Here is a 57,671-nt window from a genome sequence, read left to right as displayed (position 1 = left end):
TCGCCGTTGATCTCGACCGACTCCACCTGTCCGCGGGCGAAGTCGAGGTTGACGTGCTCCAGCTCGTCGGTGGTCCGGGCGTCGATCGTCGTGACCGCCTTCAGCGGCTTGTCGTTGGTGCCCGGATAGGTGAGGGAGAGGTCGTACGCCGCCACGTCGTATCCGGGGTTCCCGAGGTGCGGGAAGAGGCGGTCGCCGACGCCCAGCGGGGCCGGCGGCGCGCTCGCGGCGACGAGGCAGACGGTGACGGCGGAGGCGAGCAGCGCCGCCTTCAGCCGACGAGGGGCACGGATGCGAGGGGTGTGCGGCATGTCCCACGGCTACCAGCGCCCGCCCGGCGCACGGTGACGGCGCGCGCCGGGCCCACTCGAACGGGGTGCCGTCGGGCCGTCAGTGGGCCGAAGCGGGGTGCTGCGCCCGGGTCACGTCGTACACGCCGGGGACGTTGCGCATCGCGCGCATCAGGGCGGGCAGCCCGGCGGCGTCGGGCAGCTGGAGGGTGTAGGTGTGACGGACCCGCTGCTGGCTCGGGGGTTCGACGGTGGCGGAGACGATCTCGGCGCCCTCCAGGGCGATGGCCTCCGTCAGATCCGCGAGGAGGTGCGGGCGGCCGAACGATTCAGCGACGAGAGTGACACGGCCCCCGGAGGTCTCGTTCTCGGCGTCTTCGCCCCAGTGCACCGCCACCTCCGCCCGGCCCGCGCCCTTCATCCGGGTCACGGCCGCGCACCCGACGCGGTGCACGGTCACCACTCCCCCGCGTACCGCGAAGCCGGTGACCTCGTCGGGCGGTACGGGCGTACAGCAGCCGGCGAGCCGTACCGTCGCGCCGGGCCGGTCGGCGACGGCCGGTACGGCGGCCCCGGCCGCGAACGCCCGGAGCGCCCCGGAGGCGTCCTGGTAGGGGGTTCGCTCGGCGGCCGCGCGGGACCGCTGGGCAGCCGCGTGGGACCGCTGGGCCGCGGGAAGCCCGTGTTCGGGCCGCGCGCCAAGGGCCCCGGCGTCCTGTTCCGCGGCGGCACCGCCGGTCGGGTCGGTGCGGGCGTCGTCCTCCACGGGCGCCGTCGGATGCGTCGCCAGCCACCGCTGGATGGCGATCCGCGCGGCCGGGGTGTGGGCGTGCTCCAGCCACTCGCGCGACGGCTCCGACGCCGGGTCCTGCCCCATGAGCAGTTGCACGGTGTCGCCGTCGCGCAGCACGGTGCTCAGCGTCGCGAGCCGGCCGTTGACGCGCGCCCCGAGGCAGGCGTGCGCGTCCTCGCCGTACTGCGCGTAGGCGGCGTCCACGCAGGTGGCGCCCTCGGGCAGGCCGAGGGTGCCGCCGTCGGGCCGGAACACGGTGATCTCGCGGTCCTGCGCCAGGTCCTCGCGCAGCGTCGACCAGAAGGTGTCGGGGTCGGGCGCGGCCCGCTGCCAGTCCAGGAGGCGGGAGAGCCAGCCGGGCCGGGTGGGGTCGACGCGCTCGCCGTCGCCGGCGGACTGCTCCTCCGGGGGCGTCGCGTAGGGGTTGCCGAGCGCGACCACGCCGGCCTCGGCCACCTTGTGCATCTGATGGGTGCGGATGAGGACTTCGGCGACCTGTCCGTCGGGGCGGGCGACGGCGGTGTGCAGCGACTGGTAGAGGTTGAACTTCGGTACGGCGATGAAGTCCTTGAACTCCGAGACCACCGGCGTCATACAGGTGTGCAGTTCGCCGAGGACGCCGTAGCAGTCGGCGTCCTCGTTCACCAGGACCAGGATCCGCCCGAAGTCGGCGCCGCGCAGCCGGCCGCGCTTGCGGGAGACGCGGTGCACGGAGACGAAGTGCCGCGGCCGGATGAGGACTTCGGCCTGGATGTCGGCCTCGCGCAGCACACCGCGCATCTCGTCGGCCATCTCGGCGAGCGGGTCGTCGCTCCGGCCGGCGTTGTCGACGATCAGCTTGCGGGTGTGCTCGTACTCCTCCGGGTGGAGGATCGCGAAGACGAGGTCCTCCAGTTCGGTCTTGAGCGCCTGCACGCCGAGCCGTTCGGCGAGTGGGATGAGGACGTCCCGGGTGACCTTGGCGATCCGGGCCTGTTTCTCGGGGCGCATCACGCCGAGGGTGCGCATGTTGTGCAGCCGGTCGGCGAGTTTGATCGACATCACGCGGACGTCGTTGCCGGTGGCGACGAGCATCTTGCGGAAGGTCTCGGGTTCGGCGGCGGCACCGTAGTCGACCTTCTCCAACTTGGTGACGCCGTCGACGAGATAGCGCACCTCCTCGCCGAACTCCTCGCCGACCTGGTCCAGGGTGACGTCCGTGTCCTCGACGGTGTCGTGCAGCAGGGAGGCGGTCAACGTGGTGGTCTCGGCGCCGAGTTCGGCGAGGATGAGGGTCACCGCGAGCGGATGGGTGATGTACGGCTCGCCGCTCTTGCGCATCTGGCCGCGGTGCGAGGACTCCGCCAGCACATAGGCGCGGCGCAGTTGTTCGAGGTCGGCGTCAGGGTGGTGGGCGCGGTGCGCGTCGACCACATGGCTGATGGCGTCCGGCAGCCGGTCCCGGGCGGCCGGGCCGAGCAACGCGGCGCGTCCCAGTCGGCGCAGGTCGATCCTGGGCCGGCTCCTCCTGCGCTGGGCTGCGGGCGCCGTGGGCGCCAGGGCGCTGGTCACGGGGTCCGTCACAGCGCCTGGGCTCGCAGGGTTCGTGGCCTCCGCACTCATGGGCACCTCCGGCTGCGTGGACCGGCGGACGGGGTGCCCAGGGGCGGACACGGCTCAGGGGATGGCGACGTCTCCCCCGTCCGGGCCGGTGCTTGATGCTACCGAGCCCATCACGCGTGGCCGACCGCCTCTCGCCGAGCGTGAAACGGATCACCCATTCGAGCGACGGAAAAGACGTTTACGGCAGAGCGGGACGGAACCGGAAAGTCACGGCGGCCGAGACGACCGGAGACGGGGCGGGGCGCGGCGGAGAAGGGCGGGAGAAGGACCGGGGCCGCGACCGGAGGGTCACCGCCGGGCGCGCCGCCCGCGAAAGCGGCGGCACCCGAGCGGCGCAGGGCGTCGGCCGTCAGCGCGTCGCGCCCGCCAGCCACTCCTCGTCGATCTCGCCCTCGGCGACGATCACCGCGGGGCCGGTCATCTCGATCTGGCCGTCGGGCCGCTCGGTGATCACCAGGCGTCCGCCGAGGACGTCCACCGTGTAGGTGACGGGCGTGCCGGTGACGGCCGGGTCGGCGCCGTCCCGGCGGGCGGTGGCGACGGCCACGGCGCACGCGCCCGTGCCGCACGAGCGGGTCTCGCCGGAGCCGCGCTCGTGCACGCGCATGGCGACGTGCCGCGGGCCGCGGTCGACCACGAACTCGACGTTCACCCCGTCCGGGTAGGCGGTGGCCGGGCTGAACGGCGGCGGGGCCGACAGGCTGCCGGCGTCCGCGAGATCGTCGACGAAGGCGACCGCGTGCGGGTTGCCCATGTTCACGTTCCGCGCGGGCCAGCTGTGCTCGTCGACGCTCACCGTGACCTCGCCCTCGGGCAGCAGTGCCTTGCCCATGCCGACGGTGACGTCGCCGTCCTTGGCGATGTGCACGGTCTTCACGCCCCCGCGCGTGGCGACGGCGAGGTCGCCCTCGGCGACCAGCCCGGCGTGCTGGAGGTAGCGGGCGAACACCCGTACGCCGTTGCCGCACATCTCCGCGATCGAGCCGTCACCGTTGCGGTAGTCCATGAACCACTCGGCCTCGGCGGCCATCTTCTGGGCCTCCGGGTGGGCGGCGGAGCGCACCACGTGCAGCAGTCCGTCGCCGCCGATGCCCGCGCGGCGGTCGCACAGCGCGGCGACGGCGGCCGGGGGCAGGTCGATGGCGTTCTCGGGGTCCGGGACGATCACGAAGTCGTTCTCGGTGCCGTGGCCCTTGAGGAAGGCGATCCGCGTGCTCATTCCTCGATCGTACGGGGTGGATACGACACCGGGCCGAGCGGTCCGGAGGGCGAAGCGGTCGAGCGGAGCCTCGGTCGAGCGGTCCGGCGGGCGGACGGTCGAGCAGTCCAGCGGAACGGCGGTCGAGCGGTCTGGCCTGCGAGCGCTCCGGGCTGCGAGCGCTCCGGGCTGCGAGTGATCTGGCCTGCGAGCGGCCTGCCCTGCGACTCGGCTCAGCGCAGCCGTGCCACGCGCCACACCGCCAGGACGACCACCGCGGCGACCACCACGACGTACGCGATCACGACGCGCCAGTCGGGTCGGCGCCCGGAGCCGCGCTGCGGCAGGCCGGGCCAGGTGTAGCCCACCCTGCGGGCGGCCATCATGCCCCAGCCGGCCGCGCAGGAGCAGATGAGCAGCCCCAGCATGGCGATCATGGCGCCGCTGTCGCCGAAGTCGAAGGCGAGCGGGAACGCGAACATCAGGGAACCGAGCGCGCCCAGGCCGACGATCGGCGCCAGCTGCCACAGCCGCAGCAGCCGCTGGGGACGCAGTTCGACCTCGACCTCGGGTCCGCCGACGAACATCTCGTCGGGCTCGGGACCGTCGTCGGTCACCCCGACCTCGGCCTCTTCCGGCCCGTCAGGGCTCAGGCGGTCGTCTTCCCGCTCCGCCGCGCCACCTTCGGTGGTGGCGTGCTCGGCGCTTCGTGCGGTGTCGCGAGGGCCGGCCTCCATCGCCACGCGCCCTCCCAACTAGGACTCCACTTGGTCGATCGAAGCTCGATGATGGCACGGCGCCGGAGGCCCCGATGACGGCCGGAGCGTCCCGATGCCATGACGTGATCAGGCTGTAACCGGTCGTTCGACCAACGTCAGGGCGAGCCGAGGAAGTTCCGCCAGGTCCGCCGCGGCCCCACTCAGCCAATGCACCCGCGGGTCGCGCCTGAACCACGAATCCTGACGGCGCGCGAAGCGCTTGGTGGCGCGGACGGTCTCGTTCCGGGCCTCGTCGAGGGTGCACTCCCCGGCGAGCGCCGAGAGCACCTGCTGGTAGCCGAGCGCGCGCGACGCGGTACGCCCCTCGCGCAACCCCTGCGCCTCCAGTGCGCGCACTTCCTCGACGAGCCCGGCGTCCCACATCCGGTCGACCCGGCGGGCGATGCGCTCGTCCAGCTCGGGCCGTGCCACGTCGACGCCGATCTGGAGGGTGTCGTAGACCGAGTCGTGGCCGGGCAGGTTGGCGGTGAAGGGCTGGCCGGTGATCTCGATCACCTCCAGGGCCCGGACGATACGGCGGCCGTTGCTCGGCAGGATCGCCCGGCCGGCGCCGGGGTCGGCGGCGGCGAGCCGGGCGTGCAGGGCGCCGGGACCGCGCAGGGCGAGTTCCTCCTCCAGGCGCGCCCGTACCTCGGGGTCGGTGCCGGGGAACTCCAGGTTGTCCACGGCCCCGCGGATGTACAAGCCGGAGCCGCCGACCAGGATCGGCCAGCGTCCCGCGGCGAGCAGCGCGTCGATCCGCTCACGGGCGAGCCGCTGGTACTCCGCGACTGAGGCGGTGACGGTGACGTCCCAGATGTCCAGGAGGTGGTGCGGGACGCCGTCGCGCTCCTCGGGCGTCAGCTTGGCGGTGCCGATGTCCATCCCCCGGTACAGCTGCATGGAGTCCGCGTTGACGACCTCCCCGCCGAGTTGCCGGGCGAGGAAAACACCCAGATCGGACTTTCCGGCCGCGGTGGGTCCGACGACGGCGATGACGCGGGGGGTGGGGGCTGCGCTGCTCACCGCACCAGTCTCGCAAACCTCCCAGGGTGACCTCGAACGAGTTACGTGACAACCCGGATCCGGGTTCGTTGCCCGTTGCGAGGTTTCAGCCGCCGGTTCACAGGGGCGGTGACCCGGGCGGCGCAAACGGACGCACCGGGCGACGCGGGATTTCGCCCGCACGAGTAATGTATGGAGTGGATATGGGCGTTTTTGCGCGACTTTTCCGGAGGTCGAAGGCGACGGAGGAGGCGTCGACCGCCGAGGCACAGGCCGACACGTCGGCCGGCTCCGAGGCGAAAGAGGCTGCGGCAGCGACGGAATCGGCAGCGACGGAATCGGCCGGGTCGGCCGAGGCCGGAACCGACGCCAAGACGGACGCGGCGACGGAGACGGACACGAGCGCGGCGACGGACACCGCGGAGGCCGGTGCGGCCGACGAGTCCGGCGCCTCGGACGCCGTCGGAATCCCCCAGCAGCAGTCCGCCGCGAAGGCGGCCGACAACGAGGCCGACAAGAACGCCCACACGTAGACCGCCCGCGAGGGAAGGTGAACCCATGGGTCTTATCGACAATCTGAAAGCCAAGCTCGGCCCGGCGAAGGACAAGGTCTCCGGCCTCGCGCAGCACCACGGGGACAAGATCACACACGGCATCGACAAGGCCGCTAAGGCCGTGGACGAGCGCACCAAGGGCAAGTACAGCGACAAGATCCACTCGGGGACGGGCAAGGCCAAGCACGCGATGGACCGGCTCGCTCACAAGGACGAGCCCGGCTCGGGCCACACCCACCCGGGCGGCATGGGTCATGGCCGTACCGGCCCCGGTGGCATGGGCCCTGGCAGCACCGGCACGACGCCGCCCGGTCCACCGCCGCCCACCTCCTGAAAGCAATCGACGGCGCACACATCCGGCGGACGGCCGCGGAGCACCAGGCTCCCCGGCCGTCCGCCGTTTCCGCTACGACCAGGCGGCCACCAGGTAGCCCACTCCGTACGGGGCGTCCTCGTACAGCAGCGCGCCGCCGAGCCCGGCGCCCTCGGCCGCGCCCGCGAGCACCTGCCACGGCGCCCGGCCCGACACCTTCAGCTCCCTGGCCAGCCCGGCGTCGATCGCCTTGAGTGCCTCGACGTCCGCCTCCGCCAGCGCCCGCGCGATCTCCGCGTCGAAGGGCTCCGCCCGCTCGTCCAGATAGCCCGGCGCCTTGACGGTCCGGCACGCGCTGGCGTCACCCATCACCAGCAGCGCCACCCGGCCGGCCTGCCCCGCGATGTCCTTCCCGACTTCGATACACCGCTCGACGTCGAGCGGTTCCCCCACGCCCAGTCCCTCGATCGGGGCATCGGACCACCGGGTCCGCTCCAGCAGCCACGCGGCGACCGCCAGCGACGGCGGCAGTTCACGCTCGGTCGCGGCGGCCTGCTCCCGGCCCAGCCGTACGTCGAGTTCCACGCCGAAGCCGCGGAAGGAGCCCGACGTGCCCTCCGGGTGCAGTCCGCGGCCGCTCTCGTCGGCGGGCCCGACGACCACCAGCCGGTCCGGGCGGGCGGCGGCGAGCACCCCGAGCGCGTCCGCGCACGCGGCGCGCGCGGAGTCGAGTTCGGGCGCGGCGCCGGCGGCGACCGCGGGAACCAGGACGGGCGGGCAGGGGCAGACAGCGGCGGCGACAAGCATGATCGGCAGCGTAACCCCACCGGGGAGTCGCGGCTCACTCCATCCCCGCGACGCCCCGCAGGTCACTCAGGCCGATGTGGCCTCGCAGCTCACCGCCGGCCCGTGACGCCGGCGCTTCCGTCGGCTGCACCTCGCCGCTGACTGCCGCCGAACCTCGCGACGCCAGGGCCCTCCGTCGGCTCAACCCGGCTGCCGCCTGCCGCCTGCCGCCGACCCCCGCGACGCCCGAGGCGACCCGGGCGCCCGAGGCACCCAGGTCTTCCGCGTCGTACGCGTCGTACGCGCCGTACGCGCCGTACGCGCCGTACGCGCCGTCCAGCTCAGTCGCAGCCGCAGCCGCTGCCCGTGGCGACCGGCAGCGGTGCGGGCGCGCCGATCTTCGGCAGGCCGAGCATCACGCCGGCCGGCTTGGCGGCCTCGGCGGCGTTGCGCTTCTCCCAGGCGTCCCCCGCGCGGGTGCGGCGCACGTCCAGGACGGCGCCCTCGGCGAGGAGGTGGTGCGGGGCGGCGTAGGTGATCTCGACGGTGACGACGTCGCCGGGGCGCACTTCCTGGTCCGGCTTGGTGAAGTGGACCAGGCGGTTGTCGGGGGCGCGACCGGACAGCCGGTGGGTGGCGCCGTCCTTGCGGCCCTCGCCCTCGGCGACCATCAGCTCCAGGGTGCGGCCGACCTGCTTCTTGTTCTCGTCCCAGGAGATCTCCTCCTGGAGGGCGACCAGCCGCTCGTAGCGCGCCTGGACGACTTCCTTGGGGATCTGGTCGTCCATCTCGGCGGCCGGGGTGCCGGGGCGCTTGGAGTACTGGAAGGTGAAGGCCTGGGCGAAGCGGGCCTCGCGCACCACGTGCAGGGTCTGCTCGAAGTCCTCCTCGGTCTCGCCGGGGAAGCCCACGATGATGTCGGTGGTGATCGCCGCGTGCGGGATGGCGGCGCGCACCTTCTCGATGATCCCCAGGTAGCGCTCCTGGCGGTAGGAGCGGCGCATCGCCTTCAGGACGGTGTCCGAGCCGGACTGCAGCGGCATGTGGAGCTGGGGCATCACGTTCGGCGTCTCGGCCATGGCGGCGATGACGTCGTCGGTGAAGTCGCGCGGGTGCGGGGAGGTGAAGCGCACCCGCTCCAGGCCCTCGATGTTCCCGCAGGCGCGCAGCAGCTTGCTGAACGCCTCGCGGTCGCCGATGTCGGAGCCATAGGCGTTGACGTTCTGGCCGAGCAGGGTGATCTCGCTGACGCCCTCGGCGACCAGGGCCTCGACCTCGGCGAGGATGTCGCCGGGACGGCGGTCCTTCTCCTTGCCGCGCAGCGCCGGGACGATGCAGAAGGTGCAGGTGTTGTTGCAGCCGACGGAGATCGACACCCAGGCCGCGTACGCGCTCTCGCGGCGGGTGGGCAGCGTCGAGGGGAACGCCTCCAGGGACTCGGCGATCTCGACCTGCGCCTCCTCCTGGACGCGGGCGCGCTCCAGCAGGACCGGCAGCTTGCCGATGTTGTGGGTGCCGAAGACGACGTCCACCCAGGGCGCCCGCTTCACGATGGTGTCGCGGTCCTTCTGGGCGAGGCAGCCGCCGACGGCGATCTGCATGCCGGGCCGGCTCGCCTTCTTCGGGGCGAGGTGGCCGAGGTTGCCGTACAGCCGGTTGTCGGCGTTCTCACGGACCGCGCAGGTGTTGAAGACGACGACGTCCGCCTCGCCGTCCGAGCCCTCGGGCGCGCGCACGTAGCCGGCGTCCTCGAGCAGACCGGACAGTCGCTCGGAATCATGGACGTTCATCTGGCACCCGTAGGTGCGTACTTCGTAAGTTCTGACGCCCACTGCCTGGCTCCGGTCGATGCTGCTCATGGGACAAGGGTAGGCGGTCGGCGGACGTGGCTCGGGCCGCCTGTGGACAACCGGCGGGCGACGGGACGGTCACCCGGTCGGCTCACGGCTCGATCAGGCCGGCGCGTATCGCGTACCGGGTCAGTTCGAGCCGGTCGCGCAGACCGAGCTTGTGCAGCAGGTTCGCGCGGTGGCGCTCCACCGTCTTGGCGCTGATGAACAGCAGCTCGGCGATCTCCTTCGAGGTGTGGCCCTCCGCGACGAGCTTCAGGATCTCCTCTTCCCGCTCGGTGACGGCCCGCGCGGGCACCTTGGCGTCGCCGCGGTGGAGGCGGTCCAGGTAGGCGCGGACCAGGGCACGCTCGGCGCCCGGGTAGACGAAGGGTTCGTCGCGCATGGCGGCGCGGCAGGCCTCGACCAGGTCGCGGTCGGCCACGGACTTCAGGACGTAGCCGCAGGCGCCGGCCTTCAGGGCTTCGAAGAAGTACTGCTCGTTGTCGTACATGGTGAGGATGAGGATGCGCAGGCCGGGCAGCCGGCGGGACAGTTCGCGGGCGGCCTGGAGGCCGGTCATGCGGGGCATGGCGACGTCCAGGACGGCCAGGTCGACATCGCCGGCACGCGCGCGTGCGACCGCTTCCGCGCCGTCCCCGGCCTCGGCGACGACCGTGAGATCCGGCTCGCCGTCCAGGATGAGGCGTACGCCACGGCGTACGAGGGTGTGGTCGTCGGCGAGCAGGACGCGGACGGGGGCGCTCATCGGCCCCTGCCCCTCGCGCACCTGGGCGGTCATCGGCCCTCCTCCGGTGCGCACGGGATCCGCATGCGCACGTCGGTGCCGCGGTGCGGTCCCGGCCCGAGCGTCAGCTCCGCCCCGATCAGCAATGCCCGCTCCCGCATCCCGCCGATGCCCGCGCCGTCGGCCGCCGCCTGGCCGAGGCCCTTGCCGTTGTCGCGGACGAGCAGCTCGACGCCGCCGGGGACGGGCCCGAGGCGGAGCTCCGCGCGGTCGCCGCCTGAGTGCCGCGCGGTGTTGGTGAGCCCTTCCTGGGCCACCCGGTAGATCACGAGTTCGGTCTCCTCGCTGAGCGGGGGCAGCTCGCCGCGCACCTCGTGCCGCACCGTCAGCCCGTGGGCGGTGAATTCGCCGGCCAGCGAGCGCAGCGCACTGGCCAGGCCTAGTTCCTCCAGCACTCCGGGGCGCAGCCGGCGGGCTATCCGGCGGATCTCGTCCAGGCCCGCGCGGGTGGCCTCCTGTGCCTGGCCCACCTCCTCGCGCAGCGCGTCGGGCGCGAGGTCGGCGACCCGCTTGAGCTGGAGCAGTACGGCGGTGAGGGTCTGGCCGACCTCGTCGTGCAGCTCCCGCGCGATGCGCCGGCGTTCGCGTTCCTGCGCGGAGAGCGCGTGCGCGGCGCTGGTGGCGCGTTCCGTCTCCAGGCGGTCGAGCATCGTGTTGAAGGTGGTGATCAGCTCGGCGGTCTCCGCGGGTCCGGCGACGACCGCGCGGGGGCCCGGTCGCAGCAGGTCCGCGGCGGCCATGGCCCGGCCGAGCCGCCGCAAGGGGGCCAGTCCGATGCGCAGGACGGCCGCGTTGCCGGCCAGCATCGCCGCCAGGCCGCCGACGACGACCAGGGCCTCGCCCGGCAGCACGGGGGTGGACACGGTGACGGGGCCCAGCAGCAGCGCGGCTGCGGCGATCAGCCCCACGGAGTTGAGCGAGAAGATCCGCCAGAACAGCGACACGCTCCCGACTCCGCTCCCTTCGGCCCCCGGGCCGGCTTGCGGGCACTGCGGTGCCCGGTCCAGCCTCGCCGCCGCACGCCGCCCGCGTATATCCGTGACAACACCCATGTCGTCACCGTACGGGCGGGTGACAGCATGAGGAGTCCGTGGTCCCCCACCACGAGCGGGGGACCACCTGCTGTACAGAGCCGGGCGAGCAAAGGGAAGAGACGTGTCCGCTCCACGCCTGAGGGCGACTCCGCTGCCGGGTATCGGGGTCCAGTACGACCTCGTGACACGAGAACAGCGCCATCTGTCCGTGGTCGCCCATCGCGACGGTGCCCGCACGGTCGGCGTGTACCGCGCGGACGACCCCGACTCCTGCGCCCAGTCGTTGCGGCTGACCAGTGCCGAGGCGGGCGCGCTGATCGACGCGCTGAAGCCGTCGCACCACAGCACGAGCCTGCTCTACACCACCGACCTCGGTCTCGTGGCGGAGCGGATCGAGGTGGCGGCGACCTCGCACTGGAACGGGCGGGTGCTCGGCGAGACCCGGATGCGCACGGAGACCGGCGTGTCCGTGGTGGCGGTGCTGCGGCGTGCCGAGGCGATCCCGTCGCCGGCCCCGGACTTCCGGCTGGCGGGCGGGGACATCCTGATCGTCATCGGCACCCGGGAGGGCGTCGAGGCCGCCGCCGCGATACTCGGGCGGGAGTGACGGGTGCACTCCGCGGTCCTGTTGATCGAGTTCGGTTCCATCATTCTCGGCCTCGGCCTGCTCGGCCGGTTCGCCGCGCGGTTCCACTTCTCGCCCATCCCGCTGTACCTGCTGGCCGGTCTGGCGTTCGGCGAGGGCGGTCTGCTGCCGCTCGGCGCGAGCGAGGAGTTCATCGCCACCGGCGCCGAGATCGGCGTGATCCTGCTGCTGCTGATGCTCGGCCTGGAGTACACGGCGAGCGATCTCGTCTCCAATCTCAAGGCGCACTACCCGGCCGGACTGGTCGACTGTGCCCTCAACGCCCTGCCGGGGGCCGTCGCCGCGCTGCTGCTCGGCTGGGGGCCGGTGGCCGCCGTCGTCCTGGCCGGCGTGACCTGGATCTCCTCCTCCGGGGTCATCGCCAAGGTGCTCGGCGAGCTGGGCCGGATCGGCAACCGGGAGACCCCGGTGATCCTCAGCGTGCTGGTCCTGGAGGACCTGGCGATGGCCGTGTACCTGCCGATCGTGACGGCGCTGGTCGCCGGGGTCGGGCTGGCGGCCGGCAGTGTGACGCTGGCGATCGCGCTCGGGGTCGCGGGGCTGGTCCTCTTCGCGGCGGTGCGCTACGGCCGGGTCATCTCGCGGTTCGTCTCCAGCGACGACCCGGAGAAGCTGCTGCTGGTGGTGCTCGGTCTGACCATTCTGGTCGCCGGTGTCGCCCAGCAGCTCCAGGTGTCCGCCGCCGTGGGCGCCTTCCTGGTCGGCATCGCGCTGTCCGGCGAGGTCGCGGAGGGCGCGCACACCCTGCTGAGTCCGCTCAGGGACCTGTTCGCGGCAGTGTTCTTCGTCTTCTTCGGGCTGCACACCGACCCGGCGAGCATTCCTCCGGTGCTGCTGCCGGCCCTCGCGCTGGCCGTCGTCACCGCCCTGACGAAGATCGCCACCGGCTACTGGGCGGCCCGGCGGGCCGGGATCTCCGTCAAGGGCCGCTGGCGTACGGGCGGTGCGCTGGTGGCACGGGGCGAGTTCTCGATCGTCATCGCGGGGCTGGCGGTCACCGCGGGCATCGAGCCGTCCCTCGGGCCGCTGGCCACGGCCTATGTGCTCCTCCTGGTCGTCCTCGGCCCGGTCACCGCGCGGTACACCGAGCCGTTGGCGATGTGGTGGACCCGCCGCGCCACCGCCCGCGCGGGAGCCCCGGAAGCGGTACGGCAGGAGCCGGAGCAGCGGGCGCAGGCGCCGGTGGGCGACTGAGTCCCATGCCTCCTCAGCCAGCTCAGGCTTCCCCAGCCCGTCCAGGCTTCCGCAGCCCGCTCAGGCCTCCCCAGGCCTCCTGAGCCCGGCCGGTCCTCGGCCGGGCCCCGCCGCTGCTCGGCCGGCTCTCGGCCTGGTCCCGCCGGTCCCCGGCCCGGCTTCACCGCGCCTGGCCCTCCTCCGCCCGCCAGCCCTGGCGCCGCAGCACCGCGCCGACGTCCGGCGCCCGGTAGTGCTCGCCCTTGAGGACCTTGCCGTCGGCTCTGCGGGCGACGGTGCCGTCGGGGCCCAGCTTGGACATGTTGGCGCGGTGGATCTCGGCGAGCACCTGGTCCAGGTCGATGCCGTGGACCAGGGCGGTGCCGTACGCCACGTAGACCACGTCGGCCAGTTCGTGCGCGAGCCGGTCGAGCGGGCCGGAGACCGAGACCTCGGCGACCTCCGCGGCCTCCTCGGCCAGCAGTTCGCCGCGGTGCGCGGCCAGCTCGGGCGGGACCGCCGTCGGCGTGCTGCGGGCGTCCAGGCCGAAGGCGAGGTGGAATTCACGGACCAGGTCGGCGGGCGAGGTACTCATGCGTCGACTGTATCGACCGCCTCCGACAGTCCCCGCTGTGATTCCGGCCCTGGTCAGGTGGGCGTGCGGGCTGGCAGGATCGCGCGCATGTCCAAGCTGCTCCCCCGTGTCGAACGGCGCCTCGCCCTGCGGACCGCGGCCGCCGGTGTCGTCGTCCTCGGGCTGCTGGTGTGGTGGGTGCTGCCCCTGGAGGAGGAGCCCCCGCGCGGGACCATCACCTTCAGCACGGGCACCCGCGCGGGCGTCTACTACGAGTACGGGGACCGGCTGCGCAAGGTACTGGCCGCGGACATGCCGGACCTGAAGGTGGAGCTGCTGACCAGCGCGGGCTCGCAGGAGAACGTCGCCCGCGTGGCCACCGGCAAGGCCGACTTCACCATCGCCGCCGCGGACGCGGTGGAGACGTACAAGCGTGACGGTGCCGGAGCGGACCGGCTGCGCGGGGTAGCCCGCCTGTACGACGACTATGTGCAGCTCGTCGTGCCGCCGGACTCGGACATCCGGTCCGTGAAGGACCTGCGCGGCAAGCGGGTCGCCATAGGGCTGCCCGATTCGGGGGTGCGGCTGATCGCCACCCGGGTGCTGAAGGCGGTCGGCATCGACCCGGAGAAGGACATCACGCCGTACTCGGACGGCATCGACACCGGGCCGAACCAGCTCGGGAAGCGGCTGGACGCGTTCTTCTGGTCGGGCGGCCTGCCGACGGCCGGACTGCGCGCGCTCGCCCACAAGCCCTCGTTCCGGTTCGTCCCGATCAAGGCGAGCCTCGTGACCAAGCTGCACAAGGAGAGTGCCGCCACGCGGCACTACCGCGCGACCAACATGCCGGAGTCCGCCTACCCCACCATCCAGGACGGCGAGCCCGTGCCGACGATCGCGGTCTCCAATCTGCTGATCACGCGCAAGGACATGGATCCCCGGCTGACCGAATGGCTGACCCGGTCGGTCATCGACAGCCGGGACGGCATCGGCGCGCACGTCCACTCCGCACAGCTCGTCGACGTGCGCACCGCGATCTACACGGATCCGCTGACCCTGCACCAGGGCGCTCGGCGGTACTACCGCTCGGTGAAGCCGTAGGCCACCGTCCCGTCCGTGCAGCCGTAGGCCACCGTCCCCTCGGCACAGCGGTAAGGCACCGTCCGCGCGGTGCCCGTCGGCGGACCCGCCCGGCAGGCTGCCCCAGACTCACCGCCGCCGGACGATCGCGCCCGCGCGGACTCACCGCCGCCGGACGATCGCTCTCCTTCGGGCTTGTCGCAGGCGGGTGATCGCGCTGCCGCCGCTCACACCGCCGGCGCGCTCCTCGGCACCTTGACGGTCACCTTCAGCCCGTGCGGCTCGTGGGCCTCGTACGCGATCGAGCCGCCCGCCGCGGCGAGCAGCGCGCGGGTGATGGAGAGGCCGAGGCCGGAGCCCTTGATGTTCTGGTGGCGGCCGCTGCGCCAGAAGCGGTCACCCACGCGGGAGAGCTCCTCGTCGGTCAGACCAGGTCCGTGGTCGGCGACGACGACGGTCGAGGTGTCGCCGTTGGAGGCGACCGTGACCAGCACGCTCTCGCCGGCCGGAGTGAACTTCAGCGCGTTGTCGATGACCGCGTCCAGGGCGCTGGACAGGGTGACCGCGTCGGCCCAGGCGGTGGTGGGCGGGCAGTCGGCCTCCAGGCGTACGCCCTTGGCCTCGGCGGTGGGCGCCCAGGCGGCGACCCGCTCGGCGGTCAGCGCGCCGATGTCGGTGATCTCCAGTTCCGCCTCGGCGTGCTCGGCGAGCGCCAGGTCGAGCAGGTCGTCCAGGACCTGGGCCAGCCGCTTGCCCTCGGTCTGCACCGAGGCGATCTCCGCGTTGCCCTCGGGCAGTTCGAACGCGAGCAGTTCGATGCGCAGCAGCAGGGCCGCGAGCGGGTTGCGCAGCTGGTGCGAGGCATCGGCGACGAAGGCGCGCTGCTGCTCCAGGACGTCCTCGACGTTGTCGGCCATCTCGTTGAACGACCGGGCCAGCCGCCTCAGCTCCGGCGGCCCGCTCGCGACCGCCACCCGGGACTTCAGCCGCCCGGTGGCGATGTCGTGGGTCGTGGCGTCCAGGACGCGTACCGGCTTGAGCACCCAGCCGGTGAGCCGCAGCGCCGCGCCGACGGCCAGCAGCATCGCGGCGGTCTCGCCCGCGACGATGACGAGCCAGCCCTGGAGGATGCGCGAGCGCATCGGCCCGGTCGGCGAGTCGGTGACCACGACGGCGACGACGTCGCCGTCCCGGATGACCGGTGAGGCGACGACCAGGCGGCCGCGTTCCCAGGGCCACACCTGCTTCGGGTCGTGACTGCGCCGGCTGAGGAACGCCTCGTCGAACGCGTCCCGCACCTCGCCTGTTCGGGGGATCACCGAGTCGGCGGGCGCATGAGCCATGGGGGTGCGGTTGCGGTAGAAGACACCGGCACGAATGTCGTAGACCTTGTAGTAGCTGAGCAGCTCGCGTCTGAGCGTCTCGCGGCGCTCGTCCTTGGCGTCGGGCGCGGCGGTGACGAACTGTGCGAGGGCCGCGAACCGCGCGGTGTCGTCGATGCGGTCGACGACCACATTCTGCTGCTGTGCGGCGGCCAGGCTGACGGCGAGCGGGATGCCGAGCGCCAGCAGCACGGCCGCCATCAGGACGATGAGCAGCGGCAGGAGACGTGTGCGCACCCTGCCCCGCTACGCGCCGGGGGCGACGAGCCGGTAGCCGACGCCGCGGACGGTCTCGATCAACGCCGGCATGCGCAGCTTGGACCGCAGGGAGGCGACGTGCACCTCCAGGGTGCGTCCGGTCCCCTCCCAGCTGGTGCGCCAGACCTCGCTGATGATCTGCTCCCTGCGGAAGACCACGCCGGGGCGCTGGGCCAGCAGGGCGAGCAGGTCGAACTCCTTGCGGGTCAGCTGGACGACCGAACCGTCGACGCTGACCTGGCGGGTGGCCAGTTCGATCCGTACGGACCCCAGGAGCAGGGCGGTCTCGCCGGTGCCCGCGGCGTCCTCGTGGACGGTGCGCCGGCTGACCGCGTGGATCCGGGCGAGCAGCTCCCCGGTGTCGTACGGCTTGACCACGTAGTCGTCGGCCCCGAGGTTGAGGCCGTGGATGCGGGAGCGGACGTCGGACCGCGCGGTGACCATGATGACCGGGGTGGCGGTGCGCTTGCGGATCTTGCTGCACACCTCGTAGCCGTCCTGGTCGGGCAGTCCCAGGTCGAGCAGGACGACGCCGAAACCGGCGCCCTCGGGGACGAGGGCCTGCAGGGCCTCCTCGCCGCTGCGCGCGTGGGTGACGTCGAAGCCGTGCCGCGCGAGGATCGCGGACAGAGCGGTGGCGACATGGTTGTCGTCCTCGACGAGGAGCAGTCTCATCCGGCCCCCTTCGGTTCATCGGCTGTTCGGGTCACTGTGGCTGAGCGCGGGTACGCGCGCGTGCACATGGCAGTCACGCTGATGGATGACGACGGCGTCAAGAGGGTTCCGGTTGCGGTGGCCCCGAAGTTATCCGCCCGATACGCTCGCAGGTCACAACTGCTACAACAGGTGTCCGATTGCTATCGGATCGTGATGCTCAGATTCCCCTCAGATGTAATGACGCAGGTCGCGTAGGGTTATTAGTGTCCTCCGAAACCCGAGGAGGACGGAGCCAGTAAGCGATGACCGAAGTATCGGTGGCCAAGGAAGACGTGGCCGCGACCGGCGAACTGGTCGTCCTGAAGAGCGTCAACAAGCACTTCGGCGCGTTGCACGTACTCCAGGACATCGATCTGACGATCGCCCGCGGTGAGGTCGTCGTGGTCATCGGGCCCTCCGGGTCCGGGAAGTCCACTCTGTGCCGCACCATCAACCGCCTGGAAACGATCGACACCGGCACCATCACGATCGACGGGAAGCCGCTGCCCCAGGAGGGCAAGGAGCTGGCCCGGCTGCGCGCCGACGTCGGCATGGTGTTCCAGTCCTTCAATCTCTTCGCGCACAAGACCGTGCTCGAGAACGTCATGCTCGGCCAGATCAAGGTCCGCAAGACGGACAAGAAGAAGGCCGAGGAGAAGGCGCGCGCCCTGCTCGACCGGGTCGGCGTCGCCAGCCAGGCGGACAAGTACCCGGCGCAGCTCTCCGGTGGCCAGCAGCAGCGTGTCGCCATCGCGCGGGCGCTCGCCATGGGTCCCAAGGTCATGCTCTTCGACGAGCCGACGTCGGCTCTCGACCCGGAGATGATCAACGAGGTCCTCGAGGTCATGCAGCAGCTCGCCCGCGAGGGTATGACCATGATCGTGGTCACCCACGAGATGGGCTTCGCGCGATCGGCCGCCAACCGGGTGGTGTTCATGGCGGACGGCCGGATCGTCGAAGAGGCCGCGCCCGACCAGTTCTTCAGCAACCCGCGCAGTGATCGCGCCAAGGACTTCCTGTCGAAGATCCTGCACCACTGACCGGCCCGTCGCCCTTCGCGACGAACCGCGTCACCCGCACAGGACGACCCGCGTCCCCCTTCACCACGCAAAGGATGTTCACCATGAAGCTCCGCAAGGTCACCGCCGCGGCCGCGACCGCGCTCGTCCTCACGCTCACCGCGACCGCTTGTGGCGGCGACGACAAGGACAGCGACTCCGGCTCGGGTTCCGGCGGCGGCGACACGATCAAGATCGGCATCAAGTACGACCAGCCCGGTCTCGGTCTGAAGGAGCCCGACGGTTCCTTCTCCGGCTTCGACGTCGACGTGGCGACGTACGTGGCCAAGGAGCTCGGCTACGAGCCCGACCAGATCGAGTGGGTCGAGACGAAGAGCGCCGACCGTGAGAACGCGCTCTCGCGCGGCGATGTGAAGTTCATCGCGGCGACGTACTCCATCACCGACGAGCGCAAGGAGAAGGTCGACTTCGCCGGCCCGTACCTGCTGGCCCACCAGGACCTGCTGGTCAAGGCGGACTCCGACATCTCCGAAGGCACGGACCTCAACGGCAAGAAGCTCTGCTCGGTCACCGGCTCGACCTCCGCGCAGAACGTCAAGGACGAGATCGCCCCGGACGCCCAGCTGCGGGAGTACGGCACCTACTCGGAGTGCATCGCCGGTCTTCAGAGCGGTGCCGTCGACGCGGTGACCACCGACGACTCGATCCTGGCCGGCTTCGCCGCGCAGGACGAGTACAAGGGCCAGTTCAAGCTCGCCGGCCTGAAGCTGAGCAACGAGAACTACGGCATCGGCGTCAAGAAGGGCGACACCGAGACCGTGAACAAGATCAATGACGCGCTGGAGAAGATGGTCAGCGACAAGGCCTGGGACAAGGCGGTCGAGGACAACTTCGGCCCGGCCGACTACAAGAACGAGCCGGCCCCGAAGATCGGCAACGTCGTCCAGTAAGGCCGCACAGTCCACTAACGCGGGGTTCCTCAGGCGTGCCGCCGTCCGCTGCGATCAGGGCGGCGGCGCGCCGCGTCCGCCACGTACGCCTCACACCCGGAAGCGCGGGAGATCGTGTTCGACTTTATTTCTGACTATGACGATCCAACCTTGTTGGGTGCCTTCTGGGTGACGGTGCAGCTCACCGTGTTCTCCGCCGTCGGCTCTCTGATCTGGGGCACGCTGCTGGCGGCGATGCGGGTCAGCCCCGTCCCGCTGATGCGCGGGTTCGGCACCGCCTATGTGAACATCGTCCGGAACATCCCGCTGACCGTCATCATCGTCTTCAGCTCGCTCGGCCTCGCCGACATCTTCGGCGTGACCATGGGCGCGCCCGACGACTTCGAGCTCCAGGGCTTCCGTCTCGCGGTGCTCGGTCTGGTCGCCTACACCGCCGCCTTCGTCTGTGAGGCGCTGCGCTCCGGCATCAACACCGTGCCGGTCGGCCAGGCCGAGGCGGCCCGCGCCATCGGCCTGAGCTTCAGTCAGGTCCTGCGGCTGATCGTGCTGCCGCAGGCGTTCCGCTCGGTCATCGGCCCGCTCGCGAACGTGCTGATCGCACTGACCAAGAACACCACGGTGGCGGCCACGATCGGTGTGGCGGAAGCCGCCCTGCTCATGAAGGAAATGATCGAGAACGAGGCCCAGACGGTGCTCATCGGCGCGGTCTTCGCCTTCGGTTTCGTGGTACTGACCCTGCCCACCGGCCTGATCCTCGGCTGGCTGAGCAAGCGACTGGCGGTGAAGCGGTGACCTCGGTTCTCTACGACGCCCCCGGCCCCCGGGCCAAACGGCGCAACGTCGTCTTCTCGGTCGTCTTCGTCGTCCTGCTGGCCCTCCTCCTGTGGTGGGTCTACCGGACGATGGACGACAAGGGCCAGCTGAAGTGGGCCCTGTGGAAGCCCTTCACCGAGTCCGAGGCCTGGACGACGTATCTGCTGCCCGGCCTCGGGGACACCCTGAAGGCGGCGGCGCTGGCCATGATCATCGCCCTGCCGCTGGGTGCCGTCCTCGGTATCGCCCGGATGTCCGACCACCGGTGGGTGCGGATCCCGGCAGGCGCGGTGGTCGAGTTCTTCCGGGCCATCCCGGTGCTGCTGCTGATGCTGTTCGCCAACGAGTTCTACGCCCGCTCCACGGACGTCACCAGCGCGGACCGACCGCTGTACGCGGTCGTCACCGGTCTGGTGCTCTACAACGCCTCGGTCCTCGCCGAGGTGGTCCGCGCGGGCATCCTCTCCCTGCCCAAGGGGCAGACGGAGGCGGCCCAGGCGGTCGGTCTGCGCAAGACCCAGACGATGACCAGCATCCTGCTGCCGCAGGCGGTCACGGCGATGCTGCCGGCCATCGTCAGCCAGCTGGTCGTCATCGTGAAGGACACCGCGCTCGGCGGCGTGATGCTCGGCTTCACCGAGCTGCTGAACGCGCGCGGCACGCTCGCCGCCAACTACGCGAACGTGATCCCGAGCTTCATCGTGGTGGCGGTGATCTTCATCGTCCTCAACTTCCTCCTCACCAGCTTCGCGAGCTGGCTGGAGGGCAGGCTGCGGCGCAGCAAGCGCTCGACGGGCGCGGTGCTGGCGCCGGACGACGTGGAGGACAACCCGGCCGCCATTCCGGGCGGCTACGGCAAGGGAGCCACGACCTGACGGTCGCTCAGTAGGCTCACGGGACACGAGGGGCAGTGGCGTGATCGCCACTGCCCCTCGTCACTTGACGCAAGCACCGGCAATAGGTTGCATACGTTCTGTGATCGTGCACCCTGCTCCAACTTCCTGTTCACATGCGTCCCTCAGGACACCGCCACGGGCAGGGGGCGCCGCGCCGTGGACCCGGTGATCATCGTCGGAGCGGGGCCCGTCGGGCTCACGCTCGCCCTGGCGCTGGCCCGCCAGGAGGTGCCGTCCGTCGTCCTCGACGAGGGGCCGGGCAAGGACGAACCACGGCTCGCGCGGACCGTCGTGCTGCGCGAGGACACCGCCGCGCTGGTGGAACGGCTGACCGGTGTCCCGCTCGACGCGCTCGGCTGCCACTGGGCCGGATGGCGGTCGATGCGGCGCAAGCAGGTGATGCGCGAGATCACTTTCGACGACGCCCCGGCGGACGCCGAGGAGGCCGCGCCGCCGCCCTTCCCGTCCCCGCTGCACATCGCCCAGCACGTGCTCACGGACGCGCTGCGGGCCGCGCTCGCCCGTGAACGGCTCGTCAGGATCGCCGTGGACAGCCGTCTGGACGCGATCGAACAGGAGTCCAGCGGGGTCACCGCGCACACGCGAGGCCCCAAGGGCACTTGGTGGCGTGGCAGTTATCTGGTCGGCTGCGACGGCCCCCGCTCGACCGTCCGCAAACTCCAGGACATCCGCTTCCCCGGCCGTACGGCGGTGGAGCGACACGCCGTGGCCGCCCTGCGCGCGGAACTTCCGTGGCCGGATCAGGCGTTGCTCCATCGGATGCCGCCGTGGCGGATGTCGGGCCCCTCGGCCGGAGAGGTGGCCGGACGTCCGCTCCCGGACGGCGTCTGGCGGCTGGACTGGCTCCTGCCGCCCGGCAAGGACCTGGTCACCCCCGAGCTCCTGGTGAACCGCGTCCAGGAGACCCTGGCCGGGTGGACGGGCACCTCCTCACCGTCGTACGAGCTGTTGGACACCGGTGTCCACATCGTCCACCACCGTCTGGCCCGCCGCTGGCGGGTGGGCCGGGTCTTCCTCGCCGGGGACGCGGCGCACCTGCTCGGCGCGCTCGGCACCCAAGGGCTCGACGAGGGCTTGCGGGACGCCGACAACCTCGCCTGGAAGCTGGCGCTGGCCTGGCACCACGGGCCGCACGAGGCGCTGCTGGACAGCTACCAGACGGAGCGGCGCGCGGTCGTCGCCGCCCGGCTGCGCGCCGCCGACCAGGCGCTGCCGCTGCTGCGCGGCGGCGGAGGCCTGCGCTCCTACGTACCGGGCAGCGCTCGTGGCCACGACACGCTGCTCACCGACGGGCACCTGGGCAGCGGTCCGCTCGGCGCCCCGGGCTCCTACGCCGACTCCCCGCTCGCACCCCGGCACCTCGAGGCGGAGGTCCCCGTCGACACCCCGCCGGGGGCGCCGGTCACCGATGTGGTGGTCACCGCCGAGGACGGCACCTTCGTACGGCTGCGGGACCGGCTGGGCCGCGGCGCGCTGCTCGTCGTGCTGATCGCGCCGGGCACCGGGGTGTGGGAGCGCAAGCACTGGGTCACGGCCGGGATCATGCCTCGGCTCGCCGCCGCCGTGACCGCCCTGCCCCACCCCGCCGAGCTGCTGGTCGCCGAGACCTATCCCGGCGCCGGCGCCCACACCGTGCTGCTGATCCGGCCCGACGGCCACCTCGTCACCGCACTCAACGGAGTGCGCCCCGCCGACCTGTACGCGGCGGCCGAGGCCACGCTGGGCGGGCCCGCGAAGACGGAGGCGGATGCGGATGCGGCGGAGGCCGGCTCCGAGGCGGGAGCAGGAGCCGGCGCGGGGGCGCGAGCGGGGTCGCGTTGAGGCGTGGGGGGCTTGTATCGCGGAAGTGCGCCCACCGTCACCCAGTGTCCACATGGTGACAGTGAGTTGACCCGTCCCGACCCGCATGGTGTACTCCGGATCGTGACCGACACCTACGTGCGCCTGTGGCGGAGGGTCCATATGGACCTCGTCCGCTACGCGGGCTGCGTGTGTCGACCGTCCTGCTGACCTCGCTTCCTCTTCTCCCCGCCGCACGCGCCGCAGAGGCGTCGCCGCGCGCGGTCACGCGAACTCATCAGGACGGTCCCCGTGTCTGCGGTTTCCTCTTCTCGTTCCCGTTCCCGCTCACGTTCCCTCGACGCCCCCGCGCCGGAGGACGTCTCCGTTCCCACCCAGGCCGAGCTGCTCGACTTCGTCCGGCGTACGGCCGCCGACGCCGAGCTGATCGACTCGCTTCCGCTCGACCCGGAAGGCCGTACCTGGGTACGGCTGCAAGGTCCCGGCGGCAGCGAGGCCTGGCTGATCGGCTGGCCGCCCGGCACCGGCACCGGCTGGCACGACCACGCCGACTCGGTCGGCGCCTTCCTCACCGCGCGCGGTGAGCTCACGGAGAACGCGCTCGCCGCACGGCTGCCCACCGACGGCTGGAAGACCCTCGAACTCAGCGAGGACGTGGACCGGCAGCGCCGGCTTCCGGCCGGCAAGGGCCGCTCCTTCGGCCGTCACCACGTCCACGAGGTGCTCAACGAGTCCACCGAGCACCACGCGATCTCCGTCCACGCCTACTATCCGCCGCTGCCGCGGATCCGCCGCTACAGCCGCACCGGACCGGTGCTGCGCCTGGAGCACGTCGAACGCCCGGAGGACTGGCAGTGAGCGACACGCGCGAAGAGCCGGTCGGCATCGACGAGTTCCTGGAGCGCGTGCGGTCGCGCTACGAGCGGATCGGCCCGCAGGAGGCGTACGACGCGCAGCGGGCCGGAGAGGCCCTGCTGGTCGACATCCGGTACGCCGCCCTGCGCGAACGGGACGGTCTGATCCCCGGCGCCCTCGTCGTCGAGCGCAACGAACTGGAGTGGCGGCTCGACCCCTGGGGCAGCCACCGGGTTCCCGAGGCCACCGGCCACGATCTGCGGATCGTGGTGATCTGCAACGAGGGATACGCCTCGAGCCTGGCGGTCGAGTCACTGCACCGGCTGGGACTGCACCGCGCCACGGACCTGATCGGCGGGTTCCAGGCATGGCGGGCGGCGCGGCTTCCGCTGGCGCTCTAGGCGGCTGAGGGCTGGGAGTCGAGGAGGGCGGGGGCGGGACGGAGAGCTGGGAGTCGAGGAGGGCGGGGAGTCGAGGAGGGCGGGGGCGGGACGGCGGGGGTGGTGGCTGGCGGGGTGGGCGGCGAGAGTCGGCGTTCCGGCCCGGCCGGCTTCTGGCCCGTCCGGGTTCCAGGCCGCTCCGACTTGGCCCCTCCGGCTCCTGGCCCGTCCGTCCGACTCCTGACCCTCCGGCTTCTCAGCCGTCCGGCCACAGCGGCGGCGCCCTGCGTGCCGGTCAGTAGTCCTCCTCCGGGCAGTACAGCGGCACCAGGTCGGCGTTCTCCTCGGTGACCAGGCGGAGCGGGGTCTTGGTGACCTTCTCCGCCTTGTCCTGCTCGTTCCGCAGCAGGGCGATGGTGTTCTTGACCGCCAACTCACCGGTCTCGGACGCCGAGTTGGCGACGGTCGCGGAGAAACGTCCGTCCTTCAGCGCGGCCAGGCCCTCGTCGGTGCCGTTGACGGTCACGATCTTCACCTGTCGAGCGCCGGCCGCGTCGAACGCCTTGCGGACGGCGAAGCCCATCTCCTCGTTGGCGACGAAGGCGTAGTGCAGGTCCGGATGGTCGCGGATCATGCTCTCCGCGACACGTCGGGCCTTGTCCGGGTCGTACATCCCGGGCTCGGTGGCGACCACCTCGGCGGTGTCCGGCAGCGCCGAGGTGAAGGCGCCGACCAGCAGGTCGGAGGCGGCGCCCGGCGCGCCCGCGACGATCCCCACCTTCACCGGGCGCCCGGCCGCGTCCTCGGTGATCCACTCGGCGTCCAGCCGGCCCGCTCCCTTGAGGTCGACCACGACGGCGCCGAGGATGTCGGAGGTGTCCTCGGGCACCACCGAGGTGAGGAAGACAGGGATGTCCGCACCGCGGGCCTTGGCGATGTGGTCCTTCAGCGCGTCGGCGTCGACGGTCTGGAGTATCAGGGCGTCGACGTCCCGCGCGATCATGTCCTCGATGTTGGCCAGTTCCTTGGCGGAGTTCTGCCGGGAGTCGGCCGTGTACAGCTCGACCAGGTTGTTCCTGGCCTCCTGCTCGATGGAGCGCTGGAGGCAGGTGTGGAACTGGGTGGTGCCGCCGTTGACGAAGCCGATCGTGTCGGGGCCGTCGGACGGCCGGCCCGCGGTCGATTGCAGTTGGCAGCCGCTCAGCAGCAGACCGAGGCCGAGGACGGACACGGTCAGCGCTCTTCGGGAGCGGGCGGACACGGGCATGGCGGAGCCGCCTTTCGGGCGTCTGGGATGCGGGGACAGCCATGCGGTACGTGCGGTGCGCGTACGGTGCGTGGGCTGTGAGCAGCAGACGGTACCCGCGGTCGGCAGCGACTCACCTGTCCGGGAACGCAAGGTAATCGTGCGTTCCGTGTGGTGAGAGCGACGGCTCGGGCGGACGCCGGGACTCCGGATCCGCGCCGGGCCGAACTTCCGGTGCACCACTGAGCCCGAGGCCGGCCCGCCACTCCGTCCATCCGGGACTCAACGCGGCACAGCGCTGCGCGCGGCGCCCCCCGTCTACTCCCCCTCGACCTCCAAAAACTCCGTGTCCTCCCCTTCCTCCTCCAGTGCCTGGCGGACGATCCGCAGGGCCAGGCCCTCGGGGTAGCCCTTGCGGGCGAGCATGCCCGCGAGGCGGCGGAGCCGTTTTTCGCGGTCGAGGCCGCGGGTGGCGCGCAGCTTGCGGGCGACCAGTTCACGCGCGGTCGCCTCTTCCTGCTCGGAGTCGAGCTGGGCGACGGCCGCGTCGATCAGCGTGGAGTCGACTCCCTTGGTGCGCAGCTCCCGCGCGAGCGCGCGGCGGGCCAGTCCCCGGCCGTGGTGGCGGGACTCCACCCAGGCGTCCGCGAAGGCGCTGTCGTCGATCAGTCCGACCTCTTCGAACCGGGACAGCACCTCCTCGGCGACCTCGTCCGGAATCTCGCGCTTGCGCAGGGCGTCCGCGAGCTGCTTCCGGGTGCGCGGGGTCCCGGTGAGCAGGCGCAGGCAGATCGCCCGTGCCCGCTCAGCCGGGTCCCCTGAGGACTCCTCCTGCTCGGCCCTCGACGAGGAGGAGGAGCCCCCGTCCTCGGCGGACGGATCCCCGAAGCCGCGCCGCCGGCGCCCACGCCCCCCGCGTGAGCCATCCGCGCCGCGCCTGCCGCCACCGCTCGTGCCCTCACCGAAGTGAGGGTCGCCGTCCGACCAGCCGTCGCCGTGTCCGGCGGCGTGCTCTTCGCCCTCGCTCCGCCCCGGCTCCGTCTCGAACGGGGTGCCGGGGTGGGCGTACTCGGCCCAGTCGGTTCGCCGTGTCACGGGTCAGCTCTTGGCTGCGGCGGCCTTGGTCTTGGCCGTCTTGGCCGCCGCCGGGGCGGGCACCGACTTCGCGGCGTCGTCCGCGGTGGCCGCGACCGCGGCGTCCGCGCCCGGCTCGACCACCGGCTCCTCGGCGGGCCGCACGCCCACGCCCAGCTTCTCCTTGATCTTCTTCTCGATCTCGTTGGCCAGGTCGGGGTTGTCCTTCAGGAAGTTGCGCGCGTTCTCCTTGCCCTGGCCGAGCTGGTCGCCCTCGTACGTGTACCAGGCGCCGGCCTTGCGCACGAAGCCGTGCTCGACGCCCATGTCGATCAGGCCGCCCTCGCGGCTGATGCCCTGGCCGTAGAGGATGTCGAACTCGGCCTGCTTGAAGGGCGGCGCGACCTTGTTCTTGACGACCTTGCACCGGGTGCGGTTGCCGACCGCCTCCGTGCCGTCCTTCAGGGTCTCGATGCGGCGGATGTCGATGCGCACCGAGGCGTAGAACTTCAGCGCCCGGCCACCGGTCGTGGTCTCCGGGGAGCCGAACATCACGCCGATCTTCTCGCGGAGCTGGTTGATGAAGATCGCGGTGGTCTTGGACTGGTTGAGCGCGCTGGTGATCTTCCGCAGGGCCTGGCTCATCAGACGGGCCTGCAGACCGACGTGGCTGTCGCCCATCTCGCCCTCGATCTCCGCGCGCGGGACGAGCGCGGCGACGGAGTCGATGACGATCAGGTCGAGGGCACCGGAGCGGACCAGCATGTCCACGATCTCCAGGGCCTGCTCGCCGTTGTCGGGCTGGGAGAGGATGAGGTTGTCGATGTCGACGCCGAGCTTGCGCGCGTACTCGGGGTCGAGGGCGTGCTCCGCGTCCACGAAGGCGACCTGGCCACCGGCCTTCTGGGCGTTGGCCACCGCGTGCAGGGTCAGCGTGGTCTTACCGGAGGACTCCGGTCCGTAGATCTCCACCACGCGGCCGCGGGGCAGGCCGCCCACGCCGAGGGCCACGTCGAGCGCGGTCGACCCGGTCGGGATGACCTCGATGGGCTCCTTGGACCGCTCGCCCATGCGCATGACCGCGCCCTTGCCGAATTGCCGTTCAATCTGTGCGAGGGCGGCATCGAGAGCCTTCTCGCGGTCCGTACCTGCCATGGGTTCCACCCGGTTTGCTTGAGTCGATCGCTTCACGTCAAAGACGCTAACGCCTGCCACTGACAATGCGCCCCGACGTAGGTCCGGCCTGTGGATAACTCGGGCATTTCTCTACCCAAAGCAGGTCGAAACACCCATCGCGAGCCCTGCCGGAGCCTCCATATGAATGGATGTTCGATTTTCATGTCAAGCGCACCACGCGGCACCGGCGCGCCCGCGGACGCGGTGACTCCGCCGTCCGGTCACCGCCCTCGCAGCCGCCGCAGCCGGACGATCAGTCCGGGCCCGGCACCGCGCCCGCGGTGCCCATGGACACGGGGGTCGTCGGTGACGTCGTACCGCTTCACGTACGCCCCCAGGAAGGCCTGGAGCGTGGCCACGGCGGGGATGGCGATCAGCGCGCCGACGGCGCCGAGCAGCGCGGTGCCGGCGACGACCGAGCCGAAGGCGACCGCCGGGTGGATGTCCACGGTCTTGGAGGTCAGCTTGGGCTGGAGGACGTAGTTCTCGAACTGCTGGTAGATCACGACGAAGATCAGCACCCACAGCGCGTACCAGGGGTCGACCGTGAAGGCGATCAGCATGGGCAGAGCGCCCGCGAGATAGGTGCCGATGGTGGGGATGAACTGCGACACCAGGCCCACCCAGACGGCCAGCACAGGCGCGTAGGGCACGCCCAGGAACTCCAGCAGCACGTAGTGCGCGACCCCGGAGATCAGCGCCATCAGACCGCGCGAGTAGAGATAGCCGCCGGTCTTGTCCACGGCGATCTCCCAGGCGCGCAGCACCTCGGCCTGCCGGGCCGGCGGGAGCACGGAGCAGATCGTGCGGCGCAGCCGCGGCCCGTCGGCCGCGAAGTAGAAGGAGAACAGCCCGATGGTGAGCATCTGGAAGAGGCCGCCGAGGACCTGCGCGGAGACGTCCAGCACGCCGGTGGCGCTGTTCTGCACGTAGTTGCGCAGCCAGTCGGAGCGGAGCAGCCCCTCCTGGATGTCCACCCGCCGCAGCTCGGTGTTGAAGTGGGTGTTGACCCAGTTGATCACGGAGTCGAGGTAGTTCGGGAAGTTCTCGACCATGGTGATGATCTGGCCCGCGAGCATGGAGCCGAGCAGGGTGACGAAACCGGCGGCCACGACCAGTACGGCGAGGGAGACCACGAAGGTGCCCAGCCCCCGGCGCACGCCCCGCGCGGCCATCCAGCTCACCGCGGGCTCGACCGCGAGGGCCAGGAAGAACGCGATCAGGATGTTGATCAGCAGGCCGGTCAGCTGGTGGAAGGCCCAACTGCCCAGCTGGAAGACGGCGATGAGCGCGAGCGCCAGCACCATGGCGCGCGGCAGCCAGCGCGGCATGCGCGCGCCCGGCGCGGCCGCTCCGTCGGCCGGGGGCCGTCCGGGCGGCGTCGTACCGTTCGAGGACGCGTGCTGGGCTGCCTGCCCGGTCTCATCTGTGGATGCCACGGTGCAAGTCTCGCCCACGCCGCCGACAACCGGCCGCCTGCCTGCGATTTTCGTGACCGGTCAGCGCCTTTCCTGTGGCACGCCCATGACGTCGCAGACCACGCGCCACACGTCCTTGGCCGCCCAGCCCGCCGCGAGCGCCTGGTGGACGGTGCGTCCGCCGAGCTCCGACATCACGTGATCACGCGCGAAGGTTTCGGCGTACCCCGTTCCGAAGTGCTCCGCCATCCGCTCCCAGAAGACCGTCAACCGCATGACACCAGTATCCCGCCCCTGAGAGTGGGCCCTGGCCGGACCACCTTGCCGATACCGCTTTCCGCCCTACGGTCTGAGCCATGGCCGAAACAGGAGCATCCCCACTCCCCTCAACGCCCCCGGCGCGTTCCCCGCTCTTCCGCGCCGAGCACTTCGTCTGGCTCACCGCGCGGGTGCTGGAACAGCGCCTGTTCGCCTACCTCTTCCTCAACGGCGGCGCCGACCCCGTGGAGACGGCGCTGGACGCCTACCGCAACCAGGACGGCGGCTACGGCCACGCCTTGGAGCCCGATCTGCGCGGCCCGGTCAGCCAACCGCTGCACACCGCGCGGGCGCTGCGCGTGCTGGACTCGATCGGCCGCTGCGGCGGACAGCGTGTGGAGCGGGTCTGCCGCTACCTGACGTCCGTCTCCACACCCGAGGGGGCGTTGCCGGCCGTCCATCCCAGCCAGCGCGGCTACCCGGCGGCCCCCTTCGTGCCGATCGTGGACGACCCGCCGAGCGAGCTCCTCGCCACCGGCCCGGTGGTCGGCCTGCTGCACCGCAACGAGGTGTGGCACGCCTGGCTCTTCCGGGCCACCGACTTCTGCTGGCAGGCACTGGAGTCCCTGCAGCGGTCCCATCCGTACGAGGTCCAGGCGGCCGTGGCCTTCCTGGACGCCGTTCCCGACCGTCCCCGCGCGGAGGCCGCCGCCGACCGTCTGGGCCGGCTGGTGCGCGAGCAGCGGCTCGCCGCCCTCGACCCGGACCGCCTGGACACCTACCCGGTGGCCCCCGGCTACGCCCCGGGCGAGCACCACTTCCCGCACGACTACGCCGCGACACCGCACTCCCTCGCGCGCGCGTGGTTCACCGACGACGAGATGGCGCGCTCCCTGGACCACCTGGCGAGCGAGCAGCGGGAGGACGGCGGCTGGCCGGTCCGGTGGCGGCAGTGGGCCCCTGCCCCCGCCCTGGAGGCCCGCCCCATGGTGACGGTCGACGCCCTGACCACCCTCCGCGCGCACGGCCGGCCCATCGGCTGACTCGGCGGCTACCCGCCCAGGGCCCGCACTCCCGCGGTCACCAGCACGGCCGCCGCGACCACGAGCAGGAACGGCGCGCGCAGCACCAGCGCCACCCCGGCCGCGGCGCCCCCCGCGGCCCTCGCGTCCAGCACCAGCGCCTGACCGTCGGCGAAGGTCTGCTGGGCCGTGAGGGCGGCGAGCAGGGCCACCGGCAGGAGAGCGGCGAGCCTCCTGACGATCGGCCGCTCCAGCGCACCGGCGGGGACCAGCAGCCCGGCGAGCTTGACGGCGTAGCAGCCCACCGCCGTGGCGCCGATCGCGATCCAGGTGTTCATCACGCCTCCTCCCCCGCGGCTCGGCGCCCGCGCGCCCACAGCACGACGGGCGCCGCGAGAGCGGCCACCAGCACCGGCACACCCGCGGGCAGCACGGGCAGCAGCCCGAGCCCGAGGACGACGGCGAGTCCGGCGACGGCCCGCTCGGTGGCCGTCCGCAGCATCGGTGCCAGCAGCGCCAGGAAGACGGCGGGCCCGGCGGCGTCGAGCCCCCAGGCGTCGGTGTCGCCGATCGCCTCGGCGCCGAGCGCGCCGAGCAGCGTGGTGAGGTTCCACAGCACGTACAGGCTGAGCCCGGTGACGGCGAACCCGATCCGCGCGGAGCGGCGCGTCGGCTGCGCCAGCGAGACGGCCGCCGTCTCGTCGATCACCCACTGCGCGGCGAACGGGCGCACCGCGCGCGGGAGGGCCAGCAACTGCGACAGCCGCAGCCCGTAGAAGGCGTTGCGCACACCCAGGAAGAACGCGCCCGCGGCAGCCGTGACCGGACTGCCCCCGGCCGCCAGCGCCCCCACGAGCGCGAACTGGGACGCTCCGGTGAACACCAGCAGACTGAGCACACACGTCTGCGCCAGTGTCAGCCCACTGCCCGCCGAGGTCACCCCGAAGGCGAACCCGGACAGTCCTACGGCGACTCCGACCCCGAGGGCGTCCCTGACGACGGCGGTGTCCGGCTTGGCGCCGTCCGCCCGTATGTCCGCGACAGCTGTTCGTTCTCCCACCCGCCCGACGGTACGAGCAGCGACGGCGTGGTGTCTTGTACGTTCTTGCGCTCCCGCTGGTAGGCGCCCGGAGGCACCCCGACGATCCGGCTGAAGTGCCGGTTCAGGTGGGGCTGGTCGGTGAACCCCACGGCGGCGGCGGCCTGCGCGGGCGAGCTCCCGGCGTCCAGCAGGCGCCGCGCCCGCCGCACCCGGGCGTCCGTCAGCCAGGTGTGCGGCGGCATCCCGTACGCCGACCGGAAGGCCCGCAGCAGCGCGAACGGACTGGTCCCCAGGTCGCCGGCCAGCTGCTCCAGGGTCGGCGGCTCGGCCATCCGCTCCTCCAGCACGGCCCGCGCGCGGGCCGCGATCCGCGCCCCGGCGGTCGGCACCCGGCGCTGCGGCAGCGCCCCGCCGTTCCGCCGCAGCAGCCGGGTCACGGCGACCCGCAGCAGCGTGTCTGCGGCGAGCGCGTTGCCCTCGTCGGCGGCGCGCAGCACCTGGTGCACCAGCTCCACGGCGTACGGGTCGTCGAGGACCGGGCTGACGAACCCCGGCGTCCCCCGGATGGCCGTCGTCTCGGCCGCGATCTCCGCCACCACCTCGGGCGACGGATACACCGCCCCGTACCGCCACCCCTCGGGCACGCCGGCGCGGCCCGTGTGCGGGGTGTCGGGGTTGACCAGCGCGAGCGCGCCCGCGCCCGCGTACTGGTCCGATCCGCGGTGGTGGAAGACCTCGACGCCGTCGGCGATGGCGGCGATCACGAAGTGCTCATGGGTGTGCCGAACGAACGTCTTGCGGATGTACCGGGCCCGCAGCAGATCCACATCGGGCAACTCGGCGTACCGCCAGTGCCGCGCCCGCTCACTCGAACCCATGCACCCATTGTCGGCGACGGCGAAAAGGCGAGACACGAACCGCACGGACCCAACCGCACAGACCGAACCGCACGGACCCAACCGCACGGACACAGCAAGCGACCCACGAGCTGCGACTCCCACGAGCTGCGAGCCCCTGAGCTGCGAGCCCCTGAGTGCAAGCCACGAGCCACGCGCCACCGCCCCCGCAAACCCCCAGCTCAGCGCCATTGTCAGTGCCGGGGTGCAGGATGGACGCATGGCCAGCTCTCCGCACCGAGCCCTGGACGGCTTCTCCCCCGCGACCCGCGGATGGTTCACGGGTGCCTTCTCCGCGCCCACCTCCGCCCAGGCGGGAGCGTGGCAGGCCATCGGCGAGGGCTCCGACGTCCTGGTGGTGGCCCCCACCGGCTCCGGCAAGACGCTGGCCGCCTTCCTGGCCGCCCTGGACCAGCTGGCCTCCACCCCACCGCCCGCCGACCCGAAGAAGCGCTGCCGCGTCCTGTACGTCTCGCCCCTGAAGGCCCTGGCTGTCGACGTGGAGCGCAACCTCCGCAGCCCGCTGACCGGCATCCGCCAGGAGTCCGTCCGTCTCGGCCTGCCGGAACCGGAGGTCAAGGTCGGCATCCGCTCCGGCGACACCCCCGCCGCCGAGCGCCGCGCGCTGGCCACCCGCCCGCCGGACATCCTGATCACCACCCCCGAGTCCCTGTTCCTGATGCTGACCTCGGCCACGCGCGACGCGCTGACCGGCGTCGAGACGGTGATCCTGGACGAAGTGCACGCGGTCGCCGGCACCAAGCGCGGCGCCCACCTGGCCCTCACCCTGGAGCGCCTGGACGAGCTGCTGCCGAGGCCGGCCCGCCGCATCGGCCTGTCGGCGACCGTCCGCCCGGTCGACGAGGTGGCCCGCTTCCTCTCGCCGCGCCGCAAGGTGGAGATCGTCCAGCCGAAGTCGGGCAAGGAGTTCGACCTCTCCGTGGTCGTCCCGGTGGAGGACCTGGGCGAGCTGGGCGGCTCCCCGGTCGCCGAGGGCACCGAGGGCGGCGAGCGCCCGTCGATCTGGCCGCACGTCGAGGAGCGGATCACCGACCTCGTCCAGTCCCACCGTTCGACCATCGTCTTCGCCAACTCCCGCCGCCTCGCCGAACGCCTGTGCAACCGCCTCAACGAGATCGCGTACGAACGGGCCACCGGCGAATCCCTGGACGAGCACCACGCCCCCGCCGAGCTGATGGGCGGCTCGGGCGCCGCGCAGGGCGCTCCGGCCGTCATCGCACGCGCCCACCACGGCTCGGTCTCCAAGGAGCAGCGCGCCCTGGTCGAGGAGGACCTGAAGGCCGGCCGCCTGCCCGCCGTCGTCGCCACCTCCAGCCTGGAGCTCGGCATCGACATGGGCGCGGTCGACCTCGTCGTCCAGGTCGAGTCGCCGCCCTCCGTCGCCTCCGGCCTGCAGCGCGTCGGCCGCGCGGGACACCAGGTGGGCGCGGTCTCGACCGGCGTGGTCTTCCCGAAGTACCGCGGCGACCTGGTCCAGGCGGCCGTGGTCACCGAGCGCATGCGCACTGGCGAGATCGAGTCCCTGCGGATCCCCGCCAACCCGCTGGACGTCCTGGCCCAGCAGCTCGTCGCGATGACGGCCCTGGACACCTGGCAGGTCGACGACCTGCTCGCCACGGTCCGCCGCGCGGCCCCCTTCGCCTCGCTGCCGGAGTCGGCGTTCACCGCGGTCCTCGACATGCTCGCCGGCCGCTATCCCTCCGACGCCTTCGCCGAACTGCGGCCCCGCGTGGTGTGGGACCGCGTGGCCGGCACAATCACGGGCCGCCCCGGCGCCCAGCGCCTCGCCGTCACCTCCGGCGGCACCATCCCCGACCGGGGCCTCTTCGGTGTCTTCCTGGCCGGCGCCGACCCGAAGAAGGGCGGCGGCCGGGTCGGCGAGCTGGACGAGGAGATGGTCTACGAGTCCCGTGTGGGGGACGTCTTCACGCTCGGCACCAGCTCCTGGCGCATCGAGGACATCACCCGCGACCGGGTCCTCGTCTCCCCGGCCCCGGGCGTGCCCGGCCGCCTGCCGTTCTGGAAGGGCGACCAGCTGGGCCGGCCGCTGGAGCTGGGCCGCGCGGTGGGCGCGTTCCTGCGCGAGGTGGGATCGCTGCCCAAGGACGACGCCCGCCTCCGCCTCCTGGCCGCCGGCCTCGACGCCTGGGCCGCGGACAACGTGCTGGCGTACCTCGCCGAGCAGCGCGATGCCTGCGGCCACATCCCGGACGACCGCACCATCGTCGTGGAGCGCTTCCGGGACGAGCTGGGCGACTGGCGCGTGGTCGTGCACTCCCCCTTCGGCGCCCAGGTCCACGCCCCCTGGGCCCTCGCCCTCGGCTCCCGCCTCGCCGAGCGGTACGGCATGGACGCCCAGGTCATGCACGCCGACGACGGCATCGTGCTGCGCCTGCCCGACGCCGACCTGCTGAGCATGGACCTGCTCGACCAGGAACCCATGAAGGCCGGGGCGGAGTACGACGCCGACCAGGCGCCCGTCGGCGCGACCGACGTCGTCTTCGACAAGGGCGAGGTCGACCAGATCGTCACCGACCAGGTCGGCGGTTCAGCCCTGTTCGCGGCCCGCTTCCGCGAGTGCGCCGCCCGCGCGCTGCTGCTGCCGCGCCGCAACCCGGGCAAGCGCACCCCGCTGTGGCAGCAGCGCCAGCGAGCCTCCCAGCTGCTCCAGGTGGCGAGCGAGTTCGGCTCGTTCCCGATCGTCCTGGAGGCGGTGCGCGAATGTCTCCAGGACGTCTTCGACGTCCCCGGGCTCGTCGAGCTGATGGGCGATCTGGAGTCCCGCAAGGTCCGCCTCGTCGAGGTCACCACCCCTGAGCCGTCCCCCTTCGCCCGCTCCCTGCTCTTCGGGTACGTCGCCCAGTTCCTGTACGAGGGCGACTCACCGCTCGCCGAGCGCCGCGCGGCGGCCCTGTCGCTGGACTCCCGCCTGCTGGCCGAGCTGCTGGGCCAGGCGGAGCTGCGCGAGCTGCTCGACGCGGAGGTGCTGACCGAGCTGGAGCAGGAGCTCCAGTGGCTCACCGAGGACCGCCGCGTCAAGGACGTCGAGGGCGTCGCCGACCTGCTGCGGCTGCTCGGCCCGCTCACCGACGCCGAGCTGGCCGAGCGGGGCGCCGAGCCGCAGTGGGCCCAGGAGCTGGCCGGCGCCCGCCGCGCGATCCGGGTGCGCATCGCCGGCGCCGATCACTGGGCGGCGATCGAGGACGCGGGCCGCCTGCGCGACGCCCTGGGCACCGCGCTGCCGGTCGGCGTCCCCGAGGCCTTCACCGAACCGGTGAAGGACCCCCTGGGCGACCTCCTCGCCCGCTACGCCCGCACCCACGGCCCGTTCACCTCGACCGGCGCGGCGTCCCGCTTCGGCCTCGGCGTCGCGGTCACCGAGGGCGCCCTGCAACGGCTGGCCGCCTCCGGAAGGGTGGTCCAGGGCGAGTTCCATCCGGCCGGCATCGGCCAGGAGTGGTGCGACGCGGCAGTCCTGCGCCGGCTGCGCCGGCGCTCCCTCGCCGCCCTCCGGCACGAACTGGAGCCGGTGCCACCGGCCGCCCTCGCCCAGTTCCTGCCACAGTGGCAGCACATCGGCCAGGGCCACTCCCTGCGCGGCATCGACGGACTGGTCCGCGCCATCGAGCAGTTGCAGGGCGCCTCGGTGCCCGCCTCCGCCCTGGAGAGACTGGTCCTGCCGTCCCGGGTGGCGGGCTACGCCCCGGCGATGCTCGACGAACTCACCGCCGCCGGAGAGGTCGTGTGGGCGGGCGCGGGCGCGCTCCCCGGCAAGGACGGCTGGGTCTCCCTGTACATCGCCGACGCGGCCCCACTGCTTCTGCCGCCGCCGCACCCGCTGGAACTGACGGCCCTGCACCAGTCCGTCCTGGACGCCCTCTCCGGGGGCTACGGCCTGTTCTTCCGTCAGATCGCCGACCAGGTCCGCGCCACCACCCACCCGGAGGCCGGCGACCCCCAACTCGCCGACGCCCTCTGGGACCTGGCCTGGTCTGGACGGCTGACCAACGACACCCTGACTCCCCTGCGCTCCCTGCTCGGCTCCGGCCGCACCGCCGGGTCCACGGCCCATCGCGCCAAACGCACCGTTCCGCGCGGGCGGTACGGCTCCCTGACGGCCGCCGCCCGCACCGCGTCCCGCAGCGGCCCGCCGACCGTCGCCGGCCGCTGGTCCCTGCTCCCGCAGCGCGAACCCGACACCACGGTGCGCGCCCACGCGCTGGCCCGCACCCTGCTCGACCGGCACGGTGTGGTGACGCGGGGCGCGGTCGCCGCGGAGGGCGTCGAGGGCGGCTTCTCGGCGACGTACCGCATCCTGTCCGTCTTCGAGGAGAGCGGACAGGCCCGGCGCGGCTATGTGGTGGAGGGCCTGGGCGCCGCGCAGTTCGCGATGGACGGCGCGGTGGACCGCCTCCGCGCAGTGGCCAACGCCCGCGAGCGCAACGCCGGCCGCCCCGACGCCGACTTCGCCCAGGGAGCCCACGGCGCCACGGTCGGCACCGCTTCGGGCACACCGTCCGGCTCGGACGGCTCCACCGCCGCCTTCCTGGACGGCGCCCGCCCGTTGGGCCCGTTCGACGACCACGCGACGGCCTGGCACGACACACCCGACGGCGACGACCCCTTCGACACCCCGGCGCCCCACCCCGCACCGGGCGACCACTTCTCCCCCCGCGACGCCCAGCCGTCCTGGCAGAACGGCGGCCGCCCCCCGCACCACCCCGGCCACCACCACGGCCGTTCCAACACCCCCACCCCGCGGGCCGTCGTCCTCGCCGCCGCCGACCCGGCCAACGCCTACGGCGCGGCCCTGCCCTGGCCCGACCCGCCGACCGACGCCGGGCACAAGCCGGGCCGCAAGGCGGGCTCGCTCGTCGTGCTCGTCGAGGGTGATCTGGCGCTCTACATGGAGCGCGGCGGCAAGACCCTGCTGGCCTGGCCGACCGACCCGGACACCGAGCCCACCGACGACCCCCGGCTGCGCGCCGCCGCGGAAGCCCTCGCCGCAGCGGCCCGCGCGGGCTCGCTCGGCACGGTGACCGTGGAACGGATCAACGGCGTCCCGGCCCTCACGGCCCCCGCCGGCCCCCTCCTGGAAGGAGCGGGCTTCATCGCCACCCCCAGAGGCCTGCGGCTGCGCGCTTGAGCACGCAGGACGCCGCCGGCGCGAGACCACCGACGCGCTTCCCGCCCTCGCATGCCACCCTTGACCCATGCCCGAAGGTGACACGGTCTGGCAGGCCGCGAGCCGGCTGCACGCGGCCCTCGCGGGAAAACTGCTGACCCGCTCCGACCTGCGCGTGCCCCGGTTCGCCACGGCCGACCTCACCGGCCGTGCCGTCCTCGACGTCACTCCCCGCGGCAAGCACCTCCTCACCCGCATCGAGGGCGGCCTCACCCTCCACTCGCACCTGCGGATGGACGGCGCCTGGAAGATCTACCGGCCGGGTGAGCGCTGGACCGGCGGCCCCGAGCACCAGATCCGCGCGATCCTCGGCAACGACGACCGCACGGCCGTCGGCTACCGCCTGCCCGTCCTCGAACTCCTCCGCACCGCCGAGGAGGACCGGGCCGTCGGCCACCTCGGGCCCGACCTCCTGGGCCCCGACTGGGACCCCGAGCGTGCTCTCGCCAACCTTCTCGCGGACCCCGACCGCGCCCTCGGCGAGGCCCTGCTGGACCAGCGCAACCTCGCCGGCATCGGCAATGTCTTCAAGAGCGAGCTGTGCTTCCTGCTGGGCGCCACCCCATGGCTCCCCGTCGGCGCTCTCCCGGCCGACCGCGCCGCGCAGCTCGCGACCGTCGCCAAGAAGCTCCTGGAAGCCAACCGCGACCGCCCGATCCGCAGCACCACAGGCCGCCGCGGCCAAGATCTCTACGTGTACGGCCGCGCGCCCCGCCCCTGCCTGCGCTGCGGCACCCGGATCCGGGTCGCCGACCAGGGAGACGGCTCCCGAGACCGCCCGACCTACTGGTGCCCCACCTGCCAGACCGGCCCGGCCCCCGCACCGGCCGCCCACCGCACCGGCCGCAAGGCCCGGTACTGACTGCCGAACCGTCAGATCCGGCTGTCGGCATCCACGGCCCCTACGGGCCGCCACCAAGCCTGCGAGGCCCCACCCCTCACGCCGCGTCACCCCGACGCCGCGTCACCCCGCACGCCGCGCACCCCTCACGCCAAGCCCCATCACGCCGCGCCCCTCACGCCGCGTCAGCCCGACGCCGCGTCACCCCTCACGGCGCGCACCCCTCACGCCGCGTCACCCCGACGCCGCGTCATCCCGCACGCCGCGCACCCCTCACGCCAAGCCCCGTCACGCCAAGCTCCGTCACGCCGCGCACCCCTCACGCCAAGCCCCCTCACGCCGCGTCAGCCCCTCAACCCCTGCGTCGGCCCACCCGCCAAGCCGCCCGCCACCGCCCGGTGCCGAGCGCCCCCACCGCCTTCGCCTTGGACACGGTGTGCACGGGCAGCAGACTCAGCCCCCACCCACCGGCCGCGACCGCCCCTTCCAGCGCCCCGGCGTCCGGCGCGACCGCGAGCCGCAGCGCGGCCCACCACCACACCACCCCGAGCGCCGGTACGACCCCCCAGCGCACTATCCGCCCCGTCATGGACGCCACCTCCAGCCCGGCGCCGGAACGCCGTCACACCCCGACCGGGCCGATGCTGGACGGCCGCCTCCGGCGCGGGCAGGGCGCACCGCGGGCACACAGGCGCACCAGCCGAGACACCGGCCCGCGCCAGGAAGCACGCGTATGCACCCACGCCCATCCGGGCCGCTGGGGCCCACGTCACACGTTCTCGGCCTGGAACATCCAGTGATGCTTCTCCAGGTCCGCGGTGATCCCGATGACGATGTCCTGGGTCACCGGGTCCGGCTCCTCGGTCGAGGCCACCCGTTCACGCATCCGGGTGATGACCGCGCCCAGTGCGTCCACGAGCACCTGCACCGCGTCCTCGTCCTTGACCCATCCGGAGGCCACCTGCGCGATCCCGCTGCCGGAGGCCACCGTCGCGGCCCGTCCGTCAGGCGAGACCCCGAGCGCGGAGGCCCGTTCGGCGACCGTGTCGGAGTGCGTCCGTGCGGTGGCCACGACCTCGTCCAGTTGGAGGTGCACCGTCCTGAACCGTGGTCCCACGACGTTCCAGTGCACCTGCTTCGCCACCAGCGCCAGGTCCACCAGATCCACCAGGGCGCCCTGCAGCGCCTCGGACACGGTCTTCAGGTCCGTCTCGGACAGCGGGCTCTTCACGACGTTCATCCGCACCTCCGTTGAGTCACCCCGTCGTGGCTCCTCCACGATGACCGCAGCACCCAAACCCGGCAAACGGAGCAAGAGGCGATCAAAGCGCCGGAACAGCCAGCAGAAGCTGACAAGAAGCCCTCAGACCGACAAGTCACACCACCCACACGAAGTCGCACCACCCACACGCGAAAACCCCGACCACCCTCCTCCGGTTCTCCCCGGAGAAGGCCCCGGTCGGGGCTCACACGTCAGGCGCTCGTTCAGCGCCGGTCAACACCGCGCAGAGATCACGCGGCGACGACGTCCACCGCTTCGGCGGGCGCCTTGATGGTCACCCGTTCCGGTGGCACACCGGTCACCGAAACGGAACCCAGCATCGGTCGAACCGGTGTGGGCACAGGCTCACTGGGGGTGGCCGCTGCAGACTGGGCCAGCTCGGCGAGGGCGAGCTCGTCGCTCACTTCCCTCATCAGCTCGGACATCCGTACGTCCAGCGCGTCGCAGATGGCGGCGAGCAGTTCGGAGGAAGCCTCCTTCTGCCCCCGCTCCACCTCGGAGAGATAGCCGAGTGAGACTCGGGCGGACGAGGAGACTTCGCGCAGAGTACGGCCCTGGCGCTGGCGCTGCCGACGCAGCACGTCACCCAGCAGGCGACGGAGCAGAATCATCGGTGGCTCCCTCCTCGGACCGCGTAGCCGCATCCTTCTCGCCCCACCGTACCGCCTTGCGCCGCGGCCGTGCGGGGAGCGATGTCGTGTTCACTCAGGGCTGCAAACATCAAAACCCCCCGTTCTGTTCCGTATCCTGTGCCCGCTCATTCCCGGTCTGTTCGCCCGCCAGCTCCTTCAGGAGCAGGGCGAGTACGCTCCGTACACTCTCCATACGAATTTCCGCGCGGTCGCCGTTCAACCGCAGCGCCTCCACTTTTCCGCCACCGGCAGAACCGGAACCAGGGCCGAAAGGCCCGTCCACGGCCACGAAGACCGTGCCGACGGGTTGTCCGTCCTGGGGGTCCGGGCCGGCCACACCCGTCGTCGCGAGGCCCCAATCGGCACCCAGTGCCTTCCGCACTCCGGCCGCCATCTGCGCCGCGACCTGCGGATCCACCGCCCCGCGCTCGGCCAGCAGAGCGGCGTCGACGCCGAGCAGCTCATGCTTGAGCCCCGTGGCGTACGCCGTCACCGATCCCCGGAACGCCTTGGACGCACCCGGAACCGCCGTGAGTTCCGCGGCGACCAGGCCACCGGTCAGCGACTCGGCGACGGCGAGCGTCTCGCCCCTCACCGTGAGTAGTCGCACCACATCGGTGGCCGTGGACCTCACGCTTCCGTCTCCTCCAACGCGGCCTTGCGGGCGGCGATTCCCTGCCGCCGCAGCACAATGGCCTGTCTCACATAGTCGAGTCCGGTCACCACGGTGAGGACGACCGCCGCCGCCATCACCCAGAACCGCAGGGTGGCCAGCCACCCGGTCAGCGCCAGTACGTACATCCCGACGGCGATGCCCTGGGTGAGCGTCTTGAGCTTGCCGCCCCGGCTCGCCGGGATGACGCCGTACCGGATGACCCAGAAACGCAGCAGGGTGACCCCGAGTTCCCGTCCCAGGATCACCGCCGTCACCCACCAGGGCAGGTCGCCCAGCCCCGAGAGACAGATCAGCGCCGCTCCCATGATCGCCTTGTCGGCGATGGGGTCGGCGATCTTCCCGAAGTCGGTGACGAGGTTGTAGGTGCGCGCCAGGTGGCCGTCGAAGAGGTCGGTGATCATGGCGATGGCGAAGGCGGCCCAGGCGAGCGAGCGCCACGCCGGGTCGTATCCGCCGTCGGCCAGCATCAGGGCGACGAAGGCGGGCACCAGCACGAGCCGCAGCATGGTCAGCAGGTTGGCGATGTTCCAGACGCTGGCCTGGTTCACCGCGGCAGCCGCGATCTTGCCGCCCCGCGGCGCCTTGGCACCCCCGGCGCCTGCCGCATCCACGGAACCCTCGGCATCACCGACGACTCCAGCGCCACCGGCACCACCGGCAACTCCAGCACCACCGGCAACCCCAGCACCACCCGGCCCGCCCACGGCCGCACCACCGGAACCACCCGGCCCGCCAACGCCAGCACCGCCGGACCCCACCGCCCCCTCGGCATCCCCACCGGCGCCCCCGGAGGCGGCGCCCCCGGCGTCACCCGCCGGGCCGCCGAGCGGACCGTCCCCAGCGCCACCGCGCACGGAAGCGGCGGCGACGACGGGGCCGTGCCCCGGGGAAGCGGAGCCGCCCGGGACGGGCGCCGCGGCCGCGCCGCTCGCCTGGGCGGGACCGCCCGCGGCGGACGCCGGCACTCCGCTCATCTGGCCGCCTCCTCAGTGCCCACGGGATCGCCCGCCGCCGAGCCCGGCAACGGCTCGGCCACGAGGTCGACGCCCTCCGTGCCGACCACCTTCGCCTCGACCATACGACCGACGCTCAGGCCGGCGCCGCTCGTGAGGAGCACCTGGCCGTCCGTCTCCGGCGCCTGGTGGGCCGCACGGCCGTACACGCCCTCCTCGTCGACCGACTCGACCAGGACCCGCACGGTGGAGCCGACGCGCTCCTCGGCGCGCTGCGAGACCAGTTCCTCGGCCAGCCGGGAGACCCGGGCCAGCCGCTCGGCGACGACGTCCTCGTCGAGCTTGTTGTCGTAGGTCGCGGCCTCGGTGCCGTCCTCGTCGGAGTAGCCGAAGACACCGATGGCGTCGAGGCGCGCGCCGTTGAGGAAGCGCTCCAGCTCGGCCAGGTCGGACTCGGTCTCGCCGGGGAAGCCGACGATGAAGTTGGAGCGCACACCAGCCTCGGGGGCCTTGCTCCGGATGGTGTCCAGCAGCTCCAGGAAGCGGTCGGTGTCCCCGAAGCGGCGCATCGCGCGCAGCACGTCGGGGGCGGAGTGCTGGAAGGACAGGTCGAAGTAGGGGGCGACCTTGGGGGTGGAGGTCAGGACGTCGATGAGCCCGGGGCGCATCTCGGCCGGCTGGAGGTAGCTGACGCGGACCCGCTCGATGCCGTCGACCTCGGCGAGCTCGGGCAGCAGCGACTCCAGCAGCCGGATGTCGCCGAGGTCCTTGCCGTAGGAGGTGTTGTTCTCGGAGACCAGCATGATCTCCTTGACGCCCTGCTCGGCCAGCCAGCGCGTCTCGTTGAGCACATCGCTCGGGCGGCGGGAGATGAAGGAGCCGCGGAAGGACGGGATGGCGCAGAAGGTGCAGCGACGGTCACAGCCGGAGGCGAGCTTCACCGAGGCCACCGGCGTGCCGTCGAGACGGCGGCGCAGCGGGGCGCGGGGGCCTGAGGCGGGGGCGAGCCCGTCCGGCAGGTCGGCGGGCGCGTGGCCCGGCAGGGCGACCTCGGCGGCGGACTCCTGCCGCTGGGCGGGGCTGATCGGCAGCAGCTTGCGCCGGTCGCGGGGGGTGTGGGCGGCGTGGATGCCGCCGTTCAGGATGGTCTGGAGGCGGTCGGAGATGTCGGCGTAGTCGTCGAAGCCCAGCACGCCGTCGGCCTCGGGCAGCGCTTCGGCCAGCTCCTTGCCGTACCGCTCGGCCATGCAGCCGACGGCGACCACGGCCTGGGTCTTGCCATGGCTCTTGAGGTCGTTGGCCTCCAGCAGGGCGTCGACGGAGTCCTTCTTGGCAGCGTCGACGAAACCGCAGGTGTTGACCACGGCGACCTCGGCGTCCGCGGCGTCCTCGACGAGCTGCCAGCCGTCCGCCTCCAAACGGCCTGCGAGCTCCTCCGAGTCCACCTCGTTACGGGCGCAGCCAAGGGTGACGAGTGCGACGGTACGGCGTTCAGGCATGGGCTCAAGACTACTTCGTCCCGCTGACACCCCACGTCGACGGGGTTGGCCGATCTTGGCCAACCCCGTACGGCTTCCCCCGATGCGACGCGCTTATCCGACCTGAGGGTCGCCCTTGGTGTACGTCAGCCGCTCCACGGCTCCCGGCCGGAAGTCGTCGTCGATCTTCTTGCCGTTCACATGCAGCTGGATGGCGCCGGCGTCGCCGAGCACCAGGTTGATCTTGGTGCTGTCCTGGAAGGTCTTGGAGTCGCCCTGCTTGAGCAGCCCGTCGAAGAGCAGCCGCCCGTTGTGGTCCTTGGCGGAGATCCAGCTCCGTCCGTCCACCGCGCTGACCTGCACGGTCACCTTGTCCTGCGGGGCGGCGGCGATGGCGCTCTCGGTGGGGTCGGGCTTCTTGTCGGCGGGCTTGCCGCTGCCGCCGCTCGGTGCGGCGGTCTTGGTCTTGGCGGGCGTGGCGCCTTCCGCGACCTGGTCGGCGGAGCCGTTGTCGGAGTCGCCCTTGAACACGGTGAAGCCGACGAAACCGACGACGGCGACGATCGCGGCGACCATCGCCGCGGTCCAGTTCGGTCCGCGCCGCTCCGGACGGATGCGTTCCGCCTCGAAGAGCGGGGCGGCGGGGGTGGGCGCCGGCCGGCCGCCGTGCCGCGCTTCGTACTGCGCGAGCAGCGGGGCCGGATCCAGGTCGACGGCCTTGGCCAGGGTGCGGATGTGACCGCGCGCGTACACGTCTCCGCCGCAGGGCGCGAAGTCGTCGGACTCGATCGCGTGCACGATGGCGATACGGACCCGGGTGGCGGTGCTGACGTCGTCGACGGTCAGCCCGGCCGCGATGCGCGCCTGCTGCAGGGCGTGGCCGATGGAGGGGTGGGCTTCCTCGGAAACGTCTTCGAAGGGACGCTCGTCTTCAGGGGAGTTGCCGATGGACACGGGGGCGCCTTTCGAGCGTGTAGCCACCTGCTGGAGGTTCAGTCTAGGGGGGGTGCGAAAGGGTGGGGCAACCGGGCGGTACGACTTTGTACGCCATCGGAATGGCCGGACATCCCGATGGTGGGGTACGCGTGTTCTGCTTCCCTCAACTTGACGTACGACAACGGGAAACGGTTGCTCACTGATCCCTTACGGGTGAGTCACGATCGGGCAACCGGAGGACCGTGCACCCACCCGTGCGGCAGCAACACTCGCATCTCCCTACGTTCCAGACTCCCCACGAATCAACGCAAGCACGCCATCCAGGTCGTCGGGCTTCACGAGAACGTCACGTGCCTTGGAGCCCTCGCTCGGTCCGACGATGTTGCGCGACTCCATCAGGTCCATCAGCCGTCCCGCCTTGGCGAAGCCGACCCGCAGCTTGCGCTGGAGCATCGAGGTCGACCCGAACTGCGTGGAGACGACCAGTTCGGCCGCCTGGCACAGCAGGTCGAGGTCGTCGCCGATGTCCTCGTCGATCTCCTTCTTCTGCTTGGTGCCGACGGTGACGTCGTCCCGGAAGACGGGCGCCATCTGGTCCTTGCAGTGCTGGACGACGGCGGCGACCTCCGCCTCGGTCACGAACGCGCCCTGCATACGGGTCGGCTTGTTCGCGCCCATCGGCAGGAACAGCCCGTCGCCCTTGCCGATCAGCTTCTCGGCGCCCGGCTGGTCGAGGATGACCCGCGAGTCGGCCAGCGACGAGGTGGCGAAGGCGAGCCGCGACGGCACGTTGGCCTTGATCAGACCGGTGACGACGTCCACGGACGGCCGCTGGGTGGCGAGGACCAGATGGATGCCGGCGGCACGCGCGAGCTGCGTGATCCGCACGATCGCGTCCTCGACGTCGCGCGGGGCGACCATCATCAGGTCGGCCAGCTCGTCCACGATCACCAGCAGATAGGGGTACGGCTGGAGCTCGCGCTCGCTGCCCTCGGGCGGCTTCACCTTGCCCTCGCGCACCGCGCGGTTGAAGTCGTCGATGTGCCGGTAACCGTAGGCGGCGAGGTCGTCGTAGCGCAGGTCCATCTCGCGCACGACCCACTGGAGCGCCTCGGCGGCCCGCTTGGGGTTGGTGATGATCGGCGTGATCAGGTGCGGGATGCCCTCGTAGGCGGTCAGCTCGACGCGCTTGGGGTCGACCAGGATCATCCGGACGTCCTCGGGCGTCGCCCGCATCATGATCGACGTGATCAGGCAGTTGATGCAGGACGACTTGCCGGAGCCGGTGGCGCCGGCGACCAGCATGTGCGGCATCTTCGCCAGCGAGTGCATGACGTAGCCGCCCTCGACGTCCTTGCCGAACGCGACCAGCATCGGGTCGTCGTCCTCGGCGGACTCCGCGAGTCGCAGCACGTCGCCGAGGTTCACCATCTCGCGGTCGGTGTTGGGGATCTCGATGCCGACCGCGGACTTGCCGGGGATCGGGCTGATGATCCGCACATCGGGGCTGGCGACGGCGTACGCGATGTTCTTGGTCAGCGCGGTGATCCGCTCGACCTTCACGGCGGGGCCGAGCTCCACCTCGTAGCGGGTGACCGTCGGGCCGCGGGTGAAGCCGGTGACCCGCGCGTCGACCTTGAACTCGGTGAAGACGTTGGTCAGCGAGTCGACGATCAGGTCGTTGGCGGCACTGCGCGACTTGCCGGGCCCGCCGCGCGTGAGGAGGTCCAGCGCCGGCAGGGCGTAGGTGATGTCGCCGGACAGCTGGAGCTGCTCGGCGCGGGCGGGCAGCTCGCGGGTCTGGCTCGGCGGCGTCTTGGTGAGATCGGGGACGCCCTTGGTGAGGTCGGGGACCTCCTTCTCGAGCTGCTCCCGCCTGGGCCGCGCGGCCGGCACCGGGGTGGGTGTCGGGGTGGTCTGCTCACGGTCGCCGACCCGCACGCCCTGGGTGAGGTCCGCGACGACCGGCGACGGCGGCATCCCGTGCAGCACCGCTCCGTCGAGCGCGGCGGCCGCGGCCGCGGCGACGTCCACGGCGTCCCTCGGCCGGGCGCCGTCCGGCTGCGACCCGGCCGGTCCGCGGGAGCGTCCGCGCCTTCGCGACAGCGCCTCCTGCTCGGCACCCTCCGGGTCGTGGACCTCGACAGCGGGCCCGCGGCGGCGCGGACGCGCGGGCAGCGCCTCGCGCCACTGGTCCTCGTAGCGCTCCTCGTCGTCGACGAACAGCTCGGGCTCGGGGTCGCTGACCAGGCCCAGCCGCACACCGAGCATCCGCAGCCGCTGCGGGATGGCGTTGACGGGCGTGGCGGTGACCACCAGCAGCCCGAAGACGGTGAGCAGCACCAGCAGCGGTACGGCCAGCACCTCGGTCATGGTGTACGTCAGCGGGGTCGCCGCGCTCCAGCCGATGAGGCCGCCGGCGTCCCGTATGGCCTGCATGCCGTCGCTGCGGGCGGGCGAGCCGCAGGCGATGTGGACCTGGCCGAGCACGCCGATGACGAGCGCGGACAGGCCGATCACGATCCGGCCGTTGGCCTCGGGCTGTTCCGGGTGCCGGATGAAGCGGACGGCGATCACCGCGAGCAGGATCGGCACCAGGAGGTCGAGCCGGCCGAAGGCGCCGGTCACCAGCATCTCGACGAGGTCGCCGACGGGGCCGCGCAGATTCGACCAGGTGCCCGCGGCGACGATCAGCGCGAGGGCGAGCAGCAGCAGCGCGACGCCGTCCTTGCGGTGTGCCGGGTCGAGGTTCTTCGCGCCCTGCCCTATGCCGCGGAAGACGGCGCCGACGGCGTGCGCGAGGCCGAGCCAGACCGCGCGGACGAGCCGGTAGACGCCCCCGGTGGGGCTGGGGACCGGCTTCGGCGGGGCGGCCTTCTTCGCCGCGGCCTTCCTGGCGGGCGCCTTCTTGGCCGGGGCCCTTTTCGCAGCGGCCTTCTTCGCCGGGGCCTTCGCGGGAGCGGCCGCCTTCTTCGCGGGCGGCTTCTTGGCTGCGGAGGGACGTGAGGCCATGGGTGTGAGGTTACCGGGGGAGTCGGCAGGGGACACGTGTGCCTCCTGCTTCACCCGTTCGTGTCGCCCTTGCGGGGGCAGGAAACTGACGCGGGTTCACGCGTCCACGCTCGGACACCGGGCGGCTGCCGGTGAACGCCAACGGGCAGCGCCGACGGCTCAGTTCTGCGGAGGTACCGGGGAGGGGCCGCCGGTGCCCGGCTCCAGGGCGTCCAACGCCCGCCGCAATCCGGTCAGCTTGCGCTCCAGATGCGCCGCGGTCGCCACCGCGGCCGCGTCGGCCGACTCGTCGTCCAGCTGCTTGGACAGCGCCTCGGCCTGCTCCTCGACCGCCGCCAGCCGCGCGGACAGCTCCGCGAGCAGCCCGGCCGCCTCCTTGCCGCCGCCGACCGCGCCCTTGCCGCCGCCCTCCAGTTGCAGCCGCAGCAGTGCGGCCTGCTCCCTCAGCTGGCAGTTCTTCATGTAGAGCTCGACGAAGACCGAGACCTTGGCGCGCAGCACCCAGGGGTCGAACGGCTTGGAGATGTAGTCCACCGCGCCCGCCGCGTAGCCGCGGAAGGTGTGGTGCGGACCGTGGTTGATCGCGGTGAGGAAGATGATCGGGATGTCCCGGGTCCGCTCCCGCCGCTTGATGTGCGCGGCGGTCTCGAAACCGTCCATGCCCGGCATCTGGACATCCAGCAGAATGACCGCGAAATCGTCCGTGAGCAGTGCCTTGAGCGCTTCCTCCCCGGACGATGCCCGCACCAGCGTCTGATCGAGCGCAGAGAGGATCGCCTCCAGCGCCAGCAGATTCTCCGGCCGGTCATCGACCAGGAGGATCTTGGCCTTCTGCACCATGGCCCGCCCTCCTCGCCCCGGCAGTGCACCGGGCGCCGCCCCAGGGGACGACTCCGTAACGCCGCCCGTCCTCGTGCCGGTCATCGTAGCCGCACCCCGCCTGTCGCCACACCCTGTCACCGCGATGTCACTGTGCACATAGCAGAAACGGTGGCGGGGACCAGAAGGTTCCCAGAATCGCGTACGTCCACACGCCCTTCGCCACACCGAGTCAGCAACTGCGCGTGAACACTCACATGTCCCGCCACATTCGCACACACGCCCCGCGCACACCGCGAGACGTGCTCACTCCCCGCGCATCCACTGCTCCATCACCGTCAGCAGGTGATCGGGGTCGACCGGCTTGGTGACATAGTCGGACGCTCCGGACTCGATCGCCTTCTCCCGGTCGCCCTTCATCGCCTTCGCCGTCAGCGCGATGATCGGCAGCCCCGCGAACTGCGGCATCCGCCGGATCGCCGTCGTCGTCGCGTACCCGTCCATCTCCGGCATCATGATGTCCATCAGCACGACCGCCACGTCGTCGTGCTGCTCCAGCACCTCGATGCCCTCCCGGCCGTTCTCCGCGTACAGCACCGACAGGCCGTGCTGCTCCAGCACGCTGGTCAGCGCGAACACATTGCGGATGTCGTCGTCGACGATCAGCACCTTCTCACCGGCGAACCGGATCCCCCGCAGCGCCTGCCCCGCGCCGTCCTGCTCGACCGACGGCCACTGGTCCGGCGACACCAGCTGATGGTCGGCGACGGAGCTGGCCCGGCGCCGGCGCCTGAAGAGCGCCGCCGCGCCGTTCTGCGTCTCGCGGTACGACTTCACCTCGGCCGGCGTCTCGATCGTCACGTCCGCGGCCGCCGCCTCCAGGGCGAGCGACGCGCCGCCGCCGGCCGGGGAGACCGCCTGCGGATAGCCGTGCGGCGGCAGTTCGCTCGGGTACAGCGGCAGGTACAGGGTGAACGTCGAACCGCGCCCCGGCTCGCTCTGCGCGTGGATCTCACCGCCGAGCAGCTGCGCGATCTCCCGCGAGATGGACAGCCCGAGGCCCGTGCCCCCGTACTTGCGGCTCGTCGTACCGTCCGCCTGCTTGAACGCCTCGAAGATCACCCGCATCTTGCTGGCGGCGATGCCGATCCCGGTGTCGGTCACCGAGAACGCGATCAGCCCCGCCTCCGGGTCGGTCAGCGAACCGGCCTCCAGCAGCTGCTCCCGGATCGCCTGCGGCACATCGTCCCGCGCCGGCCGGATCACCAGCTCGACCGAGCCGGAGTCGGTGAACTTCACCGCGTTGGACAGCAGATTGCGCAGCACCTGCAGCAGCCGCTGCTCATCGGTGTGCAGGGTGGCCGGCAGCTCCGGCGAGACCCGCACGGACAGATCGAGGCCCTTCTCCGCGGTCAGCGGCCGGAAGGTGGCCTCCACGTAGTCGACGAGCTGGACCAGCGCGATCCGCGTCGGCGAGACGTCCATCTTGCCCGCCTCGACCTTCGACAGGTCCAGGATGTCGTTGATCAGCTGCAACAGGTCGGACCCGGCCCCGTGGATCGTCTCGGCGAACTCGACCTGCTTCGGGGTGAGGTTCCCGTCCGCGTTGTCGGCGAGCAGCTTCGCCAGGATCAGCAGCGAGTTCAACGGCGTACGCAGCTCGTGCGACATGTTGGCCAGGAACTCGCTCTTGTAGCGCATGGAGACCGCCAGTTGCTCGGCACGCTCCTCCAGGACCTGCCGGGCCTCCTCGATCTCGGTGTTCTTCACCTCGATGTCGCGGTTCTGCTGCGCCAGCAGCTCGGCCTTCTCCTCCAGCTCGGCGTTGGACGCCTGGAGCGCCTTCTGCCGGTTCTCCAACTCCTCCGACCGCTCGCGGAGTTGCTCGGTCAGCTCCTGCGACTGCTTCAGCAGCACCTCCGTCTTGGTGTTGACGGAGATGGTGTTGACGCTGGTCGCGATCATCTCGGCGATCTGGTTCAGGAAGTCCTTCTGAATCTGCGTGAACGGCGTGAACGAGGCCAGCTCGATGACACCGAGCACCGTGCCCTCGAACAGCACCGGCAGCACGATCACCTGCGCGGGCGGCGCCTCGCCCAGCCCCGAGGAGATCTTCAGATAGCCGCTGGGCGCGTTCTCGACCAGGATCGTCCGCCGCTCCAGGGCGGCGGTGCCCACCAGCGCCTCACCCGGCCGGAACGACGTCGGCATCGAGCCCATCGAGTAGCCGTACGAACCGAGCATCCGCAGCTCGTACTGGTCGTCGTCGTCCGTGCCCAGGTCCTTGTCGTCGGCCAGCGGCAGCGCCAGGAAGAACGCCCCGTGCTGCGCGGAGACCACCGGCGTCAGCTCGCTCATGATCAGCGAGGCCACGTCGTCCAGGTCCCGGCGGCCCTGCATCAGCGCGGAGATCCGCGCCAGGTTGCCCTTGAGCCAGTCCTGCTCCTTGTTGGCGATGGTGGTGTCACGCAGGTTGGCGATCATCTTGTTGATGTAGTCCTGAAGCTCCTGGATCTCGCCCGAGGCGTCCACGTCGATCTTCAGGTTCAGATCACCTCGGGTCACCGCGGTCGCCACCCGCGCGATCGCCCGCACCTGCCGGGTCAGGTTCCCGGCCATCTCGTTCACCGACTCCGTCAGGTCCCGCCAGGTGCCGTCGACGTCCCGGACCCGCGCCTGACCGCCCAGCTGGCCCTCGGTGCCCACCTCGCGGGCCACCCGGGTGACCTCCTCGGCGAACGACGACAGCTGGTCGACCATCGTGTTGATGGTCGTCTTGAGCTCCAGGATCTCGCCGCGCGCATCGATGTCGATCTTCTTGGTGAGATCACCCTTGGCGATGGCGGTGGTCACCATGGCGATGTTGCGCACCTGACCGGTCAGGTTGGACGCCATCTGGTTCACCGACTCGGTGAGGTCCTTCCACGTACCCGCCACACCCGGCACATGCGCCTGACCGCCCAGGATGCCGTCCGTACCCACCTCACGGGCCACCTTGGTGACCTGCTCGGCGAACGAACTCAGCGTCTTCACCATGGTGTTGAAGGTGTCCGCGAGCTGCGCCACCTCACCGCGCGCCTCGATCGTCACCGTCCGCGTCAGATCACCGTTGGCGACCGCCGCCGCCACCTGGGAGATGTTCCGCACCTGCATGGTCAGGTTCTTGGCCATCAGGTTGACGTTGTCACTGAGGTCCTTCCAGATGCCGGTGACACCCGGCACATGCGCCTGACCTCCCAGAATGCCCTCGGTACCCACCTCACGGGCCACCCGCGTCACCTGCTCGGCGAACGACGACAGCTGATCGACCATCGTGTTGACGGTGGTCACCAGCTCCAGGATCTCGCCCTTGGCGTCGACGGTGATCTTCTTCGACAGATCGCCCTTGGCGACCGCCGTGGTGACATCGGCGATGCTGCGCACCTGCACGGTGAGGTTGTTCGCCATGAAGTTCACCGACTGGGTGAGGTCCTTCCAGGTGCCGGAGACCCCCTGCACCTCGGCCTGACCGCCCAGCTTGCCCTCGGTGCCCACCTCACGGGCCACCCTGGTGACCTCCTCGGCGAACGAGGACAGCTGGTCCACCATCGTGTTCAGGGTGTTCTTCAGCTCAAGGATCTCGCCGCGCGCGTCCACGGTGATCTTCTGCGACAGATCACCGCGCGCCACCGCCGTGGCGACCTGCGCGATCTGCCGCACCTGCGCCGTCAGGTTCCCGGCCATGCCGTTCACCGAATCCGTCAGATCACGCCACACACCCGCCACACCGGGCACCTGCGCCTGACCACCCAGCCGGCCCTCGGTACCCACCTCACGGGCCACCCGGGTCACCTGGTCCGCGAAGGCGGACAGCTGGTCGACCATCGTGTTGATGGTGTTCTTCAGCTCCAGGATCTCGCCGCGCGCGTCGACCGTGATCTTCTGCGACAGGTCACCACGCGCCACCGCCGTCGTCACCTGCGCGATCTGCCGCACCTGGGACGTGAGATTGCCGGTGATGGAGTTGACCGAGTCGGTCAGCTCCTTCCAGGTGCCCGACACCCCCGGCACCTGCGCCTGACCGCCCAGCCGGCCCTCCGTACCGACCTCCCGGGCCATCCGTGTGACCTGGTCGGCGAAGGACGACAGCTGGTCCACCATCGTGTTCACGGTGTTCTTCAGCTGGAGCATCTCGCCGGACACGTCCACGGTGACCTTCTGCGAGAGGTCGCCGTTGGCCACCGCCGTGGTGACCTGCGCGATGTTCCTCACCTGTCCGGTCAGATTCCGGAACGCGGTGTTGACGGAGTCCGTGAGGTCCTTCCACGTCCCCGCCGCGCCCGGCACCTGCGCCTGACCGCCCAGCTCACCCTCGTCACCGATCTCCCGCGCCACCCGGGTGACCTCGGAGCCGAACGCCGACAACTGGTCCACCATGCCGTTGACGGTGTTCTTCAGCTCCAGCATCTCGCCGGCCACGTCCACCGTGACCTTCTGCGACAGATCACCGCTGGCCACCGCCGTCGTCACCGCGGCGATGTCCCGCACCTGCGTCGTCAGGTTCCGGAACACCGTGTTCACGGAGTCCGTCAGGTCCTTCCAGGTGCCGGCCGCGCCCGGCACGTTCGCCTGCCCGCCGAGCCGCCCCTCCCCGCCGACCTCGTTGGCCACCCGCGTGACCTCGTCCGCGAAGATCCGCAGCGTCTCGGTCATCTGGTTGATGGTCTCGGCGAGCTGCGCCACCTCACCGCGCGCCTGCACCGTCACCTTGCGGGACAGATCACCGCTGGCGACCGCGGTCGTCACCTCCGCGATGCCCCGCACCTGCGCGGTGAGGTTCCCGGCCATGGTGTTCACCGAATCGGTGAGTTCCTTCCACACACCGGCCACACCGGGCACCTGGGCCTGACCGCCCAGCTCACCCTCCGTACCCACCTCGCGCGCGACCCGGGTCACCTCGGAGGAGAACGCCGAGAGCTGGTCCACCATCGTGTTGACGGTTTCCTTCAGCTCCAGCATCTCGCCGGCCACGTGAACCGTGACCTTCCGCGACAGATCACCCTTGGCGACCGCGGTCGTCACCAGCGCGATGTCCCGCACCTGCGCGGTGAGCCGGTGCGCCATCGTGTTGACGGACTCCGTCAGGTCCTTCCACGAACCCGACATCCCGCGCAGCCGCGCCTGCCCGCCCAGCTTGCCCTCGGTACCCACCTCACTGGCCACCCGCGTGACCTCGTCGGTGAACGTCGACAACTGGTCGACCAGGTTGTTCACCGTCCGCCCGACCTTCAGGAACTCCCCGCGCAGCGGATGCCCGCTCCCGTCGGGCGCCTGCGTCCGCAGATCCATCCGCGGCGACAGATCACCGTCGGCCACCGCCGACAGCACCCGGCTGACCTCCGACACCGGCCACACGAGATCGTCGACCAGCGCGTTCGAGGCGTCGATCGCGGCCGCCCAGGAGCCCTCGGCGGCCCCGCTCTCCAGCCGCTCCGTGAGCTTCCCCTCACGGCCGACCACCCGCCGCACACGCGACAGCTCACCCGTGAGGTGGAGATTACGGTCGGCCACCTCGTTGAAGACCGCCGCGATCTCGGCCATCACGCCGTCGCCGGACACCGTGAGCCGCTTGCGGAAATTCCCGTCCCGCATGGACACCAGGGCCGCCAGCAGCCGGTTCAGGGCAGCCGTGTCCACCACCGTGGTCCCGTTCGGCGCCGTGCGCCGGTTGCCCAGGGACTGTCCGCCCTTCGCGCGCGTCTTCGTGCCCCGCGTCGCTGCGCCAGACTCCACTGTGTCCCTCCCGCAGGGGTCGACCGTCACCGCTGTGTGCTCGGTACTCATGCTGTCACTGCTCGGCGTACCGGTTACTCGTGCGTAGCCCTGCCGGGCCACGCCAGACCGTCCCAAGGGCTGCTGCCCGCCGTACGCGGACCGCACTCAGCCTGCCCGAACCTCCACCAGAAGCCTGCCCAGTGTTTCACCCCGGCCGAACCAGGCCATAACAGTTCGGCAGCTTCGCACACCGTCCGCACACCCTCCGGACGGAAACACCGCAGACCGGCATCCGCGCGGGCGGTGAAGGTAAGTAACCTTGCATCCGGCTGTCCAGCCGCGCCGGTCCGTCCGGCCTGGGCGGTGGCACGGATACGAGCGGGCATCGGAGGGGCGGCCGCACACATGACCACCGGACTGATCCCTGGGGGGCAGCCCCCGGACCCCCAGCCGATCGACGGCCTGCCGCCGCAGACCCGGCAGGAGCCGGACGGCGACGAGGCCCGGCACGACGAAAGCAGGTCGAGGAGTTCCGTGATCACCGCGCGCGCGGCCGCCAGCTTCGAGCCCCTGGGGCGCTCGGTCGCGTCCGCCCGCTCCTTCGTGCGGGACACCCTCCAGGGCTGGGGCTACGCCGACATCGTCGACGACGCCGTCGTGCTCACCAGCGAACTGGTCACCAATGCCGTCGTGCACGCCGGCACCGCCGCGGACGTCCTGTGCCTGCGCACCGACGACAGCGTGCGCATCGAGGTCTCCGACCGCTACCCCGAGCGCGAGGTCCCCGTCCAGAGCGCGGCCGTCACCATGGGCGGCCCCGACCGCGAGGGCGGACGCGGCCTCCAGCTGTGCGCGGCCCTCGCCGGCCGCTGGGGCGTCGACTACACCCCCACGCACAAGAACGTCTGGTTCGAACTGGCCCTCCCGCAGCGCTCGGTCGGCACCCGCGCCGCCGGTCCGGTCCTGCCCGCCGACCTCCTGCCGACGGCCGACGGCCGCGTCCGCGTCGCCGTCATCCAGATCGACCGCACCGGCGCCATCACCGCGTGGAACGACGACGCCGAGGAGCTGTTCGGCTACCAGTCGGACCTGGTCACCGGCAAACCCCTCACCGACCTCGCCGCCTGGCCGCAGACGCCCGGCACCAGCACCGGCATCGCCGAAGCCCTCCAGCTCTCCCGCTGGGAGGGCAGCTACGGCATCCGCCACGCCGCCGGCCGGGTCGTCCCGGTGTACGCCTCCCACCTGCGCGTGCGCGACACCGTCGGCGAACCCTCCACCGTCTGCCTGCTCGTCCGCGACCACGAGCGCGCCGTCCTGCAGACCCCGACGCGGCTCGTCGCCCCCGACGCGGCCCCCGCCGCCGAGGGCCAGAGCACCGACCCCTTCGAGATCTTCATCGGCTCCCCCGCCCCCGACGACCTCGACGGCCTCCTCCAGCGCACCGTGGAACGCGCCCGCGACATGCTCGACGGCGACTCCGCCTTCCTGCTGCTCGCCACCGACGACGAGACGGAGCTGGAGGTCCGCGCCTCCACCGGCCTGCCCTCGGCCCGCCAGCGCTTCGCCCGCGTCCCCGTCGAGGCGGGCCCCGGCCGCTACGGCTCGGCCCGAATGCCCGCCGTCCACGACGACCTCACGGCCGTCCCAGGCGCCGTCCCGCTCCTGAACGGCACCGGCATGCGCTCGGTCGTCACCGTCCCGCTCAAGGTCGAAGGCCGCCTCACCGGCTCCCTCGGCGTCGCCGCGGAGGGCCCCGGCCGCTACAGCAACGAGGAGGCGCTCCGCCTCCAGTTCGCCGCCGACCGCATCGCCCTGGCCGTCGAGTCCGCCCGCCTCGGCGAACTGGAACGCCTGCGCCGCGGCTCCCTCAGCTTCCTCGTCGAGGCCTCCGACCTGCTCGCCGGCACCCTCGACCGCGACCAGACCCTGGCCCTCATGGCCCAGATGACGGTCCCGACCCTGGCCACCTGGTGCGCCGTCTACACGATCGCCGACCAGGCCTCGGAACCGTATCTGTCGTACGTCCTGCACGAGGACGAGGAGCTCATCGACGGCATCAAGTCGCTGCTGTCCAAGATCTCCCCGCCCGACCCGGTCCCCACCCCCGGCGCCCGCGTCTGGGCGGCGCCCGCGGAGGCCGCCCACCAGGCGGCACTGCGCTCCTCCATGCGCAGCCTCGGCCTCGGCGAACCGGCGACGGTCAGCTCCGGTATCGGCCCCACCCTCGCCACCGCCGCCGCGGTCGGCGGCGAGACCGTCGTCCTGCCCCTGGTCGCCCGCAACCGCGTGATCGGCATGCTGACCCTCGGCAAGCCCACCGACGAGCACTTCCGCCAGGAGATCCTCGAGCTGGCCGAGGACCTCTCCCGCCGCGCGGCCCTGGCCCTGGACAACGCCCGCCTCTACTCCGAGCGCACCGCCATCAGCCAGTCCCTCCAGCGCAGCCTGCTCCCGCCGGAGCTGCCCGTGATCGACGGCGTCGAGGTCGAGGTCATCTACCGCGCGGCCGGCGAGGGCAACGAGGTCGGCGGCGACTTCTACGACCTCTTCCCCATCCGCGACGGCGCCTACGGCTTCGCCATCGGCGACGTCTGCGGTACGGGCCCGAACGCGGCGGCCGTCACAGGGCTCGCCAGGCACGCCCTGCGCCTCCTGGCCAGGGAGGGCCTGAGCGGGCCGGCGGTCCTCCAGCGCCTGAACTCCGCCATCCTCGACGAGGGCGCCCGCAGCCGCTTCCTGACTCTCCTCTACGGCGAGTTGCGCCCGCGGGAGGACGGCAGCGCGGAACTGAAGGTCGTCTGCGCCGGCCACCCGCTCCCGCTGCGCCTGCGCCAGGACGGCACGGTCGAGGCCGCCGCCGAACCCCAGCCGCTCCTCGGCGTCCTGGAGGACCTGGAGCTCTACGAGCAGACGGTCACCCTCGACCCGGGCGACGTCCTGCTCTGCGTCACCGACGGCGTCACCGAACGCCGCGAGGGCACCCGCATGCTGGGCGACGACGGCCTGGCCGACGTCCTCACCACCTGCACCGGCCTCACCGCCGGCGCGGTCGCGGCCCGCATCATGCGCGCTGTGGAGCGCTTCGCCTCCGACGCCCCTTCCGACGACATGGCCATCCTGGCGATGCGCGTCCCCGGCCTCCACCACAACTGACCGTCCGGGCCGCCCCGCCCAGGGGCGGCCGGTACAACGAAAAGGCCCCCGCCCGAAAGGGCGGAGGCCTTTGTCTTTGAGCCCCCAAACGGAATCGAACCGTTGACCTTCTCCTTACCATGGAGACGCTCTACCGACTGAGCTATAGGGGCCTGTTGCTTTTTCGAGGTTTCCCTCGCGGCAACGAAATAGATCATACCCCGAACAGTCCCGTGGTCCAAAACCGATCAGAAGGCGGGTTGCAGCAGCCCTCCGAGGGCATTGCACGCGGACACGATCCGCTGCATGTCCCGCCTCGTCAGCGAGGCGTCGACGGGCAGCGCCAGCGTCTCGTCGGCGGCCCGCTCGGTCTCCGGCAGGGACACCCACTGCCGGAACGCCGGCAGCCGGTGCACCGGGGTCTTCACCGGCACCCGGCAGTCAACTCCCCTGCCGCGTACGGCCCGTGCGAAGGCGTCCCGGTCCGGCCGCCCGTTGCCCGGCACCCGCACGACGTACTGCTGATAGGTGTGCCCGACCCCGCCCTCGGGTGTCCGCACCCCCTTCAGCCGCGCATCCAGATACCCGGCCCGCTGCCGCCGCTGAGCGATCTCGTCGTACGGCGCCTCGGACTCCCCCTGCTCCAGCACCAGCAGCCCGTGCCGCTGCCCGAGGGCCAGCATCCGCTGGACATCGGCCGGCCGCCCGAAGCGATGCACGACAACCACGGCCGCGGTCCGGGGAGTTACGGCGGCCTCGACCGCGGAGGGATCAAGGCAGTAGGTCGCCGGATCTATCTCGGCGAACACCGGCAGCGCGCCGGCCAGGGTCACCGCTTCGGCGACTTCCACGTTCCCGAAGGCTGGTACGACGACCTCGTCACCGACTCCGACGCCGGCGGCCCTGAGCATTGCAGCAGTACCCATGCGTCGGATGGTGGTTGTGACACATGAACTTCAAGTGACGCACAACAAAAAAGGGTTGGACCCTGAACCGAAGTTCAGGGTCCAACCCTTTTGAAAGATTGTTCGGCGGCGTCCTACTCTCCCACAGGGTCCCCCCTGCAGTACCATCGGCGCTGTGAGGCTTAGCTTCCGGGTTCGGAATGTAACCGGGCGTTTCCCTCACGCTATGACCACCGAAACACTATGAAACTGTCCAGCCGCACCGTATGTGGCCATACGGGGCCGTTCGTGGTTTCAGAACCAACACAGTGGACGCGAGCAACTGAGGACAAGCCCTCGGCCTATTAGTACCGGTCAACTCCACCAGTTACCTGGCTTCCATATCCGGCCTATCAAC

The 57,671-nt window shown here is 71.7% G+C and carries 48 protein-coding genes, 1 tRNA gene and 1 rRNA gene (1 of these 50 running past the window's edge); 17 read left to right on the top strand and 33 right to left on the bottom strand.

Annotated elements, in window-relative coordinates:
* The 5 genes from ABT232_RS09350 to miaA all read right to left on the bottom strand — a co-directional run.
* On the bottom strand, positions 1-311 hold the 5' portion of the coding sequence (locus ABT232_RS09350) for a M1 family metallopeptidase (protein ID WP_351838102.1). The gene continues 1,165 nt to the left of window position 1, outside the view; 311 of the gene's 1,476 nt are visible here — the first part of the coding sequence; the start codon lies at positions 309-311; the stop codon falls past the left edge of the window.
* Between the two features lie 79 nt (positions 312-390).
* On the bottom strand, positions 391-2,685 hold the full coding sequence (locus tag ABT232_RS09345) for a RelA/SpoT family protein (RefSeq protein ID WP_351838100.1): 2,295 nt from the start codon (positions 2,683-2,685) through the stop codon (positions 391-393).
* Positions 2,686-3,034: 349 nt separating this feature from the next.
* Complete coding sequence (dapF, locus tag ABT232_RS09340; protein WP_351838098.1) at positions 3,035-3,904, bottom strand: diaminopimelate epimerase; 870 nt, start codon at positions 3,902-3,904, stop codon at positions 3,035-3,037.
* A 212-nt stretch (positions 3,905-4,116) separates the two neighbouring features.
* On the bottom strand, positions 4,117-4,620 hold the full coding sequence (locus ABT232_RS09335) for a hypothetical protein (RefSeq protein ID WP_351838427.1): 504 nt from the start codon (positions 4,618-4,620) through the stop codon (positions 4,117-4,119).
* 108 nt (positions 4,621-4,728) lie between these two features.
* The gene (gene miaA, locus ABT232_RS09330; RefSeq protein ID WP_351838096.1) at positions 4,729-5,667 is read right to left on the bottom strand and encodes a tRNA (adenosine(37)-N6)-dimethylallyltransferase MiaA; all 939 of its coding nucleotides are present in this window, start codon (positions 5,665-5,667) and stop codon (positions 4,729-4,731) included.
* Between the two features lie 182 nt (positions 5,668-5,849).
* Between miaA and ABT232_RS09325 the strand changes: the two genes are divergently transcribed.
* Both ABT232_RS09325 and ABT232_RS09320 read left to right on the top strand, forming a co-directional pair.
* Entirely contained in the window at positions 5,850-6,179 is a 330-nt protein-coding gene (locus ABT232_RS09325) for a hypothetical protein (RefSeq protein ID WP_351838094.1), read from the top strand.
* 25 nt (positions 6,180-6,204) lie between these two features.
* The gene (locus ABT232_RS09320) at positions 6,205-6,534 is read left to right on the top strand and encodes an antitoxin (RefSeq protein WP_351838092.1); all 330 of its coding nucleotides are present in this window, start codon (positions 6,205-6,207) and stop codon (positions 6,532-6,534) included.
* Positions 6,535-6,606: 72 nt separating this feature from the next.
* Here ABT232_RS09320 and ABT232_RS09315 read toward each other — a convergent pair whose 3' ends face one another.
* From ABT232_RS09315 to ABT232_RS09300, 4 genes are all read right to left on the bottom strand, one after another.
* Positions 6,607-7,320: a class III extradiol dioxygenase subunit B-like domain-containing protein gene (locus tag ABT232_RS09315; RefSeq protein ID WP_351838089.1), complete on the bottom strand. Its 714-nt coding sequence runs from the start codon at positions 7,318-7,320 to the stop codon at positions 6,607-6,609.
* Between the two features lie 320 nt (positions 7,321-7,640).
* Complete coding sequence (gene miaB / locus ABT232_RS09310) at positions 7,641-9,158, bottom strand: tRNA (N6-isopentenyl adenosine(37)-C2)-methylthiotransferase MiaB (RefSeq protein ID WP_351838086.1); 1,518 nt, start codon at positions 9,156-9,158, stop codon at positions 7,641-7,643.
* An 82-nt stretch (positions 9,159-9,240) separates the two neighbouring features.
* Positions 9,241-9,897 (bottom strand): response regulator, encoded by a 657-nt coding sequence (locus ABT232_RS09305; protein WP_351838424.1) that lies wholly within the window; start codon positions 9,895-9,897, stop codon positions 9,241-9,243.
* A 29-nt stretch (positions 9,898-9,926) separates the two neighbouring features.
* On the bottom strand, positions 9,927-10,880 hold the full coding sequence (locus tag ABT232_RS09300; protein WP_351838084.1) for a HAMP domain-containing sensor histidine kinase: 954 nt from the start codon (positions 10,878-10,880) through the stop codon (positions 9,927-9,929).
* Positions 10,881-11,091: 211 nt separating this feature from the next.
* Between ABT232_RS09300 and ABT232_RS09295 the strand changes: the two genes are divergently transcribed.
* Positions 11,092-11,577, top strand: coding sequence for a cation:proton antiporter regulatory subunit (locus tag ABT232_RS09295; RefSeq protein ID WP_351838081.1), 486 nt, complete (start codon positions 11,092-11,094; stop codon positions 11,575-11,577).
* Positions 11,578-11,580: 3 nt separating this feature from the next.
* Entirely contained in the window at positions 11,581-12,810 is a 1,230-nt protein-coding gene (locus tag ABT232_RS09290; RefSeq protein WP_351838080.1) for a cation:proton antiporter, read from the top strand.
* Positions 12,811-12,970: 160 nt separating this feature from the next.
* On the opposite strand, the gene ABT232_RS09285 is transcribed toward ABT232_RS09290, so the two are convergent.
* A complete protein-coding gene (locus ABT232_RS09285; protein ID WP_351838077.1) occupies positions 12,971-13,384 on the bottom strand; it encodes a pyrophosphohydrolase domain-containing protein in 414 nt (137 codons plus the stop codon).
* A gap of 87 nt (positions 13,385-13,471) precedes the next feature.
* Between ABT232_RS09285 and ABT232_RS09280 the strand changes: the two genes are divergently transcribed.
* Entirely contained in the window at positions 13,472-14,464 is a 993-nt protein-coding gene (locus ABT232_RS09280) for a TAXI family TRAP transporter solute-binding subunit (protein ID WP_351838075.1), read from the top strand.
* 206 nt (positions 14,465-14,670) lie between these two features.
* On the opposite strand, the gene ABT232_RS09275 is transcribed toward ABT232_RS09280, so the two are convergent.
* Complete coding sequence (locus ABT232_RS09275; protein WP_351838073.1) at positions 14,671-16,062, bottom strand: sensor histidine kinase; 1,392 nt, start codon at positions 16,060-16,062, stop codon at positions 14,671-14,673.
* 9 nt (positions 16,063-16,071) lie between these two features.
* The gene (locus tag ABT232_RS09270; protein ID WP_351838070.1) at positions 16,072-16,758 is read right to left on the bottom strand and encodes a response regulator transcription factor; all 687 of its coding nucleotides are present in this window, start codon (positions 16,756-16,758) and stop codon (positions 16,072-16,074) included.
* 284 nt (positions 16,759-17,042) lie between these two features.
* On the opposite strand from ABT232_RS09270, the gene ABT232_RS09265 reads away from it, so the two are divergent.
* From ABT232_RS09265 to ABT232_RS09230, 8 genes are all read left to right on the top strand, one after another.
* Positions 17,043-17,819, top strand: coding sequence for an amino acid ABC transporter ATP-binding protein (locus ABT232_RS09265; RefSeq protein WP_351838068.1), 777 nt, complete (start codon positions 17,043-17,045; stop codon positions 17,817-17,819).
* Positions 17,820-17,902: 83 nt separating this feature from the next.
* Positions 17,903-18,748, top strand: a complete 846-nt coding sequence (locus tag ABT232_RS09260) for a glutamate ABC transporter substrate-binding protein (protein ID WP_351838066.1) — start codon at positions 17,903-17,905, stop codon at positions 18,746-18,748.
* 114 nt (positions 18,749-18,862) lie between these two features.
* Positions 18,863-19,540 carry an amino acid ABC transporter permease gene (locus tag ABT232_RS09255; protein ID WP_351838064.1) on the top strand — a complete coding sequence of 226 codons (678 nt, stop codon included), beginning with the start codon at positions 18,863-18,865 and terminating at the stop codon, positions 19,538-19,540.
* The gene (locus tag ABT232_RS09250; protein ID WP_351838061.1) at positions 19,537-20,436 is read left to right on the top strand and encodes an amino acid ABC transporter permease; all 900 of its coding nucleotides are present in this window, start codon (positions 19,537-19,539) and stop codon (positions 20,434-20,436) included. Before ABT232_RS09255 ends, ABT232_RS09250 begins: the two co-directional genes overlap by 4 nt.
* 177 nt (positions 20,437-20,613) lie before the next feature.
* Positions 20,614-22,299 (top strand): FAD-dependent monooxygenase, encoded by a 1,686-nt coding sequence (locus ABT232_RS09245; protein ID WP_351838058.1) that lies wholly within the window; start codon positions 20,614-20,616, stop codon positions 22,297-22,299.
* Between the two features lie 141 nt (positions 22,300-22,440).
* Complete coding sequence (locus tag ABT232_RS38430; protein ID WP_309506048.1) at positions 22,441-22,488, top strand: hypothetical protein; 48 nt, start codon at positions 22,441-22,443, stop codon at positions 22,486-22,488.
* An 81-nt stretch (positions 22,489-22,569) separates the two neighbouring features.
* The gene (locus tag ABT232_RS09235) at positions 22,570-23,136 is read left to right on the top strand and encodes a cupin domain-containing protein (protein ID WP_450871681.1); all 567 of its coding nucleotides are present in this window, start codon (positions 22,570-22,572) and stop codon (positions 23,134-23,136) included.
* Positions 23,133-23,534 carry a rhodanese-like domain-containing protein gene (locus ABT232_RS09230; protein WP_351838052.1) on the top strand — a complete coding sequence of 134 codons (402 nt, stop codon included), beginning with the start codon at positions 23,133-23,135 and terminating at the stop codon, positions 23,532-23,534. The genes ABT232_RS09235 and ABT232_RS09230 overlap by 4 nt, the downstream gene beginning before the upstream one ends.
* A gap of 274 nt (positions 23,535-23,808) precedes the next feature.
* Here ABT232_RS09230 and ABT232_RS09225 read toward each other — a convergent pair whose 3' ends face one another.
* From ABT232_RS09225 to ABT232_RS09205, 5 genes are all read right to left on the bottom strand, one after another.
* A complete protein-coding gene (locus ABT232_RS09225) occupies positions 23,809-24,780 on the bottom strand; it encodes a sugar ABC transporter substrate-binding protein (protein WP_351838050.1) in 972 nt (323 codons plus the stop codon).
* Positions 24,781-25,077: 297 nt separating this feature from the next.
* Positions 25,078-25,854, bottom strand: coding sequence for a recombination regulator RecX (gene recX, locus ABT232_RS09220; protein WP_351838047.1), 777 nt, complete (start codon positions 25,852-25,854; stop codon positions 25,078-25,080).
* A gap of 3 nt (positions 25,855-25,857) precedes the next feature.
* Positions 25,858-26,988 (bottom strand): recombinase RecA, encoded by a 1,131-nt coding sequence (gene recA, locus ABT232_RS09215; protein WP_351838044.1) that lies wholly within the window; start codon positions 26,986-26,988, stop codon positions 25,858-25,860.
* 242 nt (positions 26,989-27,230) lie between these two features.
* Entirely contained in the window at positions 27,231-28,448 is a 1,218-nt protein-coding gene (locus ABT232_RS09210) for an AI-2E family transporter (protein ID WP_351838042.1), read from the bottom strand.
* A 60-nt stretch (positions 28,449-28,508) separates the two neighbouring features.
* Entirely contained in the window at positions 28,509-28,703 is a 195-nt protein-coding gene (locus ABT232_RS09205) for a DUF3046 domain-containing protein (protein WP_351838040.1), read from the bottom strand.
* An 80-nt stretch (positions 28,704-28,783) separates the two neighbouring features.
* Here ABT232_RS09205 and ABT232_RS09200 point away from each other — a divergent pair, with 80 nt between their 5' ends.
* Complete coding sequence (locus ABT232_RS09200; protein WP_351838037.1) at positions 28,784-29,728, top strand: hypothetical protein; 945 nt, start codon at positions 28,784-28,786, stop codon at positions 29,726-29,728.
* Positions 29,729-29,736: 8 nt separating this feature from the next.
* Here ABT232_RS09200 and ABT232_RS09195 read toward each other — a convergent pair whose 3' ends face one another.
* Genes ABT232_RS09195 through ABT232_RS09185 form a run of 3 tightly spaced genes read right to left on the bottom strand, consistent with a single transcriptional unit; the run spans position 29,737 to position 31,627 of the window.
* A complete protein-coding gene (locus tag ABT232_RS09195; RefSeq protein ID WP_351838035.1) occupies positions 29,737-30,045 on the bottom strand; it encodes an AzlD domain-containing protein in 309 nt (102 codons plus the stop codon).
* Positions 30,045-30,767 (bottom strand): AzlC family ABC transporter permease, encoded by a 723-nt coding sequence (locus ABT232_RS09190; RefSeq protein WP_351838032.1) that lies wholly within the window; start codon positions 30,765-30,767, stop codon positions 30,045-30,047. Before ABT232_RS09190 ends, ABT232_RS09195 begins: the two co-directional genes overlap by 1 nt.
* On the bottom strand, positions 30,671-31,627 hold the full coding sequence (locus ABT232_RS09185) for an AraC family transcriptional regulator (protein ID WP_351838029.1): 957 nt from the start codon (positions 31,625-31,627) through the stop codon (positions 30,671-30,673). The genes ABT232_RS09190 and ABT232_RS09185 overlap by 97 nt, the downstream gene beginning before the upstream one ends.
* A gap of 238 nt (positions 31,628-31,865) precedes the next feature.
* Here ABT232_RS09185 and ABT232_RS09180 point away from each other — a divergent pair, with 238 nt between their 5' ends.
* Positions 31,866-36,812, top strand: coding sequence for an ATP-dependent helicase (locus tag ABT232_RS09180; protein WP_351838027.1), 4,947 nt, complete (start codon positions 31,866-31,868; stop codon positions 36,810-36,812).
* A 67-nt stretch (positions 36,813-36,879) separates the two neighbouring features.
* Positions 36,880-37,713: an Fpg/Nei family DNA glycosylase gene (locus ABT232_RS09175; protein ID WP_351838024.1), complete on the top strand. Its 834-nt coding sequence runs from the start codon at positions 36,880-36,882 to the stop codon at positions 37,711-37,713.
* 331 nt (positions 37,714-38,044) lie between these two features.
* On the opposite strand, the gene ABT232_RS09170 is transcribed toward ABT232_RS09175, so the two are convergent.
* The 10 genes from ABT232_RS09170 to ABT232_RS09125 form a co-directional block, all read right to left on the bottom strand.
* Complete coding sequence (locus ABT232_RS09170; protein WP_351838021.1) at positions 38,045-38,281, bottom strand: hypothetical protein; 237 nt, start codon at positions 38,279-38,281, stop codon at positions 38,045-38,047.
* A 180-nt stretch (positions 38,282-38,461) separates the two neighbouring features.
* Positions 38,462-38,932: a Dps family protein gene (locus ABT232_RS09165; protein WP_351838018.1), complete on the bottom strand. Its 471-nt coding sequence runs from the start codon at positions 38,930-38,932 to the stop codon at positions 38,462-38,464.
* 272 nt (positions 38,933-39,204) lie between these two features.
* The gene (locus ABT232_RS09160; RefSeq protein WP_167997591.1) at positions 39,205-39,585 is read right to left on the bottom strand and encodes a helix-turn-helix domain-containing protein; all 381 of its coding nucleotides are present in this window, start codon (positions 39,583-39,585) and stop codon (positions 39,205-39,207) included.
* Positions 39,586-39,694: 109 nt separating this feature from the next.
* Complete coding sequence (locus ABT232_RS09155) at positions 39,695-40,240, bottom strand: CinA family protein (protein WP_351838016.1); 546 nt, start codon at positions 40,238-40,240, stop codon at positions 39,695-39,697.
* Positions 40,237-40,986, bottom strand: coding sequence for a CDP-diacylglycerol--glycerol-3-phosphate 3-phosphatidyltransferase (gene pgsA, locus ABT232_RS09150; protein WP_450871683.1), 750 nt, complete (start codon positions 40,984-40,986; stop codon positions 40,237-40,239). The genes ABT232_RS09155 and pgsA overlap by 4 nt, the downstream gene beginning before the upstream one ends.
* A gap of 266 nt (positions 40,987-41,252) precedes the next feature.
* On the bottom strand, positions 41,253-42,734 hold the full coding sequence (rimO, locus tag ABT232_RS09145) for a 30S ribosomal protein S12 methylthiotransferase RimO (RefSeq protein WP_351838013.1): 1,482 nt from the start codon (positions 42,732-42,734) through the stop codon (positions 41,253-41,255).
* A 93-nt stretch (positions 42,735-42,827) separates the two neighbouring features.
* Complete coding sequence (locus tag ABT232_RS09140) at positions 42,828-43,667, bottom strand: helix-turn-helix domain-containing protein (RefSeq protein WP_351838010.1); 840 nt, start codon at positions 43,665-43,667, stop codon at positions 42,828-42,830.
* Between the two features lie 261 nt (positions 43,668-43,928).
* On the bottom strand, positions 43,929-46,661 hold the full coding sequence (locus ABT232_RS09135) for a DNA translocase FtsK (protein WP_351838007.1): 2,733 nt from the start codon (positions 46,659-46,661) through the stop codon (positions 43,929-43,931).
* Between the two features lie 159 nt (positions 46,662-46,820).
* Positions 46,821-47,501 carry a response regulator gene (locus ABT232_RS09130; RefSeq protein WP_351838004.1) on the bottom strand — a complete coding sequence of 227 codons (681 nt, stop codon included), beginning with the start codon at positions 47,499-47,501 and terminating at the stop codon, positions 46,821-46,823.
* A gap of 285 nt (positions 47,502-47,786) precedes the next feature.
* On the bottom strand, positions 47,787-53,252 hold the full coding sequence (locus tag ABT232_RS09125) for a HAMP domain-containing hybrid sensor histidine kinase/response regulator (RefSeq protein WP_351838001.1): 5,466 nt from the start codon (positions 53,250-53,252) through the stop codon (positions 47,787-47,789).
* A 387-nt stretch (positions 53,253-53,639) separates the two neighbouring features.
* Between ABT232_RS09125 and ABT232_RS09120 the strand changes: the two genes are divergently transcribed.
* Positions 53,640-56,390 carry a SpoIIE family protein phosphatase gene (locus tag ABT232_RS09120; protein ID WP_351837998.1) on the top strand — a complete coding sequence of 917 codons (2,751 nt, stop codon included), beginning with the start codon at positions 53,640-53,642 and terminating at the stop codon, positions 56,388-56,390.
* 79 nt (positions 56,391-56,469) lie between these two features.
* Here the strand turns inward: ABT232_RS09120 and ABT232_RS09115 are convergent.
* From ABT232_RS09115 to rrf, 3 genes are all read right to left on the bottom strand, one after another.
* A tRNA-Thr gene (locus tag ABT232_RS09115) sits at positions 56,470-56,542 on the bottom strand.
* A 75-nt stretch (positions 56,543-56,617) separates the two neighbouring features.
* Positions 56,618-57,280 (bottom strand): DegT/DnrJ/EryC1/StrS family aminotransferase, encoded by a 663-nt coding sequence (locus ABT232_RS09110; protein ID WP_351838416.1) that lies wholly within the window; start codon positions 57,278-57,280, stop codon positions 56,618-56,620.
* A gap of 115 nt (positions 57,281-57,395) precedes the next feature.
* Positions 57,396-57,512, bottom strand: a 5S ribosomal RNA gene (gene rrf / locus ABT232_RS09105).
* Positions 57,513-57,671 lie beyond the last annotated feature (159 nt).

The organism is Streptomyces sp. NPDC001532, assembly GCF_040298625.1.
Taxonomy (GTDB): domain Bacteria; phylum Actinomycetota; class Actinomycetes; order Streptomycetales; family Streptomycetaceae; genus Streptomyces.
Note: the sequence above shows the minus strand (reverse complement) of the source record. Positions and strands in the feature narration are given on the sequence as shown.

Excerpts from the sequence above, each read along its gene's own strand:
- ABT232_RS09345 (WP_351838100.1), bottom strand. The coding sequence starts at position 2,685 with ATGAGTGCGGAGGCCACGAACCCTGCGAGCCCAGGCGCTGTGACGGAC.
- dapF (WP_351838098.1), bottom strand. The coding sequence starts at position 3,904 with ATGAGCACGCGGATCGCCTTCCTCAAGGGCCACGGCACCGAGAACGAC.
- ABT232_RS09335 (WP_351838427.1), bottom strand. The coding sequence starts at position 4,620 with ATGGAGGCCGGCCCTCGCGACACCGCACGAAGCGCCGAGCACGCCACC.
- ABT232_RS09325 (WP_351838094.1), top strand. The coding sequence starts at position 5,850 with ATGGGCGTTTTTGCGCGACTTTTCCGGAGGTCGAAGGCGACGGAGGAG.
- ABT232_RS09320 (WP_351838092.1), top strand. The coding sequence starts at position 6,205 with ATGGGTCTTATCGACAATCTGAAAGCCAAGCTCGGCCCGGCGAAGGAC.
- ABT232_RS09315 (WP_351838089.1), bottom strand. The coding sequence starts at position 7,320 with ATGCTTGTCGCCGCCGCTGTCTGCCCCTGCCCGCCCGTCCTGGTTCCC.
- miaB (WP_351838086.1), bottom strand. The coding sequence starts at position 9,158 with ATGAGCAGCATCGACCGGAGCCAGGCAGTGGGCGTCAGAACTTACGAA.
- ABT232_RS09305 (WP_351838424.1), bottom strand. The coding sequence starts at position 9,897 with ATGAGCGCCCCCGTCCGCGTCCTGCTCGCCGACGACCACACCCTCGTA.
- ABT232_RS09285 (WP_351838077.1), bottom strand. The coding sequence starts at position 13,384 with ATGAGTACCTCGCCCGCCGACCTGGTCCGTGAATTCCACCTCGCCTTC.
- ABT232_RS09280 (WP_351838075.1), top strand. The coding sequence starts at position 13,472 with ATGTCCAAGCTGCTCCCCCGTGTCGAACGGCGCCTCGCCCTGCGGACC.
- ABT232_RS09270 (WP_351838070.1), bottom strand. The coding sequence starts at position 16,758 with ATGAGACTGCTCCTCGTCGAGGACGACAACCATGTCGCCACCGCTCTG.
- ABT232_RS09265 (WP_351838068.1), top strand. The coding sequence starts at position 17,043 with ATGACCGAAGTATCGGTGGCCAAGGAAGACGTGGCCGCGACCGGCGAA.
- ABT232_RS09260 (WP_351838066.1), top strand. The coding sequence starts at position 17,903 with ATGAAGCTCCGCAAGGTCACCGCCGCGGCCGCGACCGCGCTCGTCCTC.
- ABT232_RS09225 (WP_351838050.1), bottom strand. The coding sequence starts at position 24,780 with ATGCCCGTGTCCGCCCGCTCCCGAAGAGCGCTGACCGTGTCCGTCCTC.
- recA (WP_351838044.1), bottom strand. The coding sequence starts at position 26,988 with ATGGCAGGTACGGACCGCGAGAAGGCTCTCGATGCCGCCCTCGCACAG.
- ABT232_RS09205 (WP_351838040.1), bottom strand. The coding sequence starts at position 28,703 with ATGCGGTTGACGGTCTTCTGGGAGCGGATGGCGGAGCACTTCGGAACG.
- ABT232_RS09200 (WP_351838037.1), top strand. The coding sequence starts at position 28,784 with ATGGCCGAAACAGGAGCATCCCCACTCCCCTCAACGCCCCCGGCGCGT.
- ABT232_RS09195 (WP_351838035.1), bottom strand. The coding sequence starts at position 30,045 with ATGAACACCTGGATCGCGATCGGCGCCACGGCGGTGGGCTGCTACGCC.
- ABT232_RS09185 (WP_351838029.1), bottom strand. The coding sequence starts at position 31,627 with ATGGGTTCGAGTGAGCGGGCGCGGCACTGGCGGTACGCCGAGTTGCCC.
- ABT232_RS09180 (WP_351838027.1), top strand. The coding sequence starts at position 31,866 with ATGGCCAGCTCTCCGCACCGAGCCCTGGACGGCTTCTCCCCCGCGACC.
- ABT232_RS09175 (WP_351838024.1), top strand. The coding sequence starts at position 36,880 with ATGCCCGAAGGTGACACGGTCTGGCAGGCCGCGAGCCGGCTGCACGCG.
- ABT232_RS09170 (WP_351838021.1), bottom strand. The coding sequence starts at position 38,281 with ATGACGGGGCGGATAGTGCGCTGGGGGGTCGTACCGGCGCTCGGGGTG.
- ABT232_RS09165 (WP_351838018.1), bottom strand. The coding sequence starts at position 38,932 with ATGAACGTCGTGAAGAGCCCGCTGTCCGAGACGGACCTGAAGACCGTG.
- ABT232_RS09160 (WP_167997591.1), bottom strand. The coding sequence starts at position 39,585 with ATGATTCTGCTCCGTCGCCTGCTGGGTGACGTGCTGCGTCGGCAGCGC.
- rimO (WP_351838013.1), bottom strand. The coding sequence starts at position 42,734 with ATGCCTGAACGCCGTACCGTCGCACTCGTCACCCTTGGCTGCGCCCGT.
- ABT232_RS09135 (WP_351838007.1), bottom strand. The coding sequence starts at position 46,661 with ATGGCCTCACGTCCCTCCGCAGCCAAGAAGCCGCCCGCGAAGAAGGCG.
- ABT232_RS09130 (WP_351838004.1), bottom strand. The coding sequence starts at position 47,501 with ATGGTGCAGAAGGCCAAGATCCTCCTGGTCGATGACCGGCCGGAGAAT.
- ABT232_RS09120 (WP_351837998.1), top strand. The coding sequence starts at position 53,640 with ATGACCACCGGACTGATCCCTGGGGGGCAGCCCCCGGACCCCCAGCCG.
- ABT232_RS09110 (WP_351838416.1), bottom strand. The coding sequence starts at position 57,280 with ATGCTCAGGGCCGCCGGCGTCGGAGTCGGTGACGAGGTCGTCGTACCA.